This is a genomic window from Flavobacterium sp. P1_E4 (genome assembly GCF_056405915.1).
The window spans coordinates 346,029-403,699 of the sequence record NZ_JBFUBE010000001.1; the positions used below are offsets into that span (position 1 = coordinate 346,029).

The 57,671-nt window shown below is 33.4% G+C and carries 48 protein-coding genes (2 of these 48 cut by a window edge); 21 read left to right on the plus strand and 27 right to left on the minus strand.

Features of this window, described 5'->3' with window-relative positions:
- A protein-coding gene (gene lgt / locus AC1DY0_RS01440) for a prolipoprotein diacylglyceryl transferase (protein WP_477186908.1) crosses the window boundary here: on the plus strand, window positions 1-813 show its 3' portion. 117 nt of this gene lie to the left of the window's left edge; the window shows 813 of its 930 coding nt (coding positions 118-930); the start codon falls outside the window, past its left edge; its stop codon occupies window positions 811-813.
- Window positions 814-878: 65 nt separating this feature from the next.
- On the opposite strand, the gene AC1DY0_RS01445 is transcribed toward lgt, so the two are convergent.
- Both AC1DY0_RS01445 and AC1DY0_RS01450 read right to left on the minus strand, forming a co-directional pair.
- Entirely contained in the window at window positions 879-1,169 is a 291-nt protein-coding gene (locus tag AC1DY0_RS01445) for a putative quinol monooxygenase (protein ID WP_477186909.1), read from the minus strand.
- A gap of 2 nt (window positions 1,170-1,171) precedes the next feature.
- Window positions 1,172-1,765, minus strand: a complete 594-nt coding sequence (locus tag AC1DY0_RS01450; RefSeq protein ID WP_477186910.1) for an NAD(P)H-dependent oxidoreductase — start codon at window positions 1,763-1,765, stop codon at window positions 1,172-1,174.
- Window positions 1,766-1,868: 103 nt separating this feature from the next.
- Here AC1DY0_RS01450 and AC1DY0_RS01455 point away from each other — a divergent pair, with 103 nt between their 5' ends.
- The gene (locus tag AC1DY0_RS01455; protein WP_477186911.1) at window positions 1,869-2,762 is read left to right on the plus strand and encodes a LysR family transcriptional regulator; all 894 of its coding nucleotides are present in this window, start codon (window positions 1,869-1,871) and stop codon (window positions 2,760-2,762) included.
- An 89-nt stretch (window positions 2,763-2,851) separates the two neighbouring features.
- On the opposite strand, the gene secDF is transcribed toward AC1DY0_RS01455, so the two are convergent.
- From secDF to AC1DY0_RS01505, 10 genes are all read right to left on the minus strand, one after another.
- Window positions 2,852-5,827 (minus strand): protein translocase subunit SecDF, encoded by a 2,976-nt coding sequence (secDF, locus tag AC1DY0_RS01460; RefSeq protein WP_477186912.1) that lies wholly within the window; start codon window positions 5,825-5,827, stop codon window positions 2,852-2,854.
- 226 nt (window positions 5,828-6,053) lie between these two features.
- On the minus strand, window positions 6,054-6,989 hold the full coding sequence (locus AC1DY0_RS01465) for a malate dehydrogenase (protein ID WP_477186913.1): 936 nt from the start codon (window positions 6,987-6,989) through the stop codon (window positions 6,054-6,056).
- A gap of 60 nt (window positions 6,990-7,049) precedes the next feature.
- Window positions 7,050-8,993 (minus strand): DNA topoisomerase (ATP-hydrolyzing) subunit B, encoded by a 1,944-nt coding sequence (gene gyrB / locus AC1DY0_RS01470; RefSeq protein WP_477186914.1) that lies wholly within the window; start codon window positions 8,991-8,993, stop codon window positions 7,050-7,052.
- Window positions 8,994-9,573: 580 nt separating this feature from the next.
- Window positions 9,574-12,903: a bifunctional amidotransferase subunit GatB/aspartate--tRNA ligase AspS gene (gene gatB/aspS / locus AC1DY0_RS01475; RefSeq protein WP_477186915.1), complete on the minus strand. Its 3,330-nt coding sequence runs from the start codon at window positions 12,901-12,903 to the stop codon at window positions 9,574-9,576.
- Entirely contained in the window at window positions 12,903-14,300 is a 1,398-nt protein-coding gene (locus AC1DY0_RS01480) for an amidase (protein ID WP_477186916.1), read from the minus strand. Before AC1DY0_RS01480 ends, gatB/aspS begins: the two co-directional genes overlap by 1 nt.
- A 4-nt stretch (window positions 14,301-14,304) precedes the next feature.
- Window positions 14,305-14,574, minus strand: coding sequence for an Asp-tRNA(Asn)/Glu-tRNA(Gln) amidotransferase subunit GatC (locus AC1DY0_RS01485; protein WP_477186917.1), 270 nt, complete (start codon window positions 14,572-14,574; stop codon window positions 14,305-14,307).
- A gap of 180 nt (window positions 14,575-14,754) precedes the next feature.
- Window positions 14,755-15,204, minus strand: coding sequence for a hypothetical protein (locus AC1DY0_RS01490; protein WP_477186918.1), 450 nt, complete (start codon window positions 15,202-15,204; stop codon window positions 14,755-14,757).
- 92 nt (window positions 15,205-15,296) lie between these two features.
- On the minus strand, window positions 15,297-17,108 hold the full coding sequence (locus AC1DY0_RS01495) for a TonB-dependent receptor (RefSeq protein WP_477186919.1): 1,812 nt from the start codon (window positions 17,106-17,108) through the stop codon (window positions 15,297-15,299).
- Between the two features lie 75 nt (window positions 17,109-17,183).
- On the minus strand, window positions 17,184-18,047 hold the full coding sequence (locus AC1DY0_RS01500) for a PhzF family phenazine biosynthesis protein (RefSeq protein WP_477186920.1): 864 nt from the start codon (window positions 18,045-18,047) through the stop codon (window positions 17,184-17,186).
- Window positions 18,048-18,055: 8 nt separating this feature from the next.
- Complete coding sequence (locus AC1DY0_RS01505) at window positions 18,056-21,070, minus strand: tetratricopeptide repeat protein (protein ID WP_477186921.1); 3,015 nt, start codon at window positions 21,068-21,070, stop codon at window positions 18,056-18,058.
- Window positions 21,071-21,546: 476 nt separating this feature from the next.
- Between AC1DY0_RS01505 and AC1DY0_RS01510 the strand changes: the two genes are divergently transcribed.
- Together AC1DY0_RS01510 and AC1DY0_RS01515 are read left to right on the plus strand one after the other, a co-directional pair.
- On the plus strand, window positions 21,547-22,230 hold the full coding sequence (locus AC1DY0_RS01510; RefSeq protein WP_477186922.1) for a cell division ATP-binding protein FtsE: 684 nt from the start codon (window positions 21,547-21,549) through the stop codon (window positions 22,228-22,230).
- Entirely contained in the window at window positions 22,230-23,117 is an 888-nt protein-coding gene (locus AC1DY0_RS01515; RefSeq protein WP_477186923.1) for a glycosyltransferase, read from the plus strand. The genes AC1DY0_RS01510 and AC1DY0_RS01515 overlap by 1 nt, the downstream gene beginning before the upstream one ends.
- On the opposite strand, the gene AC1DY0_RS01520 is transcribed toward AC1DY0_RS01515, so the two are convergent.
- The 3 genes from AC1DY0_RS01520 to AC1DY0_RS01530 are packed head-to-tail and all read right to left on the minus strand — an operon-like array spanning window position 23,118 to window position 25,725.
- On the minus strand, window positions 23,118-24,212 hold the full coding sequence (locus tag AC1DY0_RS01520; protein WP_477186924.1) for a glycosyltransferase family 4 protein: 1,095 nt from the start codon (window positions 24,210-24,212) through the stop codon (window positions 23,118-23,120).
- Window positions 24,209-24,613, minus strand: coding sequence for a sugar 3,4-ketoisomerase (locus tag AC1DY0_RS01525; RefSeq protein WP_477186925.1), 405 nt, complete (start codon window positions 24,611-24,613; stop codon window positions 24,209-24,211). The genes AC1DY0_RS01520 and AC1DY0_RS01525 overlap by 4 nt, the downstream gene beginning before the upstream one ends.
- Window positions 24,614-24,615: 2 nt before the next feature.
- On the minus strand, window positions 24,616-25,725 hold the full coding sequence (locus tag AC1DY0_RS01530) for a glycosyltransferase (protein ID WP_477186926.1): 1,110 nt from the start codon (window positions 25,723-25,725) through the stop codon (window positions 24,616-24,618).
- 40 nt (window positions 25,726-25,765) lie between these two features.
- Here AC1DY0_RS01530 and AC1DY0_RS01535 point away from each other — a divergent pair, with 40 nt between their 5' ends.
- Window positions 25,766-26,653 carry a glycosyltransferase family 2 protein gene (locus tag AC1DY0_RS01535; RefSeq protein ID WP_477186927.1) on the plus strand — a complete coding sequence of 296 codons (888 nt, stop codon included), beginning with the start codon at window positions 25,766-25,768 and terminating at the stop codon, window positions 26,651-26,653.
- Window positions 26,654-26,670: 17 nt separating this feature from the next.
- Here the strand turns inward: AC1DY0_RS01535 and AC1DY0_RS01540 are convergent, their stop codons facing one another.
- The 5 genes from AC1DY0_RS01540 to AC1DY0_RS01560 form a co-directional block, all read right to left on the minus strand.
- Entirely contained in the window at window positions 26,671-28,170 is a 1,500-nt protein-coding gene (locus tag AC1DY0_RS01540; protein ID WP_477186928.1) for an oligosaccharide flippase family protein, read from the minus strand.
- Between the two features lies 1 nt (window position 28,171).
- A complete protein-coding gene (locus tag AC1DY0_RS01545; RefSeq protein ID WP_477186929.1) occupies window positions 28,172-29,185 on the minus strand; it encodes a glycosyltransferase family 2 protein in 1,014 nt (337 codons plus the stop codon).
- Entirely contained in the window at window positions 29,176-30,276 is a 1,101-nt protein-coding gene (locus tag AC1DY0_RS01550) for a DegT/DnrJ/EryC1/StrS family aminotransferase (RefSeq protein WP_477186930.1), read from the minus strand. Before AC1DY0_RS01550 ends, AC1DY0_RS01545 begins: the two co-directional genes overlap by 10 nt.
- On the minus strand, window positions 30,273-31,250 hold the full coding sequence (locus AC1DY0_RS01555) for a GNAT family N-acetyltransferase (protein ID WP_477186931.1): 978 nt from the start codon (window positions 31,248-31,250) through the stop codon (window positions 30,273-30,275). The genes AC1DY0_RS01550 and AC1DY0_RS01555 overlap by 4 nt, the downstream gene beginning before the upstream one ends.
- Before the next feature lie 339 nt (window positions 31,251-31,589).
- Window positions 31,590-32,195, minus strand: a complete 606-nt coding sequence (locus tag AC1DY0_RS01560; protein ID WP_477186932.1) for a trimeric intracellular cation channel family protein — start codon at window positions 32,193-32,195, stop codon at window positions 31,590-31,592.
- Window positions 32,196-32,349: 154 nt separating this feature from the next.
- Here AC1DY0_RS01560 and AC1DY0_RS01565 point away from each other — a divergent pair, with 154 nt between their 5' ends.
- The 6 genes from AC1DY0_RS01565 to nudK all read left to right on the plus strand — a co-directional run bounded on the left by AC1DY0_RS01565 (window position 32,350) and on the right by nudK (window position 39,862).
- A complete protein-coding gene (locus tag AC1DY0_RS01565; protein ID WP_477186933.1) occupies window positions 32,350-33,135 on the plus strand; it encodes a TrmH family RNA methyltransferase in 786 nt (261 codons plus the stop codon).
- Window positions 33,136-33,209: 74 nt separating this feature from the next.
- Complete coding sequence (locus tag AC1DY0_RS01570) at window positions 33,210-34,760, plus strand: serine hydrolase (RefSeq protein ID WP_477186934.1); 1,551 nt, start codon at window positions 33,210-33,212, stop codon at window positions 34,758-34,760.
- A gap of 129 nt (window positions 34,761-34,889) precedes the next feature.
- Window positions 34,890-37,109 carry a RelA/SpoT family protein gene (locus AC1DY0_RS01575; protein ID WP_477186935.1) on the plus strand — a complete coding sequence of 740 codons (2,220 nt, stop codon included), beginning with the start codon at window positions 34,890-34,892 and terminating at the stop codon, window positions 37,107-37,109.
- 345 nt (window positions 37,110-37,454) lie between these two features.
- Window positions 37,455-37,934, plus strand: coding sequence for a Fur family transcriptional regulator (locus tag AC1DY0_RS01580; RefSeq protein ID WP_111409435.1), 480 nt, complete (start codon window positions 37,455-37,457; stop codon window positions 37,932-37,934).
- Between the two features lie 18 nt (window positions 37,935-37,952).
- The gene (locus tag AC1DY0_RS01585) at window positions 37,953-39,224 is read left to right on the plus strand and encodes an adenylosuccinate synthase (protein ID WP_310003531.1); all 1,272 of its coding nucleotides are present in this window, start codon (window positions 37,953-37,955) and stop codon (window positions 39,222-39,224) included.
- A 56-nt stretch (window positions 39,225-39,280) separates the two neighbouring features.
- Entirely contained in the window at window positions 39,281-39,862 is a 582-nt protein-coding gene (gene nudK / locus AC1DY0_RS01590) for a GDP-mannose pyrophosphatase NudK (protein ID WP_477186936.1), read from the plus strand.
- 68 nt (window positions 39,863-39,930) lie between these two features.
- On the opposite strand, the gene AC1DY0_RS01595 is transcribed toward nudK, so the two are convergent.
- Window positions 39,931-40,569, minus strand: coding sequence for a peroxiredoxin (locus tag AC1DY0_RS01595; protein WP_477186937.1), 639 nt, complete (start codon window positions 40,567-40,569; stop codon window positions 39,931-39,933).
- 82 nt (window positions 40,570-40,651) lie between these two features.
- Window positions 40,652-41,563, minus strand: a complete 912-nt coding sequence (locus AC1DY0_RS01600; RefSeq protein WP_477186938.1) for an AEC family transporter — start codon at window positions 41,561-41,563, stop codon at window positions 40,652-40,654.
- A gap of 148 nt (window positions 41,564-41,711) precedes the next feature.
- On the opposite strand from AC1DY0_RS01600, the gene AC1DY0_RS01605 reads away from it, so the two are divergent.
- The 6 genes from AC1DY0_RS01605 (at window position 41,712) to AC1DY0_RS01630 (ending at window position 47,769) form a co-directional block, all read left to right on the plus strand.
- Window positions 41,712-42,119: an RrF2 family transcriptional regulator gene (locus AC1DY0_RS01605; RefSeq protein ID WP_477186939.1), complete on the plus strand. Its 408-nt coding sequence runs from the start codon at window positions 41,712-41,714 to the stop codon at window positions 42,117-42,119.
- Between the two features lie 57 nt (window positions 42,120-42,176).
- The gene (locus tag AC1DY0_RS01610) at window positions 42,177-42,818 is read left to right on the plus strand and encodes an NAD(P)-dependent oxidoreductase (RefSeq protein WP_477186940.1); all 642 of its coding nucleotides are present in this window, start codon (window positions 42,177-42,179) and stop codon (window positions 42,816-42,818) included.
- Window positions 42,819-42,912: 94 nt separating this feature from the next.
- Window positions 42,913-44,001, plus strand: a complete 1,089-nt coding sequence (meaB, locus tag AC1DY0_RS01615; protein ID WP_477186941.1) for a methylmalonyl Co-A mutase-associated GTPase MeaB — start codon at window positions 42,913-42,915, stop codon at window positions 43,999-44,001.
- A 121-nt stretch (window positions 44,002-44,122) separates the two neighbouring features.
- Entirely contained in the window at window positions 44,123-44,887 is a 765-nt protein-coding gene (locus AC1DY0_RS01620; RefSeq protein WP_477186942.1) for a phosphatase PAP2 family protein, read from the plus strand.
- Window positions 44,888-45,094: 207 nt separating this feature from the next.
- Entirely contained in the window at window positions 45,095-46,036 is a 942-nt protein-coding gene (locus AC1DY0_RS01625) for an NAD-dependent epimerase/dehydratase family protein (RefSeq protein WP_477186943.1), read from the plus strand.
- Window positions 46,037-46,146: 110 nt separating this feature from the next.
- Window positions 46,147-47,769: an ArnT family glycosyltransferase gene (locus tag AC1DY0_RS01630; protein WP_477186944.1), complete on the plus strand. Its 1,623-nt coding sequence runs from the start codon at window positions 46,147-46,149 to the stop codon at window positions 47,767-47,769.
- A gap of 65 nt (window positions 47,770-47,834) precedes the next feature.
- Here AC1DY0_RS01630 and AC1DY0_RS01635 read toward each other — a convergent pair whose 3' ends face one another.
- Window positions 47,835-49,775 carry an LTA synthase family protein gene (locus AC1DY0_RS01635; protein ID WP_477186945.1) on the minus strand — a complete coding sequence of 647 codons (1,941 nt, stop codon included), beginning with the start codon at window positions 49,773-49,775 and terminating at the stop codon, window positions 47,835-47,837.
- Window positions 49,776-50,394: 619 nt separating this feature from the next.
- On the opposite strand from AC1DY0_RS01635, the gene AC1DY0_RS01640 reads away from it, so the two are divergent.
- Genes AC1DY0_RS01640 through AC1DY0_RS01650 form a run of 3 tightly spaced genes read left to right on the plus strand, consistent with a single transcriptional unit; the run spans window position 50,395 to window position 53,355 of the window.
- A complete protein-coding gene (locus AC1DY0_RS01640; protein WP_477186946.1) occupies window positions 50,395-51,108 on the plus strand; it encodes a glycosyltransferase family 2 protein in 714 nt (237 codons plus the stop codon).
- Window positions 51,108-51,740: a lipid-A-disaccharide synthase N-terminal domain-containing protein gene (locus AC1DY0_RS01645; RefSeq protein WP_477186947.1), complete on the plus strand. Its 633-nt coding sequence runs from the start codon at window positions 51,108-51,110 to the stop codon at window positions 51,738-51,740. The genes AC1DY0_RS01640 and AC1DY0_RS01645 overlap by 1 nt, the downstream gene beginning before the upstream one ends.
- Window positions 51,721-53,355 carry an ArnT family glycosyltransferase gene (locus AC1DY0_RS01650; RefSeq protein WP_477186948.1) on the plus strand — a complete coding sequence of 545 codons (1,635 nt, stop codon included), beginning with the start codon at window positions 51,721-51,723 and terminating at the stop codon, window positions 53,353-53,355. Before AC1DY0_RS01645 ends, AC1DY0_RS01650 begins: the two co-directional genes overlap by 20 nt.
- 257 nt (window positions 53,356-53,612) lie before the next feature.
- Here AC1DY0_RS01650 and AC1DY0_RS01655 read toward each other — a convergent pair whose 3' ends face one another.
- The 3 genes from AC1DY0_RS01655 to AC1DY0_RS01665 all read right to left on the minus strand — a co-directional run bounded on the left by AC1DY0_RS01655 (window position 53,613) and on the right by AC1DY0_RS01665 (window position 56,284).
- On the minus strand, window positions 53,613-53,843 hold the full coding sequence (locus AC1DY0_RS01655) for a hypothetical protein (protein WP_116795862.1): 231 nt from the start codon (window positions 53,841-53,843) through the stop codon (window positions 53,613-53,615).
- A gap of 81 nt (window positions 53,844-53,924) precedes the next feature.
- Window positions 53,925-54,833: a prohibitin family protein gene (locus AC1DY0_RS01660; protein WP_477186949.1), complete on the minus strand. Its 909-nt coding sequence runs from the start codon at window positions 54,831-54,833 to the stop codon at window positions 53,925-53,927.
- A 68-nt stretch (window positions 54,834-54,901) separates the two neighbouring features.
- A complete protein-coding gene (locus AC1DY0_RS01665) occupies window positions 54,902-56,284 on the minus strand; it encodes an MATE family efflux transporter (protein ID WP_477186950.1) in 1,383 nt (460 codons plus the stop codon).
- Window positions 56,285-56,508: 224 nt separating this feature from the next.
- Here AC1DY0_RS01665 and AC1DY0_RS01670 point away from each other — a divergent pair, with 224 nt between their 5' ends.
- Complete coding sequence (locus AC1DY0_RS01670) at window positions 56,509-57,018, plus strand: hypothetical protein (RefSeq protein ID WP_477186951.1); 510 nt, start codon at window positions 56,509-56,511, stop codon at window positions 57,016-57,018.
- A gap of 53 nt (window positions 57,019-57,071) precedes the next feature.
- Here AC1DY0_RS01670 and AC1DY0_RS01675 read toward each other — a convergent pair whose 3' ends face one another.
- Window positions 57,072-57,671 carry the 3' portion of a cytochrome c peroxidase gene (locus AC1DY0_RS01675; protein WP_477186952.1) on the minus strand. Its footprint extends 1,164 nt past the window's final position, so only the last 600 of its 1,764 coding nucleotides appear in the window; the start codon falls outside the window, past its right edge; its stop codon occupies window positions 57,072-57,074.

Sequence of the window (57,671 nt, forward strand, 5' to 3'; positions counted from 1 at the left end):
ATGAAACATATTTTTGACAGAGAAAATGTTTCCATCGACAAATTAGATTCATTGTTTGTTTGGACCGTACTGGCAACATTAGTTGGTGCGCGATTGGGACATGTTTTCTTTTACGATTGGGAGTATTACCGTAACAATCTAGCTGAAATCATTTTACCCTTCCGATTCAGTCCTAAATTTCAATTCACAGGATACCAAGGATTAGCGAGTCATGGAGCAGCAATTTCAATTATCGTTGCAATGTATTTTTTTAGCAAAAAAGTACTCCAGAAACCATTATTATGGATATTGGACAGAGTAGTTATTCCTGTTGCCAGTGGAGCAATTTTTGTGAGATTGGGGAATTTTTTCAATTCGGAAATTGTGGGTAAAGAAACAACATCTTCGTTTGGGATTCGTTTTATAAGAGATCAATTTACTCCAAGAGAAGCAGTAAATGCAACTCAACTTTCTACTCCAAAAGAAGCTTACAACGCTATAGCCACAAATCCTCAATATTCAAATTTACTAGAGATGGTTCCTGCCAAACACCCTGCACAATTGTACGAAGCTTTTTGTTACATCTTTGTATTTGCTGCATTATTTTTCCTTTACTGGAAAACAGATGCTCGTAAAAAATCAGGCTTTTTATTCGGTTTGTTCTTAGTTCTTTTATTCACAGTTCGTATTGTAGTCGAATCGGTAAAAGAGAGTCAAGGCGGCTTTGAAAGCGATTTAGGAAACATATTATCAACTGGTCAATGGTTGAGTATTCCATTTATAGTAGTGGGGTTGTATTTTGTAATTACAGCAAAGAAGACCTCTGAAATATAAATTTAATTTTTATTTAATTAAAAATTAAAAATAGCCACTGAAAATTCAGTGGCTATTTTTTTTTACTACCCAATTCTTGAAGTCGTATAAACTGTTATTTTTTCTTCTAAAAAAAGTTCAGAAACTTGATTAAATTTCAAGAAATGCGATTGTTCTTTATGATAATCTAGTCCTTCCTTATTTTTCCAAACTTCGTGAAGAATAAAGGCATTTGGATCTTCAATATTATGATGCAAATCATATTGAATACAGGCAGCTTCTTTTTTAGAATTCTTTGTTAAATCTACCAAGATTGACTTCAACTCTTCTCTATGTTCAGATTTACTTTTGATGATTACTGTCAAATTTATTTCCATAATTAGTTCAAAAATAATTGAGTCAAATGATTTCTGTACATTTCTAAATCACTATCTACGTTAGCCCCCTTCATAACATCATGAAAATGCAAGCTTTCTAAAGGTTTCATCCCGGTAAAAGCATTCATTCTGTGAAATCCAAATAACACTCCATCGTCAACGCTTGTTTCCCCAAAGAATTCACCAGGCAAGGTAAAAGCTTCTTTCGGAGCATTCCAAGAAGAAGTGACCATGTATTTTCTTCCGTGCAACGTTCCTCCTGTACCGTAATTAATCGCAGGATTTTTAGAGGAGCGCCCGTCACTTTTGTAAATACCATTATCATGGCCTTCGGTAAAAACCACATCAATGTATTTCTTGAAAGCATGTGGTAATTGAAACCACCAAATTGGGGTATGATAGATAATCACATCAGCCCAAACAAATTTTTCCACTTCTTGAGCAGGATCAAACTCGTCGTTTACATCAGTACTTTTTATTTCAAAATTTTCATTATTTAAAAAAAAATCAGCGGTGGCATTTGCTATTGTTTGATTAAACTTTCCACCAGAATGTCCGAACTTTTGTCCCCCATTTATTATAAATATCTTTTTCATATTGTTTTGTATTAATTTGATAGTGCAAATTTACAACCTACAAATCCATTATTAAAATAACATAATTCATACCTTTGTATCATAATTATAATACTTGTCAAAAATGGTAAATCTAGAATGGTACAGAACTTTCAAATATATTTACAAAACCGGTACCTTAACTGGCGCGGCAGACGCATTGTTTATTTCACAACCTGGAGTTAGTTTGCATTTGAGCTCACTCGAAAGTTATGTTGGGTATAAATTATTTGATAGAACAAGCAGAAAAATGATTCCTACCGAAAAAGGAAAAGTGCTCTATAATTTTATAACAGATGGATTGTCTAAATTAGAAGAGGCAGAGAAAAATTTCCACCGAAGTACAGAAAAAAATACCCCAACCATTAGCATTGGAATGTGTTTTGAAACCTTCCAGATTACTTTAGAGCCGTATTTAGCAACGTTTCCGTTTAATGTGATTATTCAATTTGGTGAGTATCCAGAAATGATTGAAAATCTAGACAAAGGAATTTTAGATTTAATCATTACTCCACAAATGATCGCTAAGAACACTATCGAATATCAAGGCTTTTCTTCAGAAACAATTGTTCTTATAGGAGGGAATGAAACAGATTCCGATGCCTTTGACACTTTGAAAAAGCAAAATGACTTAGAAGCAATAGAACTTTGGCTCAAACAACAAAGATGGTATGGAACTACAGGAGATATGGAGCATTTAAGACGCTTTTGGCAGCTTAATTTCAATAAACATGCAGACTTTAGGCCAAATTATATTGTCCCAAATTTAAACTCCATAGTGCGCTGTTTAAGCAACAGCAGCGGTTTGGCAGTAATTCCAGATTTCTTGTGCAAAACAGAACTGGAAAGTGGAAAAATAAAGCTTTTATGGCAAGGAAAAACGCCTTTAAAGAACACTCTTTATTTTGCAAACAAAAAGAAAAGTATTTACGCCAATGAAATACAATTAATAAAAGACACCTTTATGAAAATAATGTAGTGTTTTTTTAAATGAATATTTTCATATTAATCCAAAAAAAAAGATTCAACTTTCGTTGAATCTTTTTTATAAATATATGTTTCTAATTACTAAGCCTCTACTTCTTGGTGCTTAATCTCAACATTATGTTTCTCATCTTTAGAAATGGTATCAACCAATACTGGAGTTGCAATGAACAATGAAGAATAAGTACCAATGATAATACCGATAAGCATTGCAAAGATAAATCCTCTAATAGATTCACCTCCAAAAATAAACATGATTAACAATACAAAAATCATTGTCAATGAAGTATTGATAGTTCTTGACATTGTAGAGTTAATAGATTTGTTTACAATTTCAGAGAAAGAACCTTTTGTTTTACCATCCAAGAACTCACGTACTCTATCATATACAATTACAGTATCATTCATAGAGTAACCAATAACCGTCAAGATAGCCGCAATAAAGTGCTGATCTATCTCCATACCGAAAGGCATATATTTCCAAAGCAATGAATAAACTCCTAATACAAAGATAACGTCATGCGCTACCGCTGCAATAGCACCTAAACTATATTGCCATTTTCTGAAACTGATTACTAAATACAAACCTACAATAAGCATTGCACCTAAAACAGCCCAGTAAGCATTTGTTTTAATATCTTCAGCTACAGTTGGTCCAACTTTTGATGCTTGTACAACACCTAATTTTTTACCTTCATAAGCATTAATAAATTTATCATAAGTCATTCCTGAAGCATAATGCTTTTTCAAACTTTCGAATAATTTTTTATTTACATCTTCGTCTGCAGCACTACCTGTCTCCTGAATCTTATACTTAGTTGTAATTTTTAACTGATTGTCTTCTCCAAATATTTTAACCTCAGCACTACCGAATACAGCAGTTAATTCTTCTTTAACCAACTCAGGCTCCATTGACTTTTCAAAACGAACTTGAAAAGTTCTTCCTCCAACAAAATCAACACCTTGATCAAAACCGTGAGTTGCAATAGATGCAATACTTACAATAGTTACAACAATAGAGAAAAGGTAAGTCCATTTTTTAATTCCCAAGAAATCAAAATGGAAGTTAGTAAAGAAATTTTTAGAAAATTTAGTTACAAAAGATAAATCATTTTTACCTGCAATATTTTTATCAATAAAGATTCTAGCAATAAAGATAGAAGTAAACAAAGAGGTAATAATACCAATTAATAAAGTAGTAGCAAATCCTTTGATTGGTCCAGATCCAAAGATGAATAATACAGCTCCTGTCAAGATGTGAGTTACGTTTGCATCAACGATAGAACGCATAGCTCCAGTCCAACTATAAGAAGCCTTAACAGCTTCATCCAAAGTTTTACCAGACCTTAATTCCTCTTTCGCTCTTTCATAAATAATGATATTCGCATCAACTGCAGTACCCATTGTTAAAACGATACCTGCAATACCTGGCAATGTAAGTACAGCACCTAAGCTAGCCAAAATACCAAACATAAATAATAAATTGACAGCCAAAGCAATATTTGCATACCAACCTGCTTTACCATAATAGATCATCATCCAAAGAGATACTAAAAGCAATCCAATTACAGCAGAATTAGTACCATTATCAATAGCTTCTTGACCTAAGGATGGACCTACAACTTCAGACTGAATTATTTCTGCAGCAGCTGGTAATTTACCTGCTCTTAAAACGTTTGCTAAATCTTTAGTTTGAGTAACATCAAAAGAACCTGAAATCTCAGATCTACCTCCAGAAATTGGTCCACTTGACACACCTGGAGCAGAATATACAATATCATCAAGAACAATAGCAATATTACTTTTTTGAGTATAAGCTCTTCCTGTCAATTCTTCCCATTCTTTTGCTCCTACGTTATTCATTTGCATAGAAACAGCAGGTTTTCCTAATTGATCAAAAGTATCACTAGCATCAGTTACAACACCACCACCCATTGAAGCAACATTATCTCTGTTACCTTTTAAAGCATATAACTCAACAACTTCAACATCTTTTTCTTTTGCATCTTTAATGGTAGTTGGTATACCCCATACAAATTTTGCATAACGTTGATCACCTGCCAATAAAATCCTGATGTCAGCTCTTTTGAAGTAAGAATTTATTGTAGCAGTATCTTTTGGAGAGAAAAGACCTAAAACTGGTCCACCACCTTGCGCAACAATTTTGTCAATAATAGGATTATTTCCTTTTTTAGTAGCAGTAGAATCTTTTTCATCAGTCAATAATGCACTTAATGAATCTTTTGCTACAGTTTTAGTTTCAACTTTAGCAACTTCAGTTTTTTTCAAAGCCTCGTTAGCAGCCATGATGAAATTACCAATTTCTTCAACTTTATAAGTTTCCCAAAACTCTAATTGAGCAGTACTTTGCAATAATTTTTTGATTCTATCAATATCTTTAGCACCAGGAAGTTCAACAAGAATTTGTCCAGACTCACCTAGTTTTTGAATATTAGGTTGTGTTACACCAAATTTATCGATACGTTTTCTCAATACTCCAAAAGCACTTTCAACAGATTCATCAACTTTTCTTTTGATTACCTTTTGAACCTGAGCATCTGTCATTTGAAAAGTAACTCCACCCTCACCTTGCAAACTTCTGTTTGCAAAAATATCTGGTGACGCCAATTTTACTGAACCTTTAGAATTAGCTTCAAAAGCTTCAAAAAACGCATCAATATAAGCTTGATTTCCTTTTTTATTTGCAGTGGCATCCGCCAAAGATTTATTAAAAACTGGATTTTTCGAATTATTAGATAATCCTTTCAAAATGTCTTTAACAGAGATTTGAAGAGTCACATTGATTCCTCCTTCTAAGTCAAGACCTTTATTGATTTGTTTATCTTTTACTTCATTGAATGTAAAATCAGTAAAACCTAAGCTAAACACTTTTTCTTTACCAATTGAATCCAAATATTTTACTTCTTTTTCTGGGTTTCCGCCAGCGAAAGATTTTGCATCACTTTTTACTTTGCTTGAGACAAAAGTGAAAGAAAGTTGGTAAATACTTACCAATGCAAATAGAATTGCGAAAAATTTAATAAGTCCTTTATTCTGCATTATTACTAAAAATTAATTATTTTTTATTTATTATTTTTTGTTTTAAACCCTATAAAATAAGCCATTACGTCATTTTTGAAAAACAAAAAAGATGTGCACGATTTATGTCATTTTTTTTAAACCGAGCAAATATATAATTAACGGAAAGATTAACCAATTTATTTATTAATTAAAATCAAAAAAAAGACTGCAGAAATTGCAGTCTTCTTTTTTTATACGTAAATTATTATGCCAAAACAGTTTTCAAATCAGCATTCATGCTTCTTACAGCTTCTGCACTTTTTGCAAAAGCAGCTTTTTCAGCATCATTTAATTTAATATCAACAATTTGCTCAATTCCGTTTTTACCTATAATACAAGGTACACCGATACAAATATCGCTTTGTCCGTATTCACCGTCCAACATTACTGAACAAGCAATCATTTTCTTTTGGTCATTCAAGATACTATCTACCAAATAAGCAACAGAAGCTCCTGGCGCATACCAAGCTGAAGTTCCTAATAAACCTGTAAGTGTAGCTCCTCCTACCATAGTGGCAGCAGCAACTTTTTCTAATTCTTCTTGAGATAAAAATTCAGAAACTGGAATACCATTATAAGCAGCCAATCTTGTCAAAGGAATCATTGTAGTATCACCGTGCCCACCAATAACCATAGCCGAAATATCATTAGATGGTTTATCCAATGCTTTAGACAAATAATATCTAAAACGAGAGCTATCCAAAGCTCCACCCATTCCGATAATTCTATTTTTTGGCAATCCCGTAGATTTCAATGCCAAATAAGTCATTGTATCCATTGGATTAGACACTACTACTACAATACAATTTGGTGAATGTGTCAATACATTCTCAGCAACAGTTTTAACAATTCCAGCATTGATTCCTATTAATTCTTCTCTAGTCATTCCTGGTTTTCTAGGAATTCCCGAAGTAATCACAACAACATCGCTGTTTGCTGTTTTAGAATAATCATTAGTAACCCCTGAAACATTGGTATTAAAACCGGTATTTGTAGCACATTGCATGATATCCATAGCTTTACCTTCGGCAAAACCTTCTCTAATATCCAATAACACTACTTCACTTGCAATTCCTCTATAAGAAATTGAATCTGCACAGGATGCTCCCACATTCCCTGCTCCTACAATGGTAACTTTCATTTTTATTTATTTTTTTATTAATTTCAAACCAAAAAAGAAAAAATACAGTTACTCTAAAAACTACGCATCGATATTTGCGTAAACTGCATTTTTCTCGATAAACTCTCTTCTTGGTGGCACTTCATCTCCCATTAACATTGAGAAAACTCGATCTGCTTCAACCAAACTATCTATTGTAACCTGTCTTAATGTTCTGAAACTTGGATCCATCGTAGTTTCCCATAACTGCTCCGCGTTCATCTCTCCAAGACCTTTATATCTCTGAATTCCTGCACTTCCGCCCATTCTTTCATTCGCTTGATCACGCTGAACATCGTTCCAAGCATATTCTTTTTTAGTACCTTTTTTAACTAAATATAAAGGAGGAGCTGCAATATATACGTGTCCTTCTTCAATTAGTTCTTTCATAAAACGGAAAAAGAACGTCAAAATCAAAGTAGAAATGTGACTACCATCGACATCGGCATCACACATGATGATTACTTTATGATATCTTAATTTTGAAATATTCAAAGCTTTACTATCCTCTTCTGTACCAACAGTTACTCCAAGTGCCGTAAAAATATTTCGAATCTCTTCGTTTTCAAAAACTTTATGATGCATTGCTTTTTCAACATTCAAAATCTTACCTCTTAAAGGTAAAATCGCTTGAAAAGCACGGTCACGACCTTGTTTTGCCGTTCCCCCTGCCGAATCTCCCTCGACAAGATATACTTCACATTTTGCTGGATCTTGCTCGGAACAATCCGATAATTTCCCTGGTAATCCACCGCCACCCATAACGGTTTTACGCTGCACCATTTCACGCGCTTTTTTGGCTGCATGACGTGCTTGGGCTGCAAGTATCACTTTTTGAACAATAATTCTAGCATCATTTGGATTTTCTTCCAAATAATTCTCAATCATTTCGCTCACTGCTTGACTTACCGGAGAAACAACTTCTCTATTTCCTAATTTAGTTTTAGTTTGACCCTCAAATTGAGGTTCAGCCACTTTTACCGAAATAATTGCAGTAAGACCTTCGCGGAAATCATCTCCAGCAATATCAAACTTCAATTTATCCAACATCCCGGAAGCATCTGCATATTTCTTTAAAGATCTTGTAAGACCAGTTCTAAAACCTTGCAGGTGTGTTCCTCCTTCGTGTGTATTAATATTATTTACATAAGAAAAAATGTTCTCCGAGTAACTTGTATTGTAAACCAAAGCTACCTCAACTGGAATTTCTCCTTTTTCATTATCCATAGAAATTACGTGTGCAATAATAGGCTCACGATTTCCATCTAAATATCTAATATATTCTTTTAATCCTTCAGAAGAATGGAATATTTCTGAAACAAAATTCCCATCTTTATCAAGTTCTCTTTTGTCTGTAAATGTAATCGTGATTCCTTTATTCAAAAAGGATAACTCACGCATACGAGCAGATAAAGTATCATAAGAATATTCTATTGTTTGGGTAAAAATAGAAGGATCTGGATAAAAAGTAACAATCGTACCTCTTTTATTCGTTTCTCCTATTTGCTTTACTGGATAAAGCGCTTTTCCTTTTTCGTATTCTTGTTCGTAGACTTTTCCATCACTGCTATGAACTGTTGCTCTTAAATGGTTTGACAATGCATTTACAACAGATACCCCAACACCGTGAAGACCTCCAGAAACTTTATAAGAATCTTTATCGAATTTACCTCCAGCACCAATTTTGGTCATTACAACCTCTAATGCAGAAACACCTTCTTTTTTGTGAATACCAACTGGAATACCACGTCCGTTGTCTTCAACAGAAATTGAACCATCTTCGTTGATATCAACTCGTATCGTATCACAATGGCCTCCCATTGCCTCATCGATAGAGTTATCTACTACTTCATAAACTAAATGATGTAACCCTCTTACACCTACATCTCCAATGTACATCGATGGACGCATTCTCACGTGCTCCATTCCTTCTAAAGCTTGGATACTGTCTGCTGAATAATTGTCCTTCTTGATTTCTTCGCTCATATTAATTTAATCTAAAAAAATGTGTTTTTCGTCTAACAAGCAAATATATAAAAATGTAACCTATATAAGTGTTTTATTCCAATTATAAGAGGCTAAGTTATTAACAAAAGATGTCAATTTCAATGATATAAATCAGTTTCAATGATATAATCAAAAATTTAATTTCAATATCAATAACAATAGCAAAAATCAATTGTAACAACAAGTAAAAAAAGAAAAGGGCAAATAGTACTCTATGCCCAATAAATTGCATTCAAAAGGATTTAAAGCGAAAGATTAGGCCTTTTAATCAACATCGTTCCCGCCATCATTCCTAAACTTGCGAGCCGAACACCGGCTCACAAGGTTTATCCCTTCTGTCGGGGCTAAAAAGCCAAAATTAGGAGTACTTGGAAGCAATAGTTTCAATGGCAATTTCAATGGCAAAAATCAATAGCTATAAAAGAAAAGGCAATTAAAATTAAAAACCATTATAAAACACAAATTTCCAAAACAAGCATTTACAATGCTGCTTTGGAAACTTGATAATTTGAACAATTCTAATTTCTATTTCAAATTGCCATTGAAATTGCTATTGATTTTATTTAATGATTCTCACATTCATTTCTTCTACCTTTTTATCAGATAAAAGAGATGGCGCACCAAATAATAAATCTTCGCTGGTTCCTGTCTTAGGGAAAGCCATCACTTCTCTAATAGATGCTTTTTTCTCAAGAATCATCATTAAACGGTCAATTCCCCAAGCAATTCCACCGTGTGGCGGTGCGCCGTATTGAAAAGCTTTATGCATTGTTCCAACACTTTTTATCATTTCTTCTCTATTGTAACCCATATTTCTATAAGTTGCTTCCAAGATTTCTGATTTATGTGCACGAACAGATCCTCCACCTATTTCGTAACCGTTTAAGATTATATCGTATTGTTGTGCAATGATAGTTCCAATTTCTTCATCATTCCCTTTCATATGCTTTTCTAAATCGTAAATCGCAGGCATTGAGAACGGATTGTGCGTAAATGTCCATCTTCCTTCATCTGTTCTTTCAAACATTGGAAAATCAACTACCCAAGCCGGACATAATTCCTTTGCGTTAATTAAGTGCAGCATTTTACCCATTTCTTGACGAACAGCATCCAAAGCTTTGTTAGCCGTAGCATAATCTGCTGCTGAGAAGAATACAATATCTCCCACTTGTGCATTAGTAGCTTTAATAATTCCTGTCGCAATATCTTCTCCCAAAAATTTAATAATTGGCGATTGCAATTCATCTTCATTTACAATAATATAAGCCAATCCACCTAAACCGTGCTGTTGAGCAATAGCCGTAAGGTTTTCGATTTGACCTTTAGACATACGCTTGTTCCCTTGCTCTTTAGCCGAAACTTTGATACATTTTACAATTCCCCCATCTTCAATAGGTTTGCTGAATACTTGGAAAGTCGTGTCTTTTACAATATCGGTGATATCCTGCATTTTTAATCCGTAACGCAAATCTGGTCGGTCACAACCATAGAAATCCATTGCGTCTTTATATGTAATCACTTCAAACGGACGTAAAATCCACTTGTTGCCATATATCTTCTTAACTACTTCATTAAACATTTTGGTGTTTAAATCTATAATCTGCTGCATACTTGCGTAGGCCATTTCCATATCCAATTGCGTAAATTCCGGCTGACGATCTCCACGAGAATCCTCATCTCTAAAACAACGCGCAATTTGGAAATACTTTTCATAACCGCTTACCATCAACATTTGTTTAAACTGCTGTGGCGCTTGTGGCAGCGTATAAAACATACCTGACCCTTTACGTGTAGGAACAATAAATTCACGTGCTCCTTCATCGGTTCCAGCACTTAAAATCGGAGTTTCGATTTCTAAAAACTCTTCTTCATCCAAAATGTCACGCAATAACTTAATTACTTTATGACGGTTTACGATTGCTCTTCTTACTTCTTCGTTTCTGTGATCTAAGAACTTGTATTGAAAACGAATTGCTTCGTTCGTTTTAGCCGCTCTTTTAATTTCAAAAGGCAATGTTTTAGATAAGTTTAAAATCTCCAATACAGAAGTTTCTAATTCAATTTTACCTGTACGCAAACCTGCATTATAATCATCTTCATTACGTCCAACTACAATACCTTTTACAGAAATTACTGATTCTGGTTTTAATTTTACCAACTCGTCGATATTAGGAAACGACTCTCTGCTGATTCGTACTTGAAAAATCTCATAACTTGAATCACGCAAATCAATAAACATCAATTCACCGTGATCACGAACACTGGCAATCCAGCCAGACAACAACACCTCTTCATTGATGCTTTCTTCTGATAACTGTGAAATTTTATGCGTTCTATAAGTATCTTTTATAATAATAGGAATTTCAGGAAGTGATTCTTCTTGAGCCTCTTTATTTTCTACAACCGTTTCATTAGAAACTTTTTCAGCAGCTTCTTTATTTTCTAAAACAGCAGCAGCTCCTAATTTGTCTAAAATAATTTGACGAATGACTTTACCATTAGCGCCTTTTCCGATAACACCCAAAACTTTACCAACTAAAATACCAGCTTTTCCTTGGTCTCCAGCTTTAATATCATTGGCAACAGCCTCATTTTCTAAAAGCACTTTAGCTATAACTTCTTGGATTTTATCCTCAGAAATGGTATTTTTCTCAAAGTACTTGTTGTAGTCAAAAGTTCTATCTTTTAAATAACCAACAATCGCATTTTGAACTAAAACCGCTGTAATTTTTTCAGCTTTAAATAATTTAAAAATATCCGTTAAATGAGCAATACTATGGATATCAGCATAATCTTCGGCCTTAATATTGTTTGCCAAAGTTTTAGCAACAAACGAAGGGTCTTTAATTTCGTTGTTTATTTCTACAAATGTTTGCGAACGCAACTTATCTGCAGTAAAAAACTTAGCATCTTGTGGCAAAACTCCACCGTTAATCAAAATAGATTCAACAGCATATGGCAAAGCGCTTGTATCCACTTTAATTGCTTCAATCTCTGCTTTAATATTTACAAAAGGTAAATCCGGCTCAGAAATAAAACGGTAATCCGCTTCAAATTCTTTTTTACGCATTACTTTGGTCTGCTTTAAGTCAGCATCCCATAACACAGTCGTTTGATCAGGTCTGAACTCTTTGTTCTCAATAAAATAATTGAATTGTTTTTCAACCTCTTCTTTCAAAGCTTCCACCATAAACTTAAACGAGTTCAAGTTTTTGATTTCCGTTCTTGGGTTTAAATCATAACTGTGTTTTTTGCGCAAAGACACAGAAACATCCGATTTAAATTCTCCCTTTTCAAGATTCGCTTCAGAGATTCCTAAGTTTTGAACAATACGCTGAATGTATTGTGCGTAAGTTGAAGCGTCTTCAATATTTCTGATACAAGGTTCCGTAACAATTTCAATCAACGGCACACCTGCTTTGTTGAAATCGACTAACGAAATCTTCTTTTCGTGCATCAATTTCGCAGCATCCTCTTCAATATGAACCTGAGTTAAATTCACGGTAAATTGAGAACCGTCATTTCGGTAACAAGAAACGTGTCCGTCAGGAATTATCGGGTTATGATATTGCGTTATTTGAATATTTTTCGGGTTGTCCGGATATTCATAATGCTTTCTATCCCAAGATATCACTTCATTGCTAAATGACGAATCCACCGCTTTTCCAAAATAAATCGCTTTTGTAATTGCTTCTTTATTCAAGGCAGGCAAAACGCCCATTTGCCCAGTACAAACCGAACATATATTTTCGTTAGGTGTTTCTATTTCTTGATTTGGACAAGAACAAAACAACTTGGTTTTGGTATTCAATCGAACGTGAGTTTCAAGTCCAATTACCAATTCTAAATCGTGGGCTTTTATAGCCGCAGTTAATTGTTCCAATTCCATTATATTGTATCTTTTAAGAAGTTAGCAAACTTCAACACTAATTCATCATTATTTTTTGCTGCAGAAATTTGTAGTCCAGTACTTGTTCCTTGTGGCACTGTTAAAGTTGGCAATTGTCCCAAACTAAATCCAACCGTATAGGCGTCGGATAAATACATAGCCAACGGGTCTTTTAAGCTGTCTCCAATTTTAGGAGGAGTGCTTGGCGTAACTGGCGACAAAATGACATCAACCTCTTCAAAATCTTTACTAAAATTTTCGGAAATTTGATCTCTTAAAGCCAATCCCTTTAAATATATTTCATCTGAGAAACCTTGAGACAACACTTGGTTTCCACCAACAATTCTGCGTTTTGTTTCTTCCGAAAAGTTTTCAGAACGCGTTACTGCATAAGTTTCGATTAAATTTTCAGCTTCAATACGGTTTCCATAATTTGTTCCGTCAAGACGAGATAAATTAGAAGCCGTTTCTGCCATTGCCAATGTATAGTAAGTCGAAACCAAAATATCAGATTTAAAGAAATCCAATTCTTTTACTTCAATTCCTTTGGCTTTTATTTTTTCTATGCTTGCCAAGAAATCAGATTTTATTTGGGCATCAATAGCATCACTTTCAATAAAGTTTTTAAAATAACCGATTGTTTTTACGGCTGAAGTTGCAATTGCCTGTTCACTAATTTCTGATGATGTGATAGAAGTTTGATCTTTTGGATCTTTTCCGCTCATCACATTCAACACAATTCGAATATCTTCAACTGATTTAGCCAATGGGCCAACACAATCCGTAGAAGATGCATACGCCATAAGACCATATCTCGAAATTCTACCATAAGTTGGTTTTAAACCATAAATGCGATTGTAACCAGCAGGCTGACGAACTGAACCTCCCGTATCTCCACCAATAGAAAACACAGTATATTCTTTTGCAACGTTAACTGCAGATCCACCACTTGAACCACCAGCAACTAATTCTGGATTAACAGCATTTTTCACAGCACCGAAAATAGTATTTTCACTGGAAGATCCGTGACCAAAACTATCGCAGTTTTCTTTTACTAATGGAATAGCGCCTGCATCCAATAATTTTTGAATCGCAGTAGCTGTGTATGGTGATTTATAATTTTTCAACAAATCAGAACTTGCAGTAGTGTAAGTTCCCTGTACCATATACACATCTTTAATTCCAAAAGGAATTCCTTCCAACAAACCTATTGTTTCCCCTTTTTCAATTTTAGCATCCACCTTAGAAGCTAATTCTAAAGCCAAAGTATCTAATAAAGAATTTACTGAATTATAAGTATTTTGTTTAAGTAAGTCTAATTTTCCTTGTACCAAAGCAGTACAAGTTATTTGTTTTGACACCAGTAGTTGGTGTATTTTTTTTATTTGAGAATCCATTTTTTTATCCTTCTATAACTTTAGCAACAACTAAAAAACCATTTTTCTTGTTCGGGAAGTTTTCCAAAATTATTTGTTTCTCAATAGCCGAACTCTCTATCACAACATCTTCTCTTAAATTATTTACAGACACACAATTACGATTGACATTATTTAAAGAATTATTATTTGTTGGAATTGCATTTTTAATTACATCAAATAATTTGTTCACGCTCTCTGATGGCTGTGCTCCTTTAATACTCGACAATATGTCGACTGTCATTGTTTTGCTCATAATTTCATTTAGTTTTAAAGTCAAACTTAAGCTGGCGAAATTACAAAAAGTTTTATTAGGGAAGCACGTTTTTTTAATGATTTCAATTGCATAAAAACCAAAAGCTGTCACAAAAAAAGACAATTCTGTTAATTAATTAAATTTTCACTTTAAAAACACTGATTCTATTAAAAATAGAAACTATTCAATACTCTCAATTGCGTATTTAGTTCCATTAATCTCAAAAGTAAATCCTACTTTGTTTCCCATCAATTTATTTCCAAGCGGAGATTGTGGAGATAAAGCAATAATATTAATACCGTCTACATTGATTTTTGGAAGGGCAAGACTTAGGTACAAATAAATCCCATTGGCTTTTACCAAACTTCCCAGAATAATAGTTTCTGCCACAACAGAAGAGTCTAACTTATCCAAAATGCTTTTTTGAGTTAATACTTCTTTGAGTTTCGTATTGAATTTTTCCTGTTCAATATGCATCATAGACAAGGCCGTTTCATGCTTGTCACCCGCTGAACCTTTTGCATCATTTTTAGAATCTTCAGTCAAAGCCGCAATCATGTCCCTGAAAGCGTCTATTCTATCTTGAACTAATTGATAGTAGTGTTTGTATATTTTTTGTTTGAAAGTCATATTTTTTTTACCGCTAAGGCGCAAGGTCGCAAAGTTATTTTAAAAACACTTTATAAGAAAATCTAGCGCCTTTGCGTCTTTGCAGTTAATTTCTAAAAATCAAATTTATAATTTGCTCCCAACATCACTTGAAAACCTTGAACTGGATAATTCAACCATTTTTCATAGCCATTATTCATAATATTATTAGCTTTTAAAAAGGTCGTAAACCTTTCGCTATATTTAAATCGAATATTGGCATTCAAATCAAAATAACCATCCAATGTGATTGGTCCTGGAGCAGTAACATAAACAATATCGGTATTCAACTGTTGGTCTTTACGTTCGCCTACATAAAACAAATTTATACCTGCAAACCATTTTTCGGTAACCATAAAATCAACTTTGGAATTCAATTGAAGTTCCGGTAAATTCCAAGCTTCTCCTTGTATTTTATTAGAATAACTATTAAAAGTTGCATCGGCTTCCACAGTTACTCCTTTGGCTAAATCGGCTTTAATTTCTCCGTAAAGACGTATGGTTTTCATATCATCATAAATTACCTGAAATGAATTCCCGAAAGCGTAATTGGCATTCGTGTCTTTTTCATTGTAATCATTGCTTCGAAACAATGCTTTATTTTCATCATATATATATGAAGCTTTTACATCATAACTTACAGTACTGGCCAATTTCCCTTTTAAACCTGCATTAACATCATACAATTCATTGGTTGGCTTAATCTCCAATGTTGGAGAAACAAAAGGATTCCCATCAACAAAATCTTTATAGGTATTTTGTCCCAAGTTCCCAATTGCATTTGTATAAAATATCATCAAATCACCAACAACATTATACGAAGCAGAAACCGATGGATAAACATAAAACTTGTTACTCGTGTTATTCTTACCCATACTATAAACCAAGCCTGCTCCAATATCGATTGTCCAATCGTCTCTTTTCATTACAAAACTCGGTACTATTCCCAAATTTGTAAAACCGTACTTAATGTCTGCAGTATTGGTTCCTGAATAGTCTTTCTTAAAACTACCGTCAACATAATCGACAAATACTTTGGTTTTTATTGCTTCATCCAAAACATCAAACTTAAAAGTTGGCGCTAATAAAAATCGATTCTCAGTCGAACTATATGCATCGGAAAAGTGAGTAAGCTCAAGTTTCACATCTTTCAAAAGGGCTTCTTCAAAAAACAGTGAACCGCCAGCTGTTATTGTATTATAAGATTGTTGCGGATTGATTCCATTAACCAAAGCCATACTTTCTTGAAGTGTCAATGTATTTCCAAAATTTGATGGCAATCCATACCAATTATAAACTTGATTTTGATATCCGAGTTTTATATTCCAAGCCATTTCCTGTTCGTTTGACCCATAAATCAAATCGATTTTGGTATCATAATAGAAGTCGTCGAGCGTAATGTCTTTTATACCTCCTTGCGAAGAATTATGGCGAAACATCCCTCCTATATACTCATTATTATTAAGATCTTCATTTACATACAATTCAGCATTCAAAGCACCATAGTTTCCAATTCCAAATGTTGCATAGTTTTTAAACAAACGTTCTTGCTTTGCTTTCTCAACTCCTTGTGCATTTCCTTTTGAAGGAGAAAAAGTAGAAGCCACAGGAAAAGGCAAAATAGAATATTTCACGCTCTCTTTTTTGGCATTTTCATCAATTGTAATCACAGGAACTTCTTTTACTTTAAAAGCATCAGAGATTGTCGGCGTATATGGTTTCACCACATTTACCACCTCAGTTCCAATATTGTCATTTTTATCTTTTTTGTCTTGCGAAAAAGATAATTGTGAAAAAAACAAGAAAAAAACCCCCATCGTAATCCTCCTCTCAATTGAGAACATTGATTGTTTATTTATAAATGCTTTTATATTTTTGATCATCATCTTTCTTTTTTTTCTAACTTCTGTTTTTCTAATTTCTGCCTTCTCTATTCTGCTCTCGAATTTCTGCCTTCTCTTTTACACTTCCCATTCCCCTTTTGCAATGAATTGTGACTTTCCTCCTATTTTGATATCAAAATAATCTCCTGACAACTCGCCGTCAAAATAAATTCTCGAAGGTCTATTGATAAAATCCCCTTGATGATTGACTATTTTAATTTCTGGTGAATGGTATTTCAAAAGAAAAGCTTGCAAACAGGTACTCGCACTTCCGGTGGCCGCATCTTCCATAATCTGATTATGTTCAATACACAACATTCTGCTGTAAAGTTTTCCTTCATCAAAGCAATAGAAATATAATGATCTATGATTTGTTCGACAATGAGCCAGCAACCACTCTTTCATTTTAATCAACTCGAGATTTAAATTCTCTAATGCTTTTTTGCTTTTTAGCGGAACAATCACAAATGCACTTCCCGTAGTCACTTCCTGAATTTGAAATTTATCATCAAAATCATCAGCGCTTAAATTACTAAAAGACAAAAAATCTTCCTTTGAAAAAACATCCCAAAATTGAGGTTGAGCTGCCTGCAACCAAACCAAATCTCCTGATTGCTGAATTGGAATTTCACCAACTGGAACCGATAATTTAAAATTTCGGGGTTGGCTTTCGACAATTTTATTCATCAAAACCCAAGATGTCCCTATAATTGGATGACCCGCGAATCGCATTTCATTTTCTATCGTAAAAATTCGAATTTCAGCACTGTTATTTTCGGGTTGAATCTTAGTAATAAAAGTACTTTCTGCGAAGTTAATTTCGCGTGCAATTTTTTGCATCTGTTCTGTATTCAATCCATCAGCATCCAAAAAAACTGCCAGTTGATTTCCGGCATATTTTTCCTCTGCAAAAACATCTACTATATAAAAAGGTAATTTCATTCTGCTTTCTATTTAGTTATGGATGAATTTGTTTTGGCTTCCTCAGTTTTTATCTTGCTTAATTCAGTTTTGGCTTCTTCAACCACATCCGAATAATCAGTGAAGTTTTCGATTACATTATCTAAAACATAAGTTGCTTGATAACTATCTTTCAATCCGTAATAATTCTTTGCCATTAGAACCAAACCTTTGGCACCAAAATAACGGTAACTCGAATAGTTTTTGGCTAATTTTTGAATCGCAGTATTCGAAATCTCAAATTTTCCGTCTTTATTTTTAAAATAAGCATCATAATACAAAGCTTCCGCAGCGAGTTCTCCTTTACTTACCGTTAATAATTTTGCGTAAGCAGTTTTAGCTTTCGCTTCGTCACCGGATTGCATGGCAGAACGGGCAACAATAATTTGTGCATCACTTTTTACATTCTCTTCCGCTTTAGGATTGGCCAAAACTTTATCGGCATAAACCACCGAATTTGGATAATCCTTGGCTTCATAATAACATTTCATCAAATTCGCTTGCGCAAAAGTCTTATTCTGTGGAAAATCTGCTTCGTTTTCTATGCGGACCAAAACCGGAATTCCTTTGTCGCAATTTTTATCTTTCAAAAATATTTGCGCCAATCGAACCAAAGACTGCTCCGTATATTCACAACGAGGCTGGCTTATTACATACTCATAATTGGTAACCGATTTACCTTCCGAACCTTCGGCATAAAGCAATTGTGCCAATTGAAAATTAGCTTTCAGAATATGAACTCCATTCGGAAATTTTGAAACATAACCAGAATAACCAGAAATAGCTTGTTTAGTATTTGCCTGTTCAAATTGTTTTTCAGCAGCCTCAAAAGTATCGTTATCCAATTCCAAATCGGTAACTGCCACAAAATCTAATGTTCTTACCCAAGTTGCGTATTCATCTACTTTTCCGTTATCCACATAAATCAATCTRGCAGTAGAAACTGCTTCGTAAGCTTCGGGAGTTTTAGGAAAATCGGAAGCCACTTTTTTGAATTTAGCCAAAGCCAAATCGTTACGATCCGAATTGTAATATATCAATCCTTGACGCAAAATAGCTCTTGAGGTGTAGGAACTATTTTTTAGAGTCGTCACTAATTTATCATAGGCTTTTATAGCCAAATCCTGTTTGTTATCGGCCACGTAGGTATTTCCTAATTCAAACAAAGCATCATCTTGGTAATCTGATTTTGGATACAATGTCAAAAATGCATTGAGTTCTTCTATCTTTTTACTGTTTTTCGAAAGAAATCCGTAGCAAAGTGCTTTTTGAAAATAAGCGTAATCAGCATCTACACTTTTGGATTCTATTACCTTAATATAAGCATCTAAAGCTGATTGATATTTGGTTGTTACAAATCGGCAGTCAGCAAGACGCAAATAGGAATCATTCAGACGAACCTTATCCGCTTTATTATTATCTATCTGACTTTGGAAAGAATTCCCCGCAGCATCATATTCTTTCAACTTAAAATTAGCGTAAGCAATATTATAGTTTACATTTTTGAACTCAACAGTTTCTTTGGCTTTCGCCAAATCCGAGAATTGCTGATAACTCAACAAAGCTTCTTTGTAATCTTCCAAATTATATTCAGACTCAGCTTTCCAAAAAGAAGCTCGGGCAGTAATCGTAGGATCTTTTTGTTCCTTAATTGCTTTTTCAAACATCGACAGGGATTCTGTGTAATTCCCTTCAGTATATAATTCCAATCCTCTATAGAAAACTACTTTTTGATAGGCAATTCTATTTTCTGGAGTTTTATTTTTTTCTAATAAAACCAATGCCTCTTTGTAGTTTTTGGATGAAATATAAGAATCAACCAATAGTTTTTCTATGACATCATTATTTGGATTCGTTGGGTATTTATTGATAAATCCCAATAAAATTTCAGGAACACTTTGATACGAATTTCCAATTTCATAACTCAATTTGGCGTAATTGAAACTGGCATCTTCCTGTAATTTTAAATTAAAATTCATTTCGGAAGCATTCTTGAAAGCATTCAAAGCCTGTTGTTTTTTCCCAGATTCTAAATAACTTTCTCCCAAATGGTAATACGCATTCTGGGCTATGAAATCATTTCCGTCAATAATTTTATTGAATTGCGAAATGGCATTTTCATAATCCTTTTGTACATAATAAGCATATCCTAATTGATAGAAATCGGTATTATTCCACTTTCCTTTTTTGCCTTTATATCCAACTAAATAAGGAATTGCCTTGTCGTATTGTTTTAGATTAAAATAGCTTTCGCCGATAATTTTATTCAATTCTGATTTTTCTTCAGGAGTGGAATTCGGTATTGCTTTGATTCCTAAATCGATAGCTTTTTGAAAATCCCCCGATTTAAAACTCATATCCGATTTGTAATAAGATAATTTTTCAGAGTACTTTTCATTACCGGAAACTTGGTCAAATTGTTTATTAGCCTCTACATAATCATCAGATTCGTAGGCCATAAACCCCATATAATATTTGCTCTGCGTCCCGTATTCATCGGTATTGGCGACTTTACTAAAATATTTTTGGGCTTCTTTTGTTTTTTTGGAATCAAAATAAGCATATCCTTTTTGGAAATTATACTTGTTACGTTCACTGTCTCTTAGAACGCTTTCATCTACCCTATTAAACCATTGCAAAGCTTCTTTGTAATCTTTATGGTCGAAATAATAATAAGCAACATCAATAAAGGCTTGATTTTGCTTGCGACTTGCAGGATATTCCTCCACGAAACGATTAATCAGTTCTTCGGCATTATCCTGATCGGTGCGAATGGCACAATTAGCAATGTAATAGGCACAATCAGATTCCAATCCTTCGGTCGTAGCAACATCTTGAACATTTTTAAAAATGATTTGCGCCGAAGCATATTGTTTGTCCTCATATAAAGAAAGTGCTTTATCGAAGTCTTTTAATGAGTAAGTATAAATGGTTGATTCTTGTGAATAAAGGGATGTTATTTGAACAGTAAAAAGGATTAAAAAAAGTCCGGGAAGTTTACGCATTGTCGTTTTTTTTATAAGTCAAATATATTGTTTATGTCTTTTATAACGAAAGCCCGGAGGCTTTTATTATAAACTTTTTTCAAACAAAAACCCACAGCCCGTCTATCTCCTTTGGGGTGAAGCGTTTTGTTGAAATTTGAATTTTGTTTTATTTTGGAAACTGAGTGCGATTTTTATTTTTTTCTCTTTTTGGAATGATAATAAAAAAGCGAAATATCTCCTTTTAGCCCCGATAGCAATGAAAATCCTTATGTGCTGGGGTTCGGCACATAAGATTACTTCACTATACTTTTATTTCCATCGGAGTTCAGTGAACTTCGTTTGTAACGGATAGCGGGACGATGTTGACAAAAATGCAAAATGTTTCTGCTCCAAAAATTAATAACATAGAATACAGGTTTGAAACTTAATTTTTGCATTTTACTTTTGTATTTGGATTTTATCTTTTTACTTTTACCCAATAAACAAATTCTATTATGTCACAATCTGTACTGTCTTTAAAAAACGTAAACATATATCAAGAAGGAAAAATCATTTTATCTGATGTTAATCTTGAAGTCAATCACGGCGAATTCATATACATCATTGGAAAAACTGGTTCTGGAAAGAGTAGTTTATTAAAAACATTATATGCTGATTTGCCATTAACGGAAGGAGAAGGTAAAATTGTAGAATTTGATTTGGCTACTTTAAAAGAAGATGACATACCGTTTTTGAGAAGAAAATTTGGTATTGTTTTCCAAGATTTTAAATTACTTCCAGACCGTAGCGTTAAAGACAATATGCTTTTTGTTTTGAAAGCTACCGGATGGACGGATATAAACGAAATGGATGCCAAAATAAACGAAGTACTTGACAAGGTAAATATGAAAGACTTTGCAAGCAAAATGCCTCACCAACTTTCTGGTGGAGAACAACAACGAATAGCTATCGCAAGAGCGTTATTGAACGATCCGGAATTTATCCTTGCCGATGAACCTACAGGAAATTTAGACCCGCAAACCAGTATAGAAGTTCTTGAAGTTTTAAGAAAAATCAACGCTAATGGAAAAACAGTCATTATGGCAACTCACGATTATGCATTGTTAATGAAGTTCCCAAGCAAAACTTTAAAATGTGAGGATGCAACCATTTTTGAAGTGGTACAAAGAACGGTGTAATGCTATCGATTCTTATTCCTGCTTACAATTACAATACATTTCCGCTTGTTTTAGAATTACATAAGCAATGTTTAGATTGTGAGATTGAATATGAAATTTTGTGCCAAGATGACGCTTCAAATTCAAAATGGAATATTGAGAATCAAAAAATAAATTCCCTAGATAATTGTACTTTTTTCATAAATAATTCCAACCTCGGAAGAGGAAATAACATCAATTCATTAGTAGAAAAATCAAAATACGATTTTTTACTTCTAATGGATTGTGACACTTTTCCGACCCAAAATGATTTTATTCAAAAATACTGTGAAGTAATTCCAACAGCATCAGTTGTATTTGGAGGCATTCAATACGAGAAAAAAGCCCCTAACAAAGAACAACTTTTACGTTGGGTTTATGGAAATAAAAGAGAAGCTCATTCGCTTGAAAACAGGAATAAAAACCCTAACAACAATGCATTGACTTCCAATTTATTAATTAAAAAAGGAATCATCTCACAATATCCTTTTGACGCAACCATTACAAAATATGGTAATGAAGATTTGTGTTTTTTATCTGTATTAAAAACAAAAAACATTAAAGTTTCTCATATTGATAATCCAACTTATCATTTGAATTTAGAAACTTCTATACTTTTTTTAGAAAAAACAAAAACAGCTATTGAGAATCTTGTTTACATTATCAATTCTGGAAAGTTTCCTGCTATCGAAAGTAAAATTAATTCCGCTTATGTTGTTTTAAAAAAACTAAAACTCGTTGCAATAATGGCTTACATTTTCAATAAAACAGAATCGAAGATAATTTCTAATTTACTTTCTGAAAAACCTTCTCTTTTCTTATTTGATCTTTACAAATTGGGTTATTATTGCAAAATTCAATCCAAGTAATTATTTGTTTAGCAAGGTTTCAAAAAGTGATTTCCATTGTTGCATTATACTGTCCAAATCATATTTTTTCACACTCTCTTGAGCATTTTTCCCCATTTTCATTCTCAAATTTTCATCTTCGATAAGCAATTCCAGTTTTTGAAAAAATGAATCTACATTTCCGTCTTCAATCAAAAAGCCATTCTCCCCTTCTTCAATAATAGCTCTTGGTCCTGTTGGGCAATCATAGGCAACACAAGGCAGACCAGAAGCCATCGCCTCAAGCAACACCATAGGAAATCCTTCGGAACGAGAAGTCATAACATATACAGATGAAGCCAAGTATTTTTCTGAAATATTCTTTATGGGTTCGTTTAAATTCACATTGGATTCCATTACCAACTCAAGAACCGTTTGTTTCAAATTCGTCACTGATTCTCCATAAATATCTAAAGTCCAATCAGGATATTTCTCAACCACTTTCTGCCAAATAATCAATAATCTGTCCAAACCTTTTTCATAGGAATTTCGAGCAATCGCGATTACTTTTTTGGATTTTAGCTCAGCTCTATTATCATTTTGTATCCAGGAAGGATTTGATATTACCAAACCATTTTCTACATTCCATTCATTCAAACTTTCATCAGACAAAGCCACTAATTTCGAGAACTTATTTGCTCCAAAATCTTTGAATTTATATTTAAGGGAACTTTTGAATTTTGAAATAAAATCCGATTCCAATTGTTTTTCTTCAATGTATTTTGAACCGTGACATTCAAAAATAATCGGAATTGCATCAGACAGAATAAAGGGAATTGTATAGGCTTTCAAACCATTATCACAAACAATAATTACATCTGGCTGAATGTTTTCTATTTTACTTTTTAAAGAATTACGAAAAGAACTGAAAAAATTAAAAATTGTTCCCTCCAGGATCATATCATCGAAAACGATATTTTTATGGAAAGAATAGAACAACGGAAAGTTTCCTTGATTTTGAGTAAGAATATGAACTTCATAACCAAACTTCTCAACAAGGTAATTCAGCTTTAACGATAGAACTCTAGCGACTCCACCTTCATTATTTAGTTTGGGAACTATATAAAATAATTTCATTTTTTGGTGCTCAAGAATTCATCAAAATCTCTTATATAATCTTCTTCCAAAAAATCATCAGAAGCCAAAACCAAACAAACAGCACCCGAAGAAAAATTTTCCAATTCACGCCAAATACCTGTGGGAATAAGCAACCCAACATTCGGTTTATTCAACAAATAACGTTTCTTCTCAATTCCGTCATTTACGGTTACTTCAAAACTACCACTCAAAGCGATAAGCACTTCTTGCTGATTTATATGGGAATGTCCACCTCTAAATGCACTACTTGGCACATCAAAAAGATAATAGACACGCTTGAATTCAAAGGGCAAAAAATCACTTTGAATAATTCCTAAATTACCTCTTACATCTTCAACGACAGGTATTTTTAATAACTGAATAGCATTTAGTGTTCCCATCCTTAAATCGTATTAATTTGCATTAAATCCAACCATTGTTTCCCTATTGTATCCAACAAAAATGGAGTTACACTTTCTTTTGCATTTTGCTTGCAATATTGATATAATTTTTCATCTTCAACCAGTGTATTCATAGCTTCGGTAAGTTTTTCTATATTCTGATCTTCAACCAGAATTCCATTTTTTAAATTACTGATAGTTTCTTTTGGACCACTAGGGCAATCAAATGAAACTACTGGAGTACCACAAGCCAATGACTCTAAAATAACATTTGGCATTCCCTCATTTTTACTACTTAAAACTAAAAATCGAGCATTTTTCAAATATTTGAAAGGATTATTTTGATACCCTAAAAAATGTACAAAATCAGTTGCATTACACTCTTTTGCTACTTTTTTCAATTCTTTGCTATCTCCCTCTCCTACTATCACAAGATGAATTTGTTTATCCATTAAAACAGAATTGGCATAACTCAAAATCAATTTATCAAACTGTTTTATATTATTTTCATATTGCCCGATTGCAATTATGTATTCAAAATCAATAGCAATTGGTTCATCGCACTTTTGATTAATCTCCTCCAAATTAACAGGATTTGAAATTGTTACAACATTATTCAACTGATGCTTTTCTACAATCAATTCTTCCATTTGATTGGTTATTGCCACATTGGCATAACAGTGATTGTACGTTAATCGTGTCAACCAAGAATTATTTGGCATATAATGGTCAATCAAAAAACTATGGATTGTAAAAATTGTTTTAGTATTATAAATAAATCTGGCTAAAATTAATTCCTGAATAACTTTGGTTCGAAAGCGAAAATCAATAATAAAATCAAAATCATTATCGTTTAGATATTTTCGCAACGAAATTAGTCGCTTAATTTTATTGAATATTCCGTTAGTTTTATTCTTCAACAAACCTAAATTAACCAGTTTCCCGGAATAAGGATAAGAGACCTCATCCAAAACAATAATAATATGAACATCGATATTATTTTTTGCAAAGAAAACAGACAAATTGGCCATTACTTTATCGCTGCCGCCGCCACTTAATCGATAACCGACTAATGCAATTTTATATTTTTTGTGGGGCAATATCATTTTCATTTTGTTATTTTCGTCTCAAATATAGCTATTTTAAAAAATAATGCAGAACAATCCACTCGTTACTATTATTTGTTTGTGCTACAACCACGAAGCCTACGTAGTTGAGAGTTTAAATTCTGTCATTAATCAATCATATCCTTCTATAGAACTCATTATAGTTGATGATTGCAGCACCGATTCTTCGAAGATCATCATTGAAACTTGGCTCGAAAAAAATCCCCAAATTCAGTTTATAACTAATGAAACCAATTTGGGAAATACCAAATCCTTTAACAAAGCGCTAAAACTGGCCAAAGGAGAATATGTAATCGACTTGGCTGCTGATGATATTTTATTGCCCAATTGCGTGACATTACAACTTGAAGGCTTCAAAAATAGCCACTATAAAAATCTTGGTGTGGTTTATGGAAATGTTGAATTAATTTCTGAAAATGGCACATTCGACTCATATTATTTTCCTGTAAATGAGCAAAAAAAAGTAATCGAAAACAGAATTACAGGAGACATTTATCAATCGGTTCTTTCTGGTGGTAATAGTATTTGCTCCGTATCTGCAATGATAAAGAAAACAGTATTCGACCATTTACAAGGATATGATGAAACACTGGCTTATGAAGATTTGGATTTTTGGATTCGGGCTTCCCGCCAATATGAATTTGATTTTATTGACAAACTCCTTATTCAAAAAAGAATAGTTGCAAATTCTTTAGGGAGTGATTTCTCCAAAAAAAAAGGTAGCCGAGCCAGAAAAATAAATCATTCAACATACCTAATCCTAAAAAAAACAATCGCACTAAATAAAACCAGAGAAGAGAATAAAGCTCTTTTAAAACGTATTCATTATGAAATAGTGAAAGCTTATCAAACATTTGACATTTTGACATTGATCAAATATATTCCTTTGGAGCTAAGACTGAGGTTTTGTTAAACTCAGCTCATTTTTTGTTAATGACGCTTAATCTTATTTCTAATTTTTGCATAGAAAGAAGAAATATCGATTCTTTTGTCCAGCTCTCTGAAAGAATAAAAAACAGACAGAGAAGACAAAATTCCCAAAATTAAATAAGCTAAGGGATAATCCACAAAAAAAACTACTAAGCAACTTGTCAGTCCTATAAAAAGAGAGAATAAAAGAATTTTTAAGGTGTCTTTTCTAATACTGAAATTAAATCTTTTATTCAGAATTCGATAAATATATATACCGGATATAGTAAAATTGAGAACACTGGCTAATCCTATTCCCTCTAAACCATATAAACGATAAAAAACTATAGTCATTGAGATATTTAAAAAATCGCCCAATAATTCTTGCTTGAAATATAATTTATTCTGGCCCTTTGCCAAAATAATAAAAGCCAACGGCCACATAACTGTTTTTATAATCACCGCAAAAAGGGCTGCTTTAAAAATCAATGTAACATCTAAGAAATCTTTTGTATATAGAATTTCTATCAAAAAGGGAGAAAACAAATACAAAAGGGAAATTAAAGGTGTGACTAATAATAATCCAATTTCTATTTGGTCATTCACGATTTGATTTACCTTAACATCGTCACTTTGTATCGTAATCAATCTCGGGTAAAAATCAGTCCCCATAGCATTAAAGACTAAACCAACATATGTCAATAATATAACTGAACTTACTTCATAAAAACCTAATATTTCAGCAGTTGCCCCATTCCCATTCAAATACAATTTGATGATATAATTGCATATTTGACCAAATATCACATTTATAGACAACAAAAAACCTACTTTAAGCAATGGTTTCCCTCTCCTTATTGTCTCAGCAAACGAAATATTTACTTCTATTATATTTATATTTCGGGTATAATACAGATTAAAAAGCAAACCTATAAGACTTGATAGTAAAATGACAGGAACAATGCCGTCAAACTTAAAAAAATAATAAATCGGAATCGTTACCAAAGTTATGAATACTGAGCTCAAAACATTCGAAACAGCTATAAGTTTAACCTTCCTCAAACCTTGCAACATAACAGATCTTCCAGCAGAAATACTCACCAAAATAAAATTTACGGAGAGAATGACAAACCAAAAATAATTTTCATCTTTTCCAAAGGTCCATCTACTCAACAATTTTGAAAATAAAATAGCCACTATAGCTCCAAACAATCCAACAATAAAAAACCATCTCTGTAAGACTGTCAAACGTTCCGAAAACATTTTCTCATCATCATTTGAATGGGATGAACTAACCTCTCTAACCCCAGTGATATTCAATCCAAAATTTGTTACCGAACCAATAATCCCCATAGTATTATTCAAAAGTCCAACTGTACCAATACCAACTGGACCCAAAAACAGGGCTACAAATTTAGTACCGATAACACTAACAACCATTTTGAGAACTTGGGCAAACCCAAATAACCCAGTGGCTTTAATAATTTCTTTATGTGAACTATCCGTGTTGTTATTCTGCATATCAATCAATTATACACCCAAAAGATGTGTATTGTAGTTTGAATCGTTCCACCCATTTTTTCCATTCTTCAACATTTGCTGAAACAGAATTTTTCTCTTTTAGTATTTTTTCTATTTTCTCCGCATTCAAATCATTCGGAAAATTGTCCATTTCATCAAACTGTCCTTCATACCAAGCTTCATTGATAATTTTATTAAACGCCAACATATCAATAGAAGCATTTTCATAATTCTTGTGTTGATTCGTAGCAGCTGAAAGAAAGCTAGTCTTTACAATCTCCTTATTAGTTCTTCCAAAAGCTGCATTTTTATTTTTATCCAAAAAATTAACTGCATTATAAAGCTGAAGTCCTTCATCTATAGTGTTGCTATGATTTTTCCACAAACTCAAAAAATATTCACGTTTAAAAACAGCACCTGCAACCGAGTAAATGGCATAATAACTTAAAACCCTCGAGCTAGTATATATTTTAAAGAATGCTAATGTCTTTCTAATTTTGAATCGGAAATAAACAAAAATAAACTTGTACAATAGTGGTTTTCGGGTATAAAGATTCGGTTTATAAATACTGAAAAACGATTCTTCTTTTACTATTTTATCTGATATTAATATGGGATTTCCTAGCCAAAATAACTTAAGCATTTGGAGGTTATTAGCCTTTAAAGAAATTTTCAAATCATCCAAATTAATATAATCAGTCATCCAAATATCGTCCTCCAATAACACAAAATAATCAGAGGCATTCTTAGCAGCATCAATCCATAAATCGATAGGGACTTGCGGATTTAACTTTTGCCCATCATTCTCAATTGCATTTACTTTTTCATTATATAAAAACGATTTTAAAATTGTGATGTCCGAATCTTTTTCTAATATCTTTTCTAGATATTTTTCAGGCGTCCCATCATCAAGAATTATAATCCGATAATCAGAATTCACAACAAACCTTCTAATACTCTGAACACATCGATCTAAATAATATGGTCTATTAAATGATTTTATTATTATGTCCATAAATTCAGCTTTTCAATTACAAAACTCACCTCATCATTTGTCATTACTGGACTTATTGGCAAACTTAAAACTTCATTATGTATTTTTTCGGTAATTGGAAAAGACAAATGATTCCATTCTGAAAAAGCTTTTTGCTTATGCGGAGGAATTGGATAATGAATCATCGTTTGAATTCCGTTATCCAACAAATATTGTTGCAATTGATATCTGTTTTGAGTTCGAATAACAAACAAATGAAAAACGTGATTTTCTGAAAAATTCCAAAATGGCAATGTAATCTTATCATTTTTTATTTCTGACAAATAGCGCTTGGCAATAACTCTTCTACTATTGTTTTCTGTATCTAAATGTGGTAATTTGACATTCAAGAAAGCGGCTTGCAATTCGTCTAATCTAGAATTTACTCCTATAAATTCATTTTTATATTTTACTTCAGAACCGTAATTGCGTAAAGATCGAATGATCTTTGCCAATTCAGCATCATTTGTGGTAACCGCTCCCCCATCTCCCAAAGCTCCCAAATTCTTCCCGGGATAAAAACTAAAAGCTGCGGCATTTGATAAATTTCCAGATTTTCCAAAACCAGAAACGGCACCGTGAGCTTGTGCTGCATCTTCGATTACCAATAAATCATTTTGATTTGCAATTTCATTTATCCTGTCCATTTCTGCTAATTGACCATAAAGATGAACTGCTAGAATTGCCTTGGTTTTAGATGTGATTTTTTCTGCAATCAGATTGGGGTCAATATTATATTTTTCTAGTTTTGGCTCAACCAAAACAGGAATTAAATTAGCTTCCAAAATAGCCAAAACACTGGCGATATAGGTATTTGCGGAAACAATTACCTCATCTCCTTTTTGTAACATCCCTAATTGAATATAAGCTTTAAAAACCAACACCAAAGCATCAAAACCATTGCCTACTCCTACGCTATGTTTTGTTCCGCAATAGTTAGCAAAACTACTTTCAAAAGCTGTAACTTCATTGCCTAAAATATACCAACCATTCTCTAAAACCGATTTCATTTTTTGCTGAAAATCAATTTCATAAGACTCATTTATTTTTTTTAAATCGAGGAATTGAATCATATTAAAACACTTTCTAGTAAGCTATAATTTGCTGTTTCTACTTCATAAAAATCGTGAACAATTGTACTTGCACCAAAACCTTCTTTCCAATAAGACAATCCATTATTCAGCTTTCGCCCTTGATCTTCATTAGAAATTCCAAAATCAAAAAAACGCTTACTCTTAAAAACTTCAGTCAATAAATAATGATGTAATAAGTCAAGACCTCCTAATTCGTTTTTATCATCTTTTCCCGAAATATACTGACTATGAGCTACCATTGAACTTTCAAAAATAGTGGTACCAGCAACAATAACTCCATCTTCATAAACATTAAATTGACGAATTCTTTCTGGAAATAAGCCTTTCAGTTTGGTTATTTCTTCCAAATTATGAACGGGTTTGGCTTGATGTTTTTGTGCTAGATTTGGAATTAATATTTCATTCCAAAAATCATTGAAATCATCAACTTCTACAACATTCAATCCATTCTTCATTCCTCTTTTTACCCCATTTTTTCTGTCTTTTGATAGAGCATAAGACTTTGACAAATCAATAGTAGCCAAAGCATCTCTTCTAATTAACCGAGCATCTAATAAAAACAAGACATAATTTAATTCTTCGGCTGGTTTGTTGTGATAAATGGATGGAATTAATTTTAACTGTAATTTTTGAATGTTAATATCATTCAAAAAAGACAAAACACTTTTAAAGACTGCAATAACTGATGCCAATTTTATCTTCTCCTTATAAATCAAACCTCCGTATGTCAGCCCTTGATGCGAATAAATTGCATTCTCCACTTTATTGGCAGGTAAAACAGCGACTAACTTTTCCTTTTCATAAACCATCAGGGAAAAATCTTCAAATCGGTCTTTGTGGTAGTCCATAAAATCACGATGAAACAAGAAAGTAGCATTTTTGGCCTGGCTTATAAAAGCATTCCAATTCGCATATTCTTTTTCTTGATATCGTTTTACGGTATAGTCTTTCACAATTGAGTATTAAAGAGTGGAAAAGTAAGCAATTAGGGCAATATTCTAAATACGAATGGCGAAAAATCTTTACTTCCTTTAGCCGCAAATTACAAAAAGGTTCAATTTTTCATCAAGTCAGCAAAATAGCGCATCCGCAAACAAAACAATGCCCTGATACGAGCTTCGGACTCCCTGATACGGTCTTCGGAAGGCCTGATGCGAGCTTCGGAACGCCTGATGGGGTCTTCGGACTGCTTCGAACTAGCTTCGGAAAGGTTAGAACTAACTTCGGACTGCTTTAAATAGTCTTCGGACTGTTTCGAACAATCTTCTGACTGAAGAGATAACTAATTTTCTTTATCGTTTATGCTCTATAGGAGAAAAATGCCACTTATATTTTACGGCCAATAAACGAACGACGATAATAACCAATGAGGTAATGAGGTATAAAATTTCATTCTCCAAATTCATTTTTCGTAGTATAAAAAATACGATTCCTCCCAAAATACAGATAGTTGCATAAACTTCCTCTCGAAAAATAACCGGAATCTCGTTACATAAAATATCCCGAATAACACCTCCAAAGCAGGCTGTCATGGTTCCTAAGGCGATACAAATAGTTGGATGAAGTTGGTATTCTATTCCTTTTTGAATTCCGATTAGGGTAAAAACACCCAATCCAATAGTATCGAATAAGGCTAATGAAGTGCGGAGTTTATCTAATCTTTTTCGGAACAATATTGTCAAAATAAAACCTAACGTAATCACATACACATAGGTCAAATCCTGCATCCAACCAACAGGTGTGCGACCTATCATAACATCACGCAAGGTTCCTCCTCCTACTGCGGTTACAAATGCAATGATAAAAACACCAAACGGATCCAATTTTTTACTCATTGCGGTTAACGCACCTGACATTGCAAATGCCATAGTTCCAATAATATCGAGTAGGTGAAACATTTAGATTTTAAATTTTAGACTGCAGGTTTTAGATTGCAGATTGCGGTTAGGATTTCTTGTCCAAAATTAAATAAAAAACGACTTACTGCGGATTATTTTAAGAATTTAAAAAATGGTAGTAACTTAGCACCTTAGTAACTTAGCATCTTTTCTTTTGAAACAAATCACTTCCATCCAAAATCCTTTTATAAAATCCTTGGTATTATTGCAGGAAAAAGCAAAAAACCGTAAACAATCGGGAACGTTCTTGATTGAAGGAAAAAGAGAAATTTCACTTGCCTTAAAAGGAGGATATGAGATAGAAACGATTTTGTTTTTACCGGAAGTTTGTTCGGAAACCGAAACCCGCAAATTATCAAATAACGCCGAATTGATAGAAATTAATAAAGATGTCTATCAAAAGCTTGCATATAGAGATACTACCGAAGGGATTTTGGCTATAGCCAAAGCCAAATCGATGCAGTTATCGGATTTACAATTATCCGAAAATCCATTGATTATTATTGCGGAAGCTCCTGAAAAACCTGGAAACATAGGCGCTTTACTACGTACCGCCGATGCTGCAAATCTTGACGCAGTAATTATCGCCAACCCAAAAAGCGATTTATACAATCCTAATGTGGTTCGCTCAAGTGTTGGTTGCTTGTTTACCAATCAGATTGCAACAGGAACTACTACCGAGATTATTAATTTTCTAAAAGAACGAAACATCAATTTTTATTGCGCCACGCTGCAAAATTCCACTTCCTATCATACACAAGATTACACTTCGCCAACAGCATTGGTTGTTGGAACAGAAGCCACAGGACTTACACAGGAATGGCGCGATGCTGCCACCCAAAATATTATCATCCCAATGCAAGGAGAAATTGACAGCATGAACGTATCTGTTGCTGCCGCTATTTTAATATTTGAAGCCAAAAGACAAAGGGGATTTTAAATTTTAGAATTCAGATTGCAGATTTTAGATTGTAGAAAATAAAGAATAGATTTCGAATTTAATTACAACAAAATATGAAGAAAATTAGCTTTTCCCTTTTAGTCCTTCTAACATTTAGCCTCCATTCTTTTGCCCAAATTACAGAACAGGAAGTGGACAATTTAGTTAATCGAACTTTAACCACTTTTAATGTTCCCGGAATTGCAGTAGCAATAGTTAAAGACGGAAAAGTGGTACTGGCAAAAGGTTACGGAGTAAAATCTATACTAACTAATGAAAAAGTAGATGCAAACACTCTTTATGCGATTGCTTCCAACAGCAAGGCTTTTACATCTGCCGCTTTAGCAATCTTAGTGGACGAAGGCAAAGTAAAATGGGATGATAAAGTCATTACTTATTTGCCGAATTTCAAAATGTACAATGACTATGTGACCAATGAATTCACTATTCGGGATTTGTTGACCCATAGAAGCGGATTAGGACTTGGCGCAGGAGATTTGATGTGGTGGCCTGGTGGAAGCGATTTTACGCCGCAGGATATCATCCAAAATTTGCAGTATTTAAAACCGGCTTCGGCTTTTAGAACCAAATATGATTACGACAATTTGCTATATATCGTTGCCGGAGAAGTGGTCCATAAAGTAAGCGGTATGAGTTGGTGTGATTTTATTGAAAGCCAAATCATGAAACCACTAGAAATGAATAATAGTGCAGCTTCCTTTGTTCGATTAAAAGACACCTCTAATATTATTGCTCCTCACGTACCCCTTGACGGAAAGCTGAAAGTGATTTCGAGATACAAAAATCAAATATTGGATGCGGCAGGTGGAATTTACTCAAGTGTAAACGATATGAGCAAATGGATGATTATGCAATTGAACAATGGAAAATACGGAACAGAAAACAAACAGTTGTTCTCCAAAAAAGAACATAATGAAATGTGGACTCCACAAACTATAATTCCAGTAACCACAAAACCACCTTACAACACTCATTTCGGTTCTTATGGCTTGGGTTGGAATCTAACTGATGTAAAAGGATACAAACAAGTGAGACACTCGGGAGGCCTAGAAGGAATTGTCACTCTAGTTACTCTTCTTCCAGAGATTAATTTAGGAATTATAGTTTTGACTAATCAGCAATCAGGCGATGCTTTTTACGCGATATCTAATACTATAAAAGACAGCTATCTTGGTATAAAATCGGATGATTATGTTACGATTTACAGAAATTGGGAAAAAGAGGACGAGGAAGCGGGAGATAAAACTACTGACGAAGTTTGGGCATTGGCTGCCAAAAACAAAAAAGATAATATCAAAATTGACTTCAGCAATTATGTTGGAACCTACAAAGATGTATGGTTTGGAGAAGTAGTAATTAGCGAAAAGAAAGGAAAGCTGTTTTTTGCCTCCAAGCGTTCTCCCATACTTTCGGGAGAATTATTTCTTTACAAAGACAAAAACTTAGTTGTAAAATGGAACAATGCTTACTTGCATGCCGATGCTCATTTGTTTTTTGAATTTGATGCAACAGGAAAAGCAATTGCAATAAAAATGAAACCGATTTCTGAGTTAACCGATTTTAGTTATGATTTTCAGGATTTGGACTTTAAAAAAGTATTTTAGACTGCAGAAGGCAGAAGGCAGATTACTAAATTCAGCCTTCTAAAATCAACAATTAAATTCCAAAATCCCCTTCATCCCCTTGCACATCTCCTAAAAAAATCTTATTTTTAGGAATTGAACCATGCCGTTATGATAGAAATTGATATAGAAAAAGAAAACAAAGCAATTGCTCAAGAATATAAAGAGTTACTGCGCATTAGTTACCAAACTTTAACTACAGAGGATAAAAAACTGATACGCAAGGCATTTGACGTAGCCGTTGATGCTCATAAAGACCAACGACGTAAATCGGGAGAAGCCTATATCTTCCATCCTATTGCGGTCGCCAAAATTGTGGCTTCCGATATTGGTTTGGGAGCAACTTCCATTGCTGCAGCCTTAATGCACGACGTTGTCGAAGACACACCAATCACGGTCAAAGACATTGAAAAAATGTTTAATCCCAAAATCGCCCAACTGGTTGAGGGATTAACCAAAATATCATTGGTACAAAAAGACCTTAACGTATCGATGCAAGCTGAGAATTTCCGCAGAATGCTATTGACTCTTAATGATGACGTTCGGGTAATCCTGATAAAAATAGCCGATAGATTGCATAATATGCTGACTATGGACTCGATGGAAGACCACAAACAAGTCAAACTGGCGTCCGAAACCTTATACATTTATGCCCCATTAGCACATCGATTAGGGCTTTATAAAATCAAAAACAAACTTGAGGATTTAGGTCTAAAATACACTGAACCTGAAAGATACAACAACATTGTCAGCAAAATAAGAGAAACAAAGGAAGAACAAGATCTTTACATAAAAGATATTTCCGAAGTACTCCAAAAAGCATTAGATGAAGAAAATGTAGATTACATCATTAAAGGAAGGCCAAAATCCATTTATTCCATCAACAGAAAAATGCTGGCCCAAAATGTAAGCTTTGATGAAGTCTACGATAAATTTGCTCTGCGCATTGTCTACAAATCAAATCCACACGATGAAAAATTCCTTGCTTGGAAAATTTACTCCATCGTAACCGATCATTACAGACCCAGCCCAAGTCGTTTGCGCGACTGGATTTCCTCACCAAAATCAACTGGTTACGAAGCATTACACATAACCGTAATGGGACCAAAAGGTCGTTGGGTAGAAGTACAAGTACGAAGCGAACGTATGGATGAAATCGCCGAAAAAGGATATGCAGCACATTACAAATACAAAAACGGAGCCTCCGAAGAAAACGGTCTCGACGTTTGGTTAAACCTTTTGAAAGAAGCCCTTGAAAACTCAGAAACGAGTGCAGTGGATTTTGTGGAAGATTTCAAAATGAACTTGTATTCCAAAGAGATTTACATTTTTACCCCAAAAGGAGAAATCAAATCCCTCCCAAAAGGCGCCACTTCACTTGATTTTGCTTTTAGCATCCACTCCGAAATTGGAATAAAAACAAGAGGAACAAGAGTCAACGGAAAATTAGTCCCTTTAAATTACGAATTAAAAAGTGGAGATCAAGTAGAAATCATCACCTCTCCAAATCAAAAACCAACTATTAACTGGTTGGATTATGTAACCACTTCAAGAGCAAAAAATAAAATTAGAAACGTCCTCAACGAGAACACTAAGAAAATTGCCGAAGACGGAAAAGAACTCCTTACCCGTAAATTAAAGCACCTAAAAGTCACGCTAAACGAGCAAACTATTAACGAATTAGTTAACTTTTTTAGGCTAAAAACAAGCTTGGATTTATTTTACAGAGTCGGTGTAGGTTCTATTGATAACCAACAATTAAAAGATTATGCTGCCCAAAAAAGCAACACTTTAATCAACTTTTTCAAAAACAAAATCAAGCGTTCACACAGCACTGCCGATGAAGATATTCACAAACAAGTCATCAGCAGCAATTATGATATGCTCGTTTTTGGAAAAACACATGACAAACTCGACTACAAACTATCCAGCTGTTGCAATCCCATACCCGGTGACGAAGTTTTTGGTTTTGTAACCATAAATGACGGTATCAAAATTCATAAAAAAGACTGTCCAAATGCAATTTCCCTACAGTCAAATTATGCATACCGAATCATGCAGGCCAAATGGATCGATTCCACTCAGCAAGACTTCAAAGCCACCATCAACATCATGGGAATGGACACTTTAGGACTTACAAACGAATTGACAAAAGTGATTTCAAACAACATGAATGTCAACATCCAGAGCATTTCTCTTAACGGTGAAGCCGGTATTTTCAAAGGTCAAGTATCTGTAATTGTACCCAACATCACCATTTTGAAAAAATTGATGGATAACATCAAAAAAATTGATGGAATCGACAAAGTAACTCGAGTTTATAAAAATTAACAAAAAAACATCGAATACAAAAACAAACTTTAAAAGTCAAAATTGTGATAATCGCAACCAAAAGACAAAAACAAATAGTTTCAAAAATCATTTGGGCGTGCCACCATTAGGAAAAGAGGCCAACTTATCCAACCGTCGATTCGGCCTCTTTCCCTAATGGTGTCGGGCTATCCGCGCTACTTCGGTAGCTTGCTCCTATCCCTCACGCAAAACACAAGATAATTTAGTTTTCATAAAAGACTTTATCTATTATCCGTCATCAAAGCCTAAAAAATAAAAAACTAGATTTAGAATTAAAACTCTAAATTTTTATACTTTTAAAATAATAATTTATCTTTGCAAGATATGACACTCATTTCCACAGATAACAACAAAAATCAGGAGATTGTAAAAAATGTTTTTACAATGTATCTCGAAAACAAAGGACACCGCAAAACCCCAGAAAGGTATGCTATCCTTCAAGAAATATACGACAGTGAGGAACATTTTGATATAGAAAATCTATACCTCAAAATGAAAAACAAAAACTACCGTGTCAGTAGAGCAACCCTTTACAATACGATCGAATTATTACTGGACTGCGCCTTGGTACGCAAGCATCAGTTTGGACAAAATCAAGCACACTACGAGAAGTCTTATTTCGACAAACAGCACGATCATATCATTATGACCGATACTGGTGAAGTAATTGAATTTTGTGACCCACGAATTCAAACTATCAAAAAAACTATCGAAGAAATTTTTGATATTGAAATCACCAATCATTCCCTATACTTATACGGAAACAGAAAAAAAACAAACGCAGAAAATACAATAGAAAATTAACTACAAATAAAACATAGAATGACTGTAGATTTATTATTAGGATTACAATGGGGAGATGAAGGAAAAGGAAAAATTGTTGACGTTCTTACATCAAATTATGATATAATTGCTCGTTTTCAAGGAGGTCCAAACGCAGGACACACTTTAGAATTTGATGGAATAAAACACGTTCTTAGAACTATTCCTTCTGGAATTTTTCATAAAACAGCCATAAACATTATCGGAAACGGAGTGGTAATTGACCCAGTAGTTTTTCAAAAAGAAATTGAAGGTCTTGAAAAATTTAATTTGGACATCAAAAGCAAATTAATAATTTCTAGAAAAGCACATTTAATCTTACCAACACACCGCTTACTTGACGCAGCTTCTGAAGCTTCAAAAGGAAAAGCAAAAATTGGATCTACATTAAAAGGAATTGGACCAACTTATATGGACAAAACCGGAAGAAATGGATTGCGTGTTGGAGATACTGAATTAGAGGATTTCAAAGAACGTTACAGAGCATTGGCTGACAAACACGAAGAAATGATTAAATTTCACGATGTTAACATTCAGTACAATTTGGCTGAAATGGAAAAAGAATTTTTCGAATCTATCGAGGTTTTAAAAACATTAGATTTTATTGACAGTGAAGAATACTTAAACCAAGCTCAAAGAGCAGGAAAATCAATTCTTTGCGAAGGTGCACAAGGTTCATTGTTAGACGTTGATTTTGGAACTTATCCATTTGTAACTTCTTCTAACACTACTGCCGCTGGTGCTTGTACAGGTTTAGGAATTGCTCCAAACAAAATCAAAGAAGTTTACGGAATTTTCAAAGCTTACGTAACACGCGTAGGAAGTGGTCCATTCCCAACTGAACTTTTTGACGAAGATGGTGCTACAATGGCCAAAGTAGGAAACGAATTTGGATCGGTTACCGGAAGACAAAGACGTTGCGGATGGTTGGATTTAGTAGCGTTAAAATACGCTGTTCAAATCAACGGTGTAACACAATTAATGATGATGAAAGGTGATGTTCTTTCTGGTTTTGAAACCTTAAAAGTTTGCACTGAGTACAACTACAAAGGAAAAACCATTTCACATTTCCCTTATAACATCGAACCAGAAAATGTAACTCCTGTATTCAAAGAATTCAAAGGATGGCACCAAGATTTAACAGGCATGACTACTTATGATCAATTGCCTATTGAGTTAAAAGAGTACATCGAATTTATAGAAAAAGAGGTAGAAGTTCCAATAAAAATTGTTTCTGTCGGACCAGATAGAAAACAAACAATTCTTAAATAATAAGCTAACGTCCCGATAAATCGGGACGTTTTTTTTAACATTAATTAGCTAATATTATGTCAAATCCTAAATACAAAATACAGAAAACAGAATTACTATCCGACAATTGGTACATTCTGAATAAAGTAACCGTAGACTATCAAAAAAAAGATGGGACATGGGACACACAAGTACGTGAAGTATATGACAGAGGTAATGGTGCAGCTATTTTATTGTACAATCAATCTAAAGGAACAGTTATTTTGACCCGACAATTTAGATTGCCAAGCTATTTAAACGGAAATAAAAGTGGTTTATTAATAGAAGTTTGCGCCGGATTACTTGATGAAGACAATCCAGAAGCTTGTATCATCCGCGAGACCGAAGAAGAAACTGGATATCGCCTGCATTCGGTTAAGAAAATTTTTGAGGCATACATGTCTCCTGGAGCAGTAACCGAAGTTTTGCATTACTTTATTGGAGAATATGATTCCAGCATGAAAGTAAGTTCTGGTGGCGGATTAGCAAATGAACATGAAGATATCGAAGTTATCGAAATTCCTTTTGACCAAGCTTATGTTATGATAGAATCTGGCGAAATAAAAGATGCAAAAACCATCATGTTATTACAGTATGCCAAAATTCATAATTTAGTTTAATACAAAAAAGAATAAATAAAAAAGAGTACTATAACTAAATAGTACTCTTTCTGTTTTTAATTCAATACTTATAAATTAGGTTGTGGTGTCATTCTTAAATATGGTTTTATGCGAGTATGTCCTTTGGGGAATTTAGCTGGAATATCACTGTCCGGAATAGCTGGAACAATAACTACATCTTCACCACTTTTCCAGTTAGCTGGGGTAGCAACACTATAATTGGCAGTCAATTGTAAACTATCAATAACTCTTAGCAGTTCTTCAAAATTCCTTCCAGTCGAAGCTGGGTAAGTCAGTGTCAATTTAATTTTCTTGTCAGATCCAATAACAAAAACCGAGCGTACTGTAAATTTTTCACTTGCATTGGGATGAATCATATCATATAACATAGCCACTTCCCTATTTTCATCTGCGATAATTGGGAAATTAACTGTTGTGTTTTGAGTTTCATTTATATCTTTTATCCATTCCTTGTGAGATTCTAAGCCATCAACACTCAAAGCGATGACTTTTGTATTTCTCTTTACGAATTCAGGATAATAATTCGCCACTGTACCTAACTCAGTAGTGCAAACAGGTGTAAAATCAGCAGGATGAGAAAACAACACTCCCCATGAATCGCCTAACCAATCATGAAATTGTACAGTACCCATTGATGTTTCTGCCTTAAAATCTGGAGCTGCGTCTCCTAATCGCAATGTTGCCATAGTTCTATAGTTTTAATATATTTAGTTTCTTAAAATTAAATAAAAAAACAACTACTTCAACAAAGAATATATCAAGTTATTCTTAGATAAAACGCATCAAGGCAACCCAAAAAATTAAGGTTATAAATGAAATGGGAATTCCAAAACCAATCATCATACTACTCAACCTTGGTTTCAAACCATAAGTAGATGCCAATATACAACCTGTAATCATAGGCGCCATAGCTGATTCCAATATAGCCACTTCAATATCCTTTCCATGCTGATGAAATACCACTACATATAAAAAAAAGATAATTGTAGGCATTAAAATTAGCTTATAAAAAAGACCCAATCCAAGAAAGCCCCAATGCATACTTCGTTTTTCAAAACGCAATTGCAATCCCACGGAAAGTAATGCCAAAGGTGTTACGGCACTCCCCACCGATTTTAATAGTAGTTGCCACCAGTCATAAAAATCAAATTGAAAGACATTCATCAAACAGGCTATACAAAAAGTAACGAAGGGAGGAAAAAAAGCAATCTTTTTAGCTATTTGCACACTACTCAAATTTCCCTTAGAATAGACCGTTGCTACCAAAACTCCCAAAGTAGAAAGCACTACAAAAGATCCTGGCTGATCCACTATAATAGCAGTTTTCAAACCTTCTTCCCCATACAAAGCCTCAATTATTGGAAATCCTAAAAAAGAAGTATTACTCAGTCCCGCACATATGATCAAACAACCAATGAGTTTTCTTGGCCAACCTTTTTTTTTCCCTAAGTAACTAAAAAAGAAATACGAAATTGCAAAACCTATCCAAGCCACTCCAATGGGAAACAACAATTGATTGTCCCATTTAATTTTTGGAATATAGTATAAGGCTAATGCAGGAAGACAAATATAGACGACAATCCAATTTAAAATCTTATGTGCATTTTTGGGTATTTGTTTTATCCTTTGTAAAACAAGACCTAAAAGTAAGAAAACAAAAATGAGTATAAAGTTATTCATCGCATAAAATGGAAGACAAAAATAGCACTAAAATTTTCTAAACCCAAAAGGATAAATTAAAAGGCAACAAACCTCAATATTTATTTAACAAAATAAACATCTACAAATTAAATATAAATTCTAAATTTGAAATAAATTTTATTACAGTATGATTTCAGGTAAATTTGCCATCACGATACATATCTTAACATTGCTTTCTAAATTCCCTGATGAATATTTATCATCAGACTTTATAGCTGGCAGTATGAACGTACATCCTGTTTTGGTTAGAAAAGAAATAGCAAATCTTAAAAAAAATCATATTGTAGAAAGTAAAGAAGGAAAAAATGGAGGTACTCGTTTATTGAAATCTTCATCAAAAATCACTTTAGATGCCATATTCAAAATGACATTTGAAACTGTAACATTGGGATTTTCAAAAAACGAACCTAATCCAGAATGTCCAGTTGGAAAACAAATCAATAAAAATTTAGAAAACTTATATGAAGATATCAATCAGACGATCAACTTACAATTGAGCGACATTACATTGGAAGATTTTTCCAATAAGTTTTAGCACTATTTTTTTAAACAAAACTGTAACATTTTTTATTACTTTTAAATATAAATAATTATGAAAATCGCAATTATCGGAGCCACTGGATTTGTAGGCTCAGCAATTTTAAACGAATTAGCAAGCAGAAACCATCAGATTACTGCCATTGCAAGAAATCCTAAAAATGAAGCAAATGCCAATTGGGTAGCTGCAGATATCTTTAACACAGATGCATTAGCCGAAATTTTRAAAGGCAATGATATTGTTGTTAATGCTTATAACCCAGGCTGGACTAACCCAAACATTTATAATGATTCTATTAATGGGTCCAAAGCTATCCAAGAGGCTGTAAAAAAATCAGGAGTAAAACGATTTATAACTATAGGTGGCGCAGGAAGCTTATACATTGCGCCAAATGTACAATTAGTTGACACACCAGAATTTCCAAAAGATATATTTGATGGAGCAAACGCTGCAAGACATTATTTGGATATCATTAAAGAAGAAAAAGAGTTAGATTGGGCATTTTTTAGTCCGGCTATCGAAATGCATCAAGGAACAAAAACAGGAAGAACAGGTAAGTATCGTTTAGGCTTGGAAAATCCAGTTTTTAATGACGAACAACGAAGCATACTTTCAGTTGAAGATTTAGCAGTTGTCATCGCCGATGAAGTTGAAAATCCGAAACACCACCAAGTTCGTTTTACTGCAGCATATTAAGAAATACGAATAGTTCAATAATAAAACAGTTTCAGGGGTTCGCCTTTTGAAACTGTTTTTGTTTTGATTACTTTTACTTTCAAAAACAATTATTTTGTCTACCAAAAAAAATAATCCAAGCGCTTTAAATGAAAAAGCTGGTATTTCACCTCCAGAAATCATCAGTTCCAGTGCTATACACCAAATCAAAATATCCAGAAAGAAACAACCTTCTGCAAAAGAATTAATCAATGGAATTTTGACTGGTAATATTACGGCGCTTAGTCGTGCTATCACATTAATTGAAAGTACAAATATTTCACATTTGGAAAAAGCAAGTGAAGTCATTAACGGATGTTTACCTCATGCCAACAAATCAATTCGAATAGGAATTACAGGAGTGCCAGGTGTTGGAAAAAGCACTTTTATTGAAGCTTTTGGTAAACACTTAACGAGTTTGGGCAAAAAAGTAGCCGTTCTTGCAGTTGATCCAAGTAGTACCATTTCACATGGAAGCATCCTTGGAGACAAAACTCGAATGGAAGAATTGGTGAAAGATAAAAATGCATTCATTCGACCTTCGGCATCTGGGGAGACTTTAGGAGGTGTTGCCCGAAAAACCAGAGAAACAATAACCCTTTGCGAAGCATGCGGTTTTGATATCATTCTAATTGAAACTGTAGGTGTCGGCCAAAGCGAAACGGCCGTTCACAGCATGGTCGATTTCTTTTTACTGCTAAAAATATCAGGAGCTGGTGATGAACTTCAAGGTATAAAACGTGGTATTATGGAAATGGCAGATGCCATTATTATCAATAAAGCCGATGGTGATAATATTAAAAAAGCTCAATTGGCAAAAGTAGAATTCAATAGAGCCTTACATCTTTTTCCAACAAAAAAATCAGGATGGATTCCAACTACGGCAACCTGTAGTGCTTTGACCCAAGAAGGAATTGATGGAGTTTGGCAAACTATTTTAAATTATCTTGAATTGGTACATTCCAATCATTATTTCGCAGAAAAGCGTAAAGAACAAAATCAATTTTGGATGATGGAAACCATTGACGAACAATTAAAAAATCATTTTTACAATCAACCAAGCATTATTCAGTTATTAGGTTCCACTAAAAAAGCGGTTCAAAATAGTGAGATATCCCCTTTTGCGGCAGCACAAATTTTACTGGACAGTTACTTTAAAAAATAATTAATGTCTTTTTCCTTTTTTTTTTACAGTTAAACAATCGAACTCAAGTTTCAAATTACCCAAAATACAGAATTAATTCAGAATTGTATCTGTATCTTGCATTGGTTTTAGAATATTAAAAATGAAACACTTGTATACACTTGCCGTATTATTATCAACTTCTTTTTTGATCGCTCAAAATAGTACAACAGACACTATTATCGTAAAAGACAGCATTAAAAATTTAAAGTTCAATTACAAACAATTAATCATTCCCAGTGTATTAATTGGTTATGGATTAGTCGGAATTAAAAGTGACCAGATAAAAAATTTTAATTCTGAGGTACAAGAAGAAGTTAATGAACATATTGATGACAGGCTAACTATTGATGACTTTGCACAATACGCACCTGCTGTAGCTGTTTATGCCTTAAATGCATTTGGAGATAGTGGAAAAAACAATCTCAAAGACAGATCGATTATTTTGGCTAGCTCCTACATTATGATGAGCGTTACAGTTCTTGCTTTAAAAGATATCACAAAGGTAGAAAGACCAGATGGCTCCTCAAACAATTCTTTTCCTTCTGGCCATACTGCAACTGCTTTTGCCGGAGCTGAATTTCTTTGGCAGGAATACAAAGACAAATCAATTTGGTACGGAATAAGTGGATATCTTGTAGCGGCCGGAACTGGTGCTTTTAGAATTATCAACAACAGACATTGGCTTACGGATGTGGCTGCAGGAGCGGGAATAGGAATATTAAGCACCAAAGCTGCCTATTGGATGCATCCTTATCTCAATAGAAAACTTTTTAGTACCAAAGCTAAAGAAAACAAAGTTTCTTCAATAATAATCCCCTATTACAATGGAAAACAAATGGGCTGTGGCTTAGTTATGCAATTTTGATTTTTTAGAAGTAATCTAAAAAATTAGTAAATTTTTCTTATTTTTACTCATTAGGACAAGCAGCATAAAAACATAACATTTTGTTTACATTATACCTAACTAAAATATAATAATATTTGTTTGTCTTTGTTTTATGATTAAACAGGCCATTATCCCTAGAGGAATTGGCCTTCAATACTACCTATAAAAATCATTAAAGTGCAATCTATGAAAATATTAGTTACAGGCGTGGCAGGATTTATTGCCTCTCATACAGCCGAACGATTACATTCGATGGGACACGAAGTTGTTGGTTTGGATAATTTTTCAGATTATTATGATGTGTCTTTGAAACAGCTCAATGCAAAAGTTTTAACCGCGAAAGGAATTACAATCGAAAAAATTGATTTACGGTTTGCTGAGCAACTTAAAACATTACCAACAAATTTTGAATATATTTTTCATTTTGCCGCACAGCCAGGTATTTCAGCTACTTCTCATTTTGAGGATTATTTGGAGAACAATATCATCGGAACCAAAAACTTAATCGATTTTGCTTTTAAAAATCAAAAAATAGCTCTTTTTGTAAATATAGCTACATCATCTATTTATGGAATTCATGCCACATTTAATGAAACAACTCCTCCAACACCAGTTTCTCATTATGGTGTAACTAAATTAGCTGCTGAACAATTGGTTTTGAAAAGCAGCAGACTAGGGGAATTCAAAGCCTGTTCCCTCAGACTTTATTCCGTTTATGGACCGCGTGAAAGACCCGAGAAGTTATACACAAAATTAATTGCTAATGCATTTCATAACGTTCCTTTTCCATTGTATAAAGGGAGTGAAACCCACCTGAGAAGTTTTACTTACGTGCAAGATATAGTAGATGGTGTGGTGAGTGTAATTGATAAGGCAGATATAGTGAATAACGAAATCATCAACTTAGGGACTGAAGAGGAAAACACAACCCAGCAAGGAATTGAAATTGTAGAACAGATTTTAAATAAAAAAATAGAATTGCAAATTGTTGATGCTAGGACTGGCGACCAATTAAGAACCAAAGCAGTAATTGACAAAGCTCGGAAATTATTGGGCTATAATCCTAAAACAACTTTATACGAGGGATTGAAAGCACAAGTAGAATGGTATGAAAACAATTTTTTATAACTAGGAGATTTAAATCCGAACCAACCATTTTCTTAAATTGGTTTTAAATATATGATGTGATTTTTAGATAAAAAAAGCTTAATTTATATCAACCAAAAAATTTAACTTCAATGAATAGTAAATTTTTAGTTTTAATTTCAAAAAGCCCTGTCTATTTAGTCCTGTTAACCATTTTTATCATCACTTTATTTCACCTCGGCTCTTGGGGTTTGACCGAAAGCAGCGAAGCCCGTTATGCTCAAATCGCCAAAGAAATGTTTGAAACTGGCGACTATATCCATCCCAGAAAAATGGGAATTTCACATTATCACAAGCCTCCATTAACATATTATATAACAGCATTAGGGTATGCCATATTCGGAATCAATGAATTTGGCGCACGCTTTTTTTTATCAGTTGCGCTATTCGTTCAATTGATTCTGATTTACAAAACATCACTGCTCTTGTTTAATGACAGAAAAGCATCCTTACTCTCTGTCGTTTTATATTTTTCAACTCCTTTGATTTTAGCATCTGTCCGAAATTTAACCACAGACGCCTATCTAAACACTTTTGTCATGATGGCAATTTATTTTTGGCTTAAATATTTAGAAGAAAAAAAATTCTTTTTCCTGTTTTATCTGTCACTATCCTTGGGTTTTTTCACAAAAGGCCCCTTGGTACTTATTCCGCTTTTTATCTTTCAATTAACATGGCTATTTTACAACAAAAAAAAAATTAAATTTTCTATATATGATTTTTTGGGAGTCATACTGTTTTTTATTTCTTGTGGATGGTGGTATTTAGCGGTTATAAAAGAAAACCCAATGGTGCTAGACTATTTCACCAGCAATCAGCTTTACCAAAGAATGTTTTCAAATGATGCGTTCAATAGAGGAAAACCCTTTTGGTATTATATAGTTTTTCTTCCCGTGTCTTTATTCCCGTGGATAGCCTACATTTTTATGACTTTAAAAAAAATAGACACAATCGCTTTAAAAAGAAAAATTTTATTGACTACTTTTTTCTTAATTATTTTAATTTTTTCGATCTTCAAAACCAAACTAATTTTTTATGTCTTGCCATCACTCTCTTTTCTGGTAATGTTCATTTCAACTCATTTGGTTCAATTAGACGAAAGCAATTGGAAAAAATTTACTCTTTATTTGTACGGATATTTCTCTTTGGTGTTTATTACAGTTTTTGTAGCCGTCCTTATTCACAAAATAGAACTTGAACTCCCTTATATTTTGATATTACTATCCGGATTGCTAATCTGCATCTTTGGAATAAAGAATAACAGTTGGTTTTACAAAAATCTATACACACTCACAATAAACACATTGACCTTATTATTGTTTTCTACCTATGTAATGAGATCAAACGAGTTACTCATCAACTCTGCTAAACCTATTGCTTCTTTTGTAAATTCACTAAAATCAAAAAATGTTTATGTCTATAACTATCTGCTCCCATCAATGTCTTTTTATACCAACAAAAACATTATAACTCTCAATAACGGAAACTACACCAGCAAAAGGGAAGTACAATTTGAACAAAGCTTAGACTATCTAAAACACTATTACAATTTGGAAGAAAAGAAAGAATGTAAACGATTAAAAACTGATTTTTCTACTCAAAATTCGGTCCTCCTAGTAAGAAAAAAAGAAATATTACCTCAATTTATCAAAACTGAAATAGCTCCTTTTCGAAACAAAAAATATTTTGAAAAATGGATCCTTTATTACAATTAAAACAAAAAGCTACTAAAAAGAAACTTCATCTTTAGTAGCTTTTCATTATCAATAGAAATAGAAAATTATTTTTTCACATCTCTTGACTTATATTCTTTCTCTTTATACAAATCTCCTGCCACAATTACGTGGGCCAGAGCATCTTTTGCAAACTCTTGATCCAATTTAACAGGAACTAAAGTAGTATCATTTTTAATTTCAAATTGTAACGGTTTCAAATTAGGCTGCATGATTACCACTTTATTTTCTACTCTAAAAGCATTGATATCATTAAACTGCATTAAGCTTCTTCCTTTGGCAGCTGGCTGATTGCTGTTCAAGTTTCTACCAACCATTGGTGTTTCAAACTGACCACCAACATAACTTAATAAAGTAGGTGGAATATCTATTTGACTTGCCAATTGACTATACGCTTTACCCTTTGGCACACCAGGTCCCAAAATCAATGCTGGAATATGGAATTTATTGATTGGAACTAAATTCTTTCCATATGTTCTTGTATTATGATCTGCAATAACAATAAAAATAGTGTTTTTAAAATACGCCTCTTTTTTAGCCATTTCAAAGAATTTACCGATTGAAAAATCAGCATACTTCATAGCATTGTTAACTGTTGCCGCTTTTTTGTCATAGGGTTTGATTCTTCCCGCCGGATATTCAAACGGCTCATGATTTGAAGTCGAAAACATTAAAGAGAAGAAAGGTTTATCTCCTTTGCTTTTAAAATAATTATTAGCTTTTACAGCTAAATCCTCATCTGAATAACCCCATGTGCCTTTGAAAGCGTATTTATTTCCATCAGAATCAAAATCATCCTGATCTACAATGTCCTGAAAACTATTCCCATTAAAAAAGGAAGCCATATTATCAAAATTTGACATTCCTCCATAAATAAAACTGGTCTCGTATCCTTTTCTTTTAAAAGCATCTGCCAAAGTAAAAAAACCTTGTTGTGAACCCCCTAATTTCACAACACTCTCAGACGGCGAAGGAAGAAATCCTGTAACTACCGCTTCTATTCCACGAACACTTCGAGTTCCTGTACAATATAAATTTGTAAAAAGAAGTCCCTCTTTTGCAAGACGATCAAATTCTGGAGTTAAAGGTTTACCTCCTAAACTCCCCACATATTCGGCACCTAGACTCTCTTGTAAAAACACCACTAAATTATAGGGTTTTTTCAAAAGTACCTTCGGGTTTTGAACGTGAAGAAAAGGAATCTCAGGGGTACTAAATTCATTTTCCGCGACGGTCATGTATTTTTTTACACGGGCAATCGCTTCAGCTTTGTCCATTTTTCCATACATTTCTGTATTAGCTTCATTTTTCAGAGAATAGGCTGCAAATGCAACCGTGTAAAATGAATTCACACCTAAAGAATTAGTCAGCTGATCAGTCGAAAAAACAGCATTACTCATATTAATAGGCCTCTTGGAAGCCAGACTTGAACGTGCACCAAAAAACAGTAAAAAAGCAACCAATGGGAATACGGTCAATTTGTTTTTGTAATTCGAATCCTTGGTATAAAAAAGCTCTTTCCCTTTTTTGATTGCAAAATACAATGCAATACCCAAAATTGAAAAAGTAACGACTATGGAAATCAGATAACTTTTCAAAAGCATTCCAACAACTTCTCGTGGGTAAATCAGATAATCCAAAAATATTTTATTTGGTCTAGTATCATATTGCTTAATAAAATCTGGAGTTGCCAATTCGATAAAAAGAATTAGGAAAAGAAATAAAAAACTATAACAAACCAGAAATTTATTGGTGAATTTGATCCATTTATTTGGAAGAAAAGTAATTAAAAGCGCCGGAAGAAATGAAATATAACACAATAGTATCAAATCCATTCGCAAACCAATAGGGAAAATATACCAATAATCATGGGTTTCAACAACCCTATCCTCAAACAGAAAAAACAAAAACAAGCGACTTAACGTCATTATAAGCAACCCAAATAAAATGAAATTCAAAACAGGTTTTAGAAAATTGAATTTTCTCATTAACAAAAAATTTAAAATTTAAGATTAATTGAATCCTAAACGATTAATAAAATCAAAAAAAAAAAGATTAAATCTGAATCACGAGTAAGTATTGAGCTACACGCCTTAAACCTTTATTTTTGGCGCAAATATAGCTTTGTTTATCTAATAATCCTGTTCAAAATTTATTAAAATTCATAATGAAGAATATGGCTAAAAAACACTGTTGGAAATTCAAAAATTGATTCTATTTACCACAGCTGTTTTACTACAGAAAAACTCATTCAAAATATTTACGACAAAAAAATCAGCATTAATCAACTGTAATAAAACAATATAGCTAGTTTAGAAAAACCTTCCAAACCTTCAATTAATCATCAAGACAAAAATCGTTCCAAAGTTCTATTTGCAGAATGCTTTTTCAATTGTTCAAACCTTAAGACAGTATCATTTAAAAGCAAAAAAAAATATAAGCTATCCAAACTACTTTCCCAGTAAAACTTCATATCATTCCTCATTTCAAAAAAGGATTGATAATTAGGCATAAACAGCATTAAATCTACAAGTTAATCGATATTTTTTAACGAGAAAACAATATAAATCTCAACAGAATACAATATATTTACATAAAACTTAACCTATGAATTTTGAACTAACAATCATCATTCCTGTTTATAACGAAGAAGACAATCTTGATCGTGTACATCAAGAAATGAAACAGTTTATGTCCATTTCAAAAAAAAAGACAAAAATCCTATTTGTCAATGATGGCTCCAAAGACAACAGTCAAGCATTAATTGAAAAAATCTGCAAGGATAACGAAGAGTTTACTTTTATTTCTTTCGCAAAAAATACTGGTTTAAGTGCCGCAATAAAAGCCGGTTTTGATTATACAGACACGCCTTGGGTTGGGTATATCGATGCCGATTTGCAAACTGCTCCTGAAGATTTTAATATCTTAATGGAATTTGCAGGCGAATTTGACCTTGTAACCGGAGTTCGATCTAACCGAAAAGATTCCTTTACCAAAAATATGTCTTCAACAATTGCCAACAGCATTCGAAGAGCTTTTACAGATGACGGTATGGACGACACAGGTTGTCCCTTAAAAATAATCCGTACTGACATGGCTAAAAGAATTCCAATGTTCAATGGATTGCACCGTTTTTTACCAGCTATGATTTTGTTACAAAACGGTAAAATCAAGCAAACTCCTGTGAGACATTTTCCTAGAGTTGCTGGTGTTTCAAAATTCAATCTTTGGAATCGATTATTAGGGCCATTACAAGATTGTTTTGCTTATTTGTGGATGAAGAAAAAGTACATCAATTATAGTGTAGCAAAACAAGGATAATGAACAACATCATCATTTATTCCATAGGTTTCATTGCCCAAATTTTGTTTTCGAGCAGAATGATATTGCAATGGATTATTTCCGAAAAAAACAAAAAGGTATTAACTCCTGTTTTATTCTGGGAAATAAGTTTATTTGCCTCTTTTCTATTGTTTGTTTATGGCTATTTCAGACATGATTTCTCGATTATGTTAGGACAGACAATTACTTATTACATTTACATTAGAAACATACAACTACAACATGACTGGAAGAAAATACATGTGGTACTGCGATGGTTCATCCTTTTATTTCCTGCTTTTATAGTTTGGTATTCTTATAATAATAATGTCTATGATTTAGACAATTTACTAAGAAATGAAGCAATTCCAAAATGGTTACTTTGGACAGGGATCATCGGCCAAGTATTGTTTACATTGCGTTTTGTCTATCAATGGATTTATTCTGAAAAGAAAAAAGATTCCGTATTGCCATTAGGTTTTTGGATTATCAGTTTAACTGGATCCCTTATCATATTCATTTATGCCATAATCAGAAAAGATCCAGTATTATTGGCTGGTCACGCTATCGGTTTAGTCATTTACACAAGAAATATAATAATCATAAAGAAGGATGTCAAAATTAACGCATAATTATACTTTCTGGCTTTTTGTAGTAGCCTGCCTCATGCTTTTTCCACATTTGGATGTTATTGAAGTGAACATCATGGAAGCTCGAAATTTTATTACTGCAAGAGAAATGGCAACCAATAATCATTGGATACTGACCACCATCAATGATTTACCACGTTATGAAAAGCCTCCTTTGCCGACTTGGCTAACAGCCATTTCCGGAATTATTTTTGGATTTGACAGTGTTTACGGTCTGCGAATCCCTGTTGCATTAATTACATTATTGCTTGTATTTGGGGTTTATAAACTTTCTGAAAAATTAGGTTTATCCAAACAGCAAAGTTTCCATAACGGACTGATTTTGATCACTTCTTTTTATATTTATTTCGCAGGAAGGGATAACCAATGGGATATGTACACCCATAGTTTTATGGTAGTTTGCATCTTGTTTTTGTGGGATTTATTGAATGATTCAAAGAAACCTCTTTTCAATGCTGTTATGGCTGGATTGTTTTTTGGGTTTTCCTTTTTGAGCAAAGGTCCAATTTCCGTTTATGCGTTATTATTGCCTTTTTTGATTGCTTATGGATTCACCTATAAATTTCATTTAAAAAACAAAAAACTGTACCTATTTCTAATTCTTGCACTGGGCATAATCATTGGTTTGTCTTGGCCTTTGTACGTAAAATGGGCAGATCCCACGACCTATTTGAAAGTGACAAAAATAGAAAGCAGCCGATGGGGAAATTATAACACCAGACCATTTTATTATTACTGGAGCTTTTTTACCCAAAGTGGTATTTGGACAGTTCCGGCTTTTATTGCTTTAATGTATCCTTATTTAAAAACCAGAGTCAGCAATTTAAAAGCCTATCAATTTACGTTGATATGGACATTGGCAGCTGTGGTTTTACTTTCGATAATACCCGAAAAAAAATCAAGATACTTATTGCCCGTATTAATTCCGATGGCATTGAATACCGGGTTTTATATCGAATATCTGATCAACAATTTTAAAAACATCAATTTAAAAAAGGAAAAAGGAGTTGTTTATTTCGCCTTTGGCCTTATCGGAATTGTTTGTATTGTCATTCCGATCGGAATTCTTATCAAAGTGAAAAATGATTTAGCTGGATTCGAATTTTGGCTAATTGGTTTGAGCTTATCTTTATTGACAATAGGTTATATACTATTTAAAAACCTAAGAAATAAAGACTTTACAAAAGTATTCTACGCAGTAATAGCTGTACAAGTAGCTGTTGTCGTTTTTGGAATACCATTCACAAAACTGATTTTAAAAAATCCGGATTACGCCAGTGCAAAAACAATTAGAGAAAAAGAAAAAAGCCTTGGTATCAGAACTTATGAATTAAACGCATTTACTCCCGAAATTATTTGGGATTATGGTTTTAACATTCCTATTCTGTTAAATGAAGAAACCAACAAACTAAACTTACCTTCTGAAAGTAAATTCGGTTTATTGGCTTTGGAAAAAGACCATATTGATTCTAAAAAAGAATTTCAGAATTACAATCTAAAAAAAGTGTCGAATATTGATTTGAATCATGTTCCTACAGATTCCAAAAAACATAATGATCGATTGACCAGAATATACTATATCGTTACGAAGAAATAATTGGCTTAATTCTATAAACAACGACCTTCTATTGAGCACTTAATTGAAACATATAAGTCACATAAGCTGTTAGTTTGAAAAAAAAATAAGCAAAGTCAAAAGTTCATTTAAGCAAAAGCAAATAACCTATAAAGAACATTTTTTACTTATTTTCACTTTTTTTGTCCACTTGACAAACTGTTTTTTAAATTTTAAACTTATATGACTTATATGGTTGAAAAATATTAGCTGCTCATTTTAGAAATATAACGAAATAATTACTCCTTCTCGTAACGCTCCATTTCTCTGTCGTAAAACTCATTGGCAAGAACAATCAGCCCTTCCATTTCGGCATTCAATTCGGCTTCATCAAGGTCTTCGGCTTCTTCCATAAATTCAACCTCATCGTCTTTCAGATTGATGATAAATCTTGGATAATCCAAGTGAATGATGAAAATATCATCTGGAAAATCAGTGTTGTCGCCTAGTAAAAATTTTGGTAATTCCATGTTTTTAAGTTTAATCGTTTATTTGATAATGTGTTAAATCGATTAACCGAACAAACGATTAACCAATTAAACTTTTTAATTCTATTTATCAGACAAAATAACCGGTGCACTCCCTTTTCCATTCATAAAAATAATTTTAGAATTTGGTGAAGCAGCTAGTTCTTTTTGTGCTTTAATTTGTTCGTATTGCAGTTGTTTATCTGTCAATCCAAGAGAAATAATTCTTTGATAATCTGCTATACCTTGTGCTTCTACTCTTTTACGTTCGGCTTCTTGTTTTTCTTTTTGAAGTACAAAAGTCATTTTTTGAGCATCTTGTTCGGCATTAATTTTACTTTCTATCGATTTTTTAACTGAAATTGGAAGATCAATGTTTCGAATTAACAATTGTTCCAAAACTAAACCTCTGCTTTTAAAATCAGACTCAATAGTTTTAAATATTCGTGCCTGAAACTCATTCCTTTTGGTCGAATACAAAGCCACAGCATCATAAAAAACAGCGTTGTCACGTATTCTGGTTCTAGTGATTGGTCTCACAATTTTATCAGTATAATCAACTCCAATAGTCTTAAATATCTTTGGTGCATCGGTAGGAACCACACGATACAAAACAGTCAAATCAATAACCACTTCAAGTCCATCATTGGACAAAACCCGAATCGCATCATCTCCTGTTTGCGCACCTTCGCCGTGAACAGCAGACATCGTGTAATTTTGTGTTTGAATATCAAATGTTGTAATATCCAAAAGCGGATTTATAACATGCAAACCACTTTCCAGTACATCAGAATCCACGCTTCCATAAAGAGACTTCACTCCTACTTCACCGGCATTTATCTGCTTAAACATTGAAGAAACAATTCCTAAAGCGATTAGGATAAATCCAATAATCCTTAGTAAACCTGCAAATTTAGAAAACGGACTAACATTCTGTCCTAATGTAAATCCAAGAATCAGTAAAATTATTCCAAGAATAATAAATAGTATCATTTTATAGTTTTTAATTGGTACGGTGATTATACGTTAAAACCAATTATAAGTTACATTCTTACAAACACTTATTTTCCTGAATTTTCAAGAACCAACTTTTTTGTCAAACGAGCAAAACGAATGTACAAAAACAGAGCCGCTGCTGTCAAACCTGCCAAAAGACCAATCCAAACACCAACCGCTTTTAAGTCGGTATATTTTCCTAAATAAAAAGAAATCGGAAACCCTACGATCCAATAAGCTACAAAAGTAATATACATAGGGACTTTCACGTCTTGTAAACCTCTCAAAGCTCCCAAAACCACTACCTGAATTCCATCTGAAATTTGAAAAATAGCTGCTATCAATAACAATTTAGAAGTAATCATAATGATTTCATTGTTATCGAGAACCTGTGCTGGATCATGCATATTTAAAAATAAATGAGGCAAGAAATTATGAAAAACTACAAAAATCAATGCAAAAAAGGCCTCGGTAATTACCGCTAATAAAAAGATAGATCGAGCTACAACAATTAAATTTTTATAATCAGCCACTCCTCTAGAATGTCCTACTCGAATCATTGCCGTAACGCTTAAACCCATAGCCACCATAAACGTTGACGAAGCCAATATAAGCGCAATTTGATTTGCCGCTTGGCTGTTCTTACCCAATGTTCCCGAAAGCCAAATTGCTGCCGTAAACAAAGTCACCTCAAACAGCATTTGCATAGCCGAAGGAATTCCAAGATTAATAATTTTTTGAATTATTGATTTTTTGATTTCTTTAAAGGTGAAATTTTTGAAATACTGCTTCATAATCGCATTGTGCTTCATCAGATAATGCATGAAAACGACCATCATTATTCTAGAAATCACAGTTCCCAAAGCTGCTCCAGTCACTCCTAGTTTTGGAAAAATCCAAAACCCATAAATCAACACATAATTAAAAAAAACATGCACCACATTAGTCAAAATAATCGAATACATTGAATATTTAGTCAAAGACAACCCATCAGCAAATTGTTTATACCCTTGATACATCACAACTGGAATTAGAGAAAAAGCAACCCAATCAATATAAGGCGCCGCCAATGCAACAACTGCTTCTGGTTGATCCATAAAATACATCAATTGCTTGGACAATACTGTTAGCATAAACAACGACACACCCAGAATGGTGCACAACAACAAACCGTGATGAAATGTGGTTCTTATCTTTTTATCATTTTTCTCAGCATTGGCTTCGGCAGTCAAAGGTGTTATGGCTGTAGAGAAACCAATCCCTATTGCCAATGCCAAAAAGATAAAACTGTTTCCTAAGGAAACGGCTGCCAACTCGGTCGATCCTAAGTTACCAACCATATAATTATCCACAATACCTATCAAAGTATGTCCAAGCATTCCTAAGATTACTGGATAAGCCAATTTAATATTATATGAGAATTCTTTGGTGTACTGAGAAAAGTTCATTTTATTTTATTAAGTCAGCAAAGATAAATAGAAGCTTTCAATTGCATCAATACTATTAAAAATATAACACCCTTTTATTTGATATTTTTTACGTAAATGAAGTAATTCTATAACAGTCGTTCAGAATTCTATAACAATTTCGGCAAGTCATGACACTACATTTGCCCTGTTGTTCTGAAACAAATAAACAGAACAATCAAAAAAAATTAATCCAAAATTCAATTATGAAAACTACATTAAAAATTAAATTGTTATCTGCATTCACAATCGCATTATTATTTGCAAACAATTCACAAGCTCAAGACACAAAAAGTTTCGACCAAGGATTCCGATTAGGAATTGGTCTTAACGGAGGAATGCCAACAAACAATGATACATATGACTGGTCACTAGGTGGTGATGTTCGTCTTCAATATGATTTAACACCAAAAGCGTCTCTAACACTTACAACGGGATTCACAAATTTGTTCATTGATCAAAATGTAAAAGACTTAGGTTTTATTCCTGCAAAAATTGGATTCAAAGCATTCGTTTGGGAAGATCAATTTTATGTATTAGGTGAAGTAGGTGGTGGTTTTGCAGTAACAAACGGTTATGACCAAAACACATATATCTGGTCTCCTGGAATTGGATATGCCAATAAAAATATTGATGTAAGTGTACGTTATGAAGCCTACACCGATTATGACACTAATCAAATTGCATTGCGTGTAGCTTATGGATTTGATTTATAATAGAATTAGTACCTCTAAAAAAGCCCTGAAATTCAGGGCTTTTTTTTTGTTCTTTAGTCTTGCTTTTTATCGGTTAATGTCTTCATAAAAGCAATTAGTTGTTTCTTTTCCAATGGCGTTAAATTTAATTTATCGATTGGCAAAGTTTGATTTGGCAAATTAAAACCTAAACCATTTCCGCCACCGCCATCATAGAAATCTATTACTTCTTCCAAAGTTTTGAAAACTCCATTGTGCATATAAGGAGCGGTTAATCCTATGTTTCGAATCGTTGGTGTTTTAAACGAATAACGATTCACTTCAGCTTTCGTCAAATCAAATTTACCCAAATCACCATCTAACTTTTTGTCTTTGCCGGGAACACCTAGGACTTCACTCTCTGACCTGTCAAAATTGGGTGGAACCGTTCCATTTGTTAGCGGAATAAAATGGCAAGTTGCACATTTGGCTTTGCCTGCAAAAAGATTAAAACCTGCTATTTCATCGAGATTGAATTTTTCTTCTCCTCTCATGAAACCGTCAAATCTGGAATCATAATTACTCAAAGACCGAATATAAGATGCCAAAGCATTTTTAATCTCAAAAGAGGTAATTTCTTTATTTGGAAAAGCTTTCTCAAAATTGGCTGCATATTTTTTAGTCTTTTTTAAATC

Bases quoted from the DNA above. Each gene is read 5' to 3' on its own strand.
- AC1DY0_RS01595 (WP_477186937.1), bottom strand. From the start codon at position 40,569: ATGGCAACATTGCGATTAGGAGACGCAGCTCCAGATTTTAAGGCAGAA.
- AC1DY0_RS01500 (WP_477186920.1), bottom strand. From the start codon at position 18,047: ATGAAATTACCTTTTTATATAGTAGATGTTTTTGCAGAGGAAAAATAT.
- AC1DY0_RS01515 (WP_477186923.1), top strand. From the start codon at position 22,230: ATGCTATCGATTCTTATTCCTGCTTACAATTACAATACATTTCCGCTT.
- AC1DY0_RS01605 (WP_477186939.1), top strand. From the start codon at position 41,712: ATGATTTCAGGTAAATTTGCCATCACGATACATATCTTAACATTGCTT.
- AC1DY0_RS01445 (WP_477186909.1), bottom strand. From the start codon at position 1,169: ATGGAAATAAATTTGACAGTAATCATCAAAAGTAAATCTGAACATAGA.
- secDF (WP_477186912.1), bottom strand. From the start codon at position 5,827: ATGCAGAATAAAGGACTTATTAAATTTTTCGCAATTCTATTTGCATTG.
- AC1DY0_RS01535 (WP_477186927.1), top strand. From the start codon at position 25,766: ATGCAGAACAATCCACTCGTTACTATTATTTGTTTGTGCTACAACCAC.
- AC1DY0_RS01485 (WP_477186917.1), bottom strand. From the start codon at position 14,574: ATGAGCAAAACAATGACAGTCGACATATTGTCGAGTATTAAAGGAGCA.
- AC1DY0_RS01635 (WP_477186945.1), bottom strand. From the start codon at position 49,775: ATGAGAAAATTCAATTTTCTAAAACCTGTTTTGAATTTCATTTTATTT.
- AC1DY0_RS01625 (WP_477186943.1), top strand. From the start codon at position 45,095: ATGAAAATATTAGTTACAGGCGTGGCAGGATTTATTGCCTCTCATACA.
- AC1DY0_RS01575 (WP_477186935.1), top strand. From the start codon at position 34,890: ATGATAGAAATTGATATAGAAAAAGAAAACAAAGCAATTGCTCAAGAA.
- AC1DY0_RS01665 (WP_477186950.1), bottom strand. From the start codon at position 56,284: ATGAACTTTTCTCAGTACACCAAAGAATTCTCATATAATATTAAATTG.
- AC1DY0_RS01550 (WP_477186930.1), bottom strand. From the start codon at position 30,276: ATGATTCAATTCCTCGATTTAAAAAAAATAAATGAGTCTTATGAAATT.
- AC1DY0_RS01465 (WP_477186913.1), bottom strand. From the start codon at position 6,989: ATGAAAGTTACCATTGTAGGAGCAGGGAATGTGGGAGCATCCTGTGCA.
- AC1DY0_RS01520 (WP_477186924.1), bottom strand. From the start codon at position 24,212: ATGAAATTATTTTATATAGTTCCCAAACTAAATAATGAAGGTGGAGTC.
- AC1DY0_RS01540 (WP_477186928.1), bottom strand. From the start codon at position 28,170: ATGCAGAATAACAACACGGATAGTTCACATAAAGAAATTATTAAAGCC.
- AC1DY0_RS01660 (WP_477186949.1), bottom strand. From the start codon at position 54,833: ATGATACTATTTATTATTCTTGGAATAATTTTACTGATTCTTGGATTT.
- AC1DY0_RS01450 (WP_477186910.1), bottom strand. From the start codon at position 1,765: ATGAAAAAGATATTTATAATAAATGGGGGACAAAAGTTCGGACATTCT.
- gyrB (WP_477186914.1), bottom strand. From the start codon at position 8,993: ATGAGCGAAGAAATCAAGAAGGACAATTATTCAGCAGACAGTATCCAA.
- gatB/aspS (WP_477186915.1), bottom strand. From the start codon at position 12,903: ATGGAATTGGAACAATTAACTGCGGCTATAAAAGCCCACGATTTAGAA.
- AC1DY0_RS01645 (WP_477186947.1), top strand. From the start codon at position 51,108: ATGAACAACATCATCATTTATTCCATAGGTTTCATTGCCCAAATTTTG.
- AC1DY0_RS01570 (WP_477186934.1), top strand. From the start codon at position 33,210: ATGAAGAAAATTAGCTTTTCCCTTTTAGTCCTTCTAACATTTAGCCTC.
- AC1DY0_RS01640 (WP_477186946.1), top strand. From the start codon at position 50,395: ATGAATTTTGAACTAACAATCATCATTCCTGTTTATAACGAAGAAGAC.
- AC1DY0_RS01630 (WP_477186944.1), top strand. From the start codon at position 46,147: ATGAATAGTAAATTTTTAGTTTTAATTTCAAAAAGCCCTGTCTATTTA.
- AC1DY0_RS01585 (WP_310003531.1), top strand. From the start codon at position 37,953: ATGACTGTAGATTTATTATTAGGATTACAATGGGGAGATGAAGGAAAA.
- AC1DY0_RS01530 (WP_477186926.1), bottom strand. From the start codon at position 25,725: ATGAAAATGATATTGCCCCACAAAAAATATAAAATTGCATTAGTCGGT.
- AC1DY0_RS01545 (WP_477186929.1), bottom strand. From the start codon at position 29,185: ATGGACATAATAATAAAATCATTTAATAGACCATATTATTTAGATCGA.
- AC1DY0_RS01490 (WP_477186918.1), bottom strand. From the start codon at position 15,204: ATGACTTTCAAACAAAAAATATACAAACACTACTATCAATTAGTTCAA.
- AC1DY0_RS01560 (WP_477186932.1), bottom strand. From the start codon at position 32,195: ATGTTTCACCTACTCGATATTATTGGAACTATGGCATTTGCAATGTCA.
- nudK (WP_477186936.1), top strand. From the start codon at position 39,281: ATGTCAAATCCTAAATACAAAATACAGAAAACAGAATTACTATCCGAC.
- AC1DY0_RS01620 (WP_477186942.1), top strand. From the start codon at position 44,123: ATGAAACACTTGTATACACTTGCCGTATTATTATCAACTTCTTTTTTG.
- AC1DY0_RS01670 (WP_477186951.1), top strand. From the start codon at position 56,509: ATGAAAACTACATTAAAAATTAAATTGTTATCTGCATTCACAATCGCA.
- AC1DY0_RS01525 (WP_477186925.1), bottom strand. From the start codon at position 24,613: ATGGGAACACTAAATGCTATTCAGTTATTAAAAATACCTGTCGTTGAA.
- AC1DY0_RS01655 (WP_116795862.1), bottom strand. From the start codon at position 53,843: ATGGAATTACCAAAATTTTTACTAGGCGACAACACTGATTTTCCAGAT.
- AC1DY0_RS01600 (WP_477186938.1), bottom strand. From the start codon at position 41,563: ATGAATAACTTTATACTCATTTTTGTTTTCTTACTTTTAGGTCTTGTT.
- AC1DY0_RS01480 (WP_477186916.1), bottom strand. From the start codon at position 14,300: ATGGATTCTCAAATAAAAAAAATACACCAACTACTGGTGTCAAAACAA.
- AC1DY0_RS01510 (WP_477186922.1), top strand. From the start codon at position 21,547: ATGTCACAATCTGTACTGTCTTTAAAAAACGTAAACATATATCAAGAA.
- AC1DY0_RS01455 (WP_477186911.1), top strand. From the start codon at position 1,869: ATGGTAAATCTAGAATGGTACAGAACTTTCAAATATATTTACAAAACC.
- AC1DY0_RS01650 (WP_477186948.1), top strand. From the start codon at position 51,721: ATGTCAAAATTAACGCATAATTATACTTTCTGGCTTTTTGTAGTAGCC.
- AC1DY0_RS01580 (WP_111409435.1), top strand. From the start codon at position 37,455: ATGACACTCATTTCCACAGATAACAACAAAAATCAGGAGATTGTAAAA.
- AC1DY0_RS01495 (WP_477186919.1), bottom strand. From the start codon at position 17,108: ATGATGATCAAAAATATAAAAGCATTTATAAATAAACAATCAATGTTC.